General features: G+C 72.2%; 56 protein-coding genes (2 of these 56 only partly in view). 29 read left to right on the top strand and 27 right to left on the bottom strand.

All coding sequences use genetic code 11. The features are described 5' to 3' along the window. Together DEI84_RS04475 and glpK are read left to right on the top strand one after the other, a co-directional pair. On the top strand, positions 1-225 hold the final stretch of the coding sequence (locus DEI84_RS04475) for an MIP/aquaporin family protein (RefSeq protein ID WP_110824953.1). The gene continues 501 nt to the left of window position 1, outside the view; the window shows 225 of its 726 coding nt (coding positions 502-726); its start codon lies off the left edge, out of view; its stop codon occupies positions 223-225. A gap of 120 nt (positions 226-345) precedes the next feature. Next, positions 346-1,857 (top strand): glycerol kinase GlpK, encoded by a 1,512-nt coding sequence (glpK, locus tag DEI84_RS04470; protein WP_110889820.1) that lies wholly within the window; start codon positions 346-348, stop codon positions 1,855-1,857. Between the two features lie 131 nt (positions 1,858-1,988). On the opposite strand, the gene trpD is transcribed toward glpK, so the two are convergent. Continuing rightward, positions 1,989-3,047 (bottom strand): anthranilate phosphoribosyltransferase, encoded by a 1,059-nt coding sequence (trpD, locus tag DEI84_RS04465; RefSeq protein WP_110824951.1) that lies wholly within the window; start codon positions 3,045-3,047, stop codon positions 1,989-1,991. A 70-nt stretch (positions 3,048-3,117) separates the two neighbouring features. Here trpD and DEI84_RS04460 point away from each other — a divergent pair, with 70 nt between their 5' ends. The 5 genes from DEI84_RS04460 (at position 3,118) to DEI84_RS04440 (ending at position 8,548) form a co-directional block, all read left to right on the top strand. Next, positions 3,118-3,756, top strand: coding sequence for a heme-copper oxidase subunit III (locus tag DEI84_RS04460; protein ID WP_110889819.1), 639 nt, complete (start codon positions 3,118-3,120; stop codon positions 3,754-3,756). A 20-nt stretch (positions 3,757-3,776) separates the two neighbouring features. Further along, positions 3,777-4,592 carry a cytochrome c gene (locus DEI84_RS04455; protein ID WP_110824949.1) on the top strand — a complete coding sequence of 272 codons (816 nt, stop codon included), beginning with the start codon at positions 3,777-3,779 and terminating at the stop codon, positions 4,590-4,592. 33 nt (positions 4,593-4,625) lie between these two features. Further along, positions 4,626-5,693 carry a ubiquinol-cytochrome c reductase iron-sulfur subunit gene (locus DEI84_RS04450; protein WP_110824948.1) on the top strand — a complete coding sequence of 356 codons (1,068 nt, stop codon included), beginning with the start codon at positions 4,626-4,628 and terminating at the stop codon, positions 5,691-5,693. Next, complete coding sequence (locus DEI84_RS04445) at positions 5,690-7,381, top strand: cytochrome bc complex cytochrome b subunit (RefSeq protein WP_110889818.1); 1,692 nt, start codon at positions 5,690-5,692, stop codon at positions 7,379-7,381. The genes DEI84_RS04450 and DEI84_RS04445 overlap by 4 nt, the downstream gene beginning before the upstream one ends. A gap of 207 nt (positions 7,382-7,588) precedes the next feature. After that, on the top strand, positions 7,589-8,548 hold the full coding sequence (locus DEI84_RS04440) for a phosphodiesterase (RefSeq protein ID WP_110824946.1): 960 nt from the start codon (positions 7,589-7,591) through the stop codon (positions 8,546-8,548). A 154-nt stretch (positions 8,549-8,702) separates the two neighbouring features. On the opposite strand, the gene DEI84_RS04435 is transcribed toward DEI84_RS04440, so the two are convergent. The 3 genes from DEI84_RS04435 to DEI84_RS04425 form a co-directional block, all read right to left on the bottom strand. Then, positions 8,703-10,256, bottom strand: a complete 1,554-nt coding sequence (locus tag DEI84_RS04435; protein ID WP_110825203.1) for a stealth conserved region 3 domain-containing protein — start codon at positions 10,254-10,256, stop codon at positions 8,703-8,705. Positions 10,257-10,372: 116 nt separating this feature from the next. Beyond that, positions 10,373-10,846 (bottom strand): DUF6804 family protein, encoded by a 474-nt coding sequence (locus DEI84_RS04430; RefSeq protein WP_181420346.1) that lies wholly within the window; start codon positions 10,844-10,846, stop codon positions 10,373-10,375. 25 nt (positions 10,847-10,871) lie between these two features. Next, entirely contained in the window at positions 10,872-12,404 is a 1,533-nt protein-coding gene (locus DEI84_RS04425) for an SDR family oxidoreductase (protein WP_110824945.1), read from the bottom strand. Positions 12,405-12,446: 42 nt separating this feature from the next. Here DEI84_RS04425 and deoC point away from each other — a divergent pair, with 42 nt between their 5' ends. The 3 genes from deoC to DEI84_RS04410 all read left to right on the top strand — a co-directional run bounded on the left by deoC (position 12,447) and on the right by DEI84_RS04410 (position 14,882). Further along, positions 12,447-13,178 (top strand): deoxyribose-phosphate aldolase, encoded by a 732-nt coding sequence (gene deoC / locus DEI84_RS04420; protein WP_110889817.1) that lies wholly within the window; start codon positions 12,447-12,449, stop codon positions 13,176-13,178. Between the two features lie 146 nt (positions 13,179-13,324). After that, positions 13,325-14,272, top strand: a complete 948-nt coding sequence (locus tag DEI84_RS04415; RefSeq protein ID WP_110889816.1) for an ROK family protein — start codon at positions 13,325-13,327, stop codon at positions 14,270-14,272. A 55-nt stretch (positions 14,273-14,327) separates the two neighbouring features. Next, positions 14,328-14,882: a type IV toxin-antitoxin system AbiEi family antitoxin gene (locus DEI84_RS04410; RefSeq protein WP_181420345.1), complete on the top strand. Its 555-nt coding sequence runs from the start codon at positions 14,328-14,330 to the stop codon at positions 14,880-14,882. 33 nt (positions 14,883-14,915) lie between these two features. Here the strand turns inward: DEI84_RS04410 and DEI84_RS04405 are convergent, their stop codons facing one another. The 14 genes from DEI84_RS04405 to DEI84_RS04340 form a co-directional block, all read right to left on the bottom strand. Beyond that, the gene (locus tag DEI84_RS04405) at positions 14,916-17,270 is read right to left on the bottom strand and encodes a bifunctional (p)ppGpp synthetase/guanosine-3',5'-bis(diphosphate) 3'-pyrophosphohydrolase (RefSeq protein WP_258365889.1); all 2,355 of its coding nucleotides are present in this window, start codon (positions 17,268-17,270) and stop codon (positions 14,916-14,918) included. A 45-nt stretch (positions 17,271-17,315) separates the two neighbouring features. Next, the gene (locus tag DEI84_RS04400) at positions 17,316-17,672 is read right to left on the bottom strand and encodes a rhodanese-like domain-containing protein (protein WP_110889814.1); all 357 of its coding nucleotides are present in this window, start codon (positions 17,670-17,672) and stop codon (positions 17,316-17,318) included. Next, positions 17,672-18,670, bottom strand: a complete 999-nt coding sequence (secF, locus tag DEI84_RS04395; RefSeq protein WP_110889813.1) for a protein translocase subunit SecF — start codon at positions 18,668-18,670, stop codon at positions 17,672-17,674. Before secF ends, DEI84_RS04400 begins: the two co-directional genes overlap by 1 nt. Continuing rightward, a complete protein-coding gene (gene secD / locus DEI84_RS04390; protein ID WP_110889812.1) occupies positions 18,670-20,415 on the bottom strand; it encodes a protein translocase subunit SecD in 1,746 nt (581 codons plus the stop codon). The genes secF and secD overlap by 1 nt, the downstream gene beginning before the upstream one ends. Positions 20,416-20,508: 93 nt before the next feature. Beyond that, the gene (yajC, locus tag DEI84_RS04385) at positions 20,509-20,895 is read right to left on the bottom strand and encodes a preprotein translocase subunit YajC (RefSeq protein ID WP_110824939.1); all 387 of its coding nucleotides are present in this window, start codon (positions 20,893-20,895) and stop codon (positions 20,509-20,511) included. Between the two features lie 67 nt (positions 20,896-20,962). Continuing rightward, a complete protein-coding gene (ruvB, locus tag DEI84_RS04380; RefSeq protein ID WP_110824938.1) occupies positions 20,963-22,000 on the bottom strand; it encodes a Holliday junction branch migration DNA helicase RuvB in 1,038 nt (345 codons plus the stop codon). After that, a complete protein-coding gene (gene ruvA, locus DEI84_RS04375) occupies positions 21,997-22,617 on the bottom strand; it encodes a Holliday junction branch migration protein RuvA (protein WP_110889811.1) in 621 nt (206 codons plus the stop codon). The genes ruvB and ruvA overlap by 4 nt, the downstream gene beginning before the upstream one ends. Further along, positions 22,614-23,246 (bottom strand): crossover junction endodeoxyribonuclease RuvC, encoded by a 633-nt coding sequence (ruvC, locus tag DEI84_RS04370; RefSeq protein ID WP_110824936.1) that lies wholly within the window; start codon positions 23,244-23,246, stop codon positions 22,614-22,616. Before ruvC ends, ruvA begins: the two co-directional genes overlap by 4 nt. 4 nt (positions 23,247-23,250) lie before the next feature. Next, entirely contained in the window at positions 23,251-24,003 is a 753-nt protein-coding gene (locus DEI84_RS04365; protein ID WP_110889810.1) for a YebC/PmpR family DNA-binding transcriptional regulator, read from the bottom strand. Between the two features lie 98 nt (positions 24,004-24,101). Further along, complete coding sequence (gene pdxT / locus DEI84_RS04360; protein WP_110824934.1) at positions 24,102-24,701, bottom strand: pyridoxal 5'-phosphate synthase glutaminase subunit PdxT; 600 nt, start codon at positions 24,699-24,701, stop codon at positions 24,102-24,104. Further along, the gene (gene pdxS / locus DEI84_RS04355) at positions 24,691-25,608 is read right to left on the bottom strand and encodes a pyridoxal 5'-phosphate synthase lyase subunit PdxS (protein ID WP_110824933.1); all 918 of its coding nucleotides are present in this window, start codon (positions 25,606-25,608) and stop codon (positions 24,691-24,693) included. Before pdxS ends, pdxT begins: the two co-directional genes overlap by 11 nt. A gap of 12 nt (positions 25,609-25,620) precedes the next feature. Then, positions 25,621-26,199 (bottom strand): HIT domain-containing protein, encoded by a 579-nt coding sequence (locus DEI84_RS04350; RefSeq protein ID WP_110889809.1) that lies wholly within the window; start codon positions 26,197-26,199, stop codon positions 25,621-25,623. Further along, entirely contained in the window at positions 26,199-28,220 is a 2,022-nt protein-coding gene (gene thrS, locus DEI84_RS04345; protein ID WP_375537641.1) for a threonine--tRNA ligase, read from the bottom strand. The genes DEI84_RS04350 and thrS overlap by 1 nt, the downstream gene beginning before the upstream one ends. Before the next feature lie 61 nt (positions 28,221-28,281). Continuing rightward, positions 28,282-28,824 (bottom strand): adenine phosphoribosyltransferase, encoded by a 543-nt coding sequence (locus tag DEI84_RS04340; RefSeq protein ID WP_110889808.1) that lies wholly within the window; start codon positions 28,822-28,824, stop codon positions 28,282-28,284. Between the two features lie 165 nt (positions 28,825-28,989). Between DEI84_RS04340 and DEI84_RS04335 the strand changes: the two genes are divergently transcribed. Continuing rightward, a complete protein-coding gene (locus tag DEI84_RS04335) occupies positions 28,990-30,000 on the top strand; it encodes a glycoside hydrolase family 6 protein (RefSeq protein ID WP_110889807.1) in 1,011 nt (336 codons plus the stop codon). A gap of 134 nt (positions 30,001-30,134) precedes the next feature. On the opposite strand, the gene DEI84_RS04330 is transcribed toward DEI84_RS04335, so the two are convergent. The 3 genes from DEI84_RS04330 to ybaK all read right to left on the bottom strand — a co-directional run bounded on the left by DEI84_RS04330 (position 30,135) and on the right by ybaK (position 34,239). Then, complete coding sequence (locus tag DEI84_RS04330; RefSeq protein ID WP_110889806.1) at positions 30,135-30,368, bottom strand: hypothetical protein; 234 nt, start codon at positions 30,366-30,368, stop codon at positions 30,135-30,137. Positions 30,369-31,065: 697 nt separating this feature from the next. Then, complete coding sequence (locus tag DEI84_RS04320) at positions 31,066-33,657, bottom strand: ATP-dependent Clp protease ATP-binding subunit (RefSeq protein WP_110889804.1); 2,592 nt, start codon at positions 33,655-33,657, stop codon at positions 31,066-31,068. Between the two features lie 96 nt (positions 33,658-33,753). Next, the gene (gene ybaK / locus DEI84_RS04315; RefSeq protein ID WP_110889803.1) at positions 33,754-34,239 is read right to left on the bottom strand and encodes a Cys-tRNA(Pro) deacylase; all 486 of its coding nucleotides are present in this window, start codon (positions 34,237-34,239) and stop codon (positions 33,754-33,756) included. Between the two features lie 67 nt (positions 34,240-34,306). Between ybaK and DEI84_RS04310 the strand changes: the two genes are divergently transcribed. Beyond that, the gene (locus DEI84_RS04310) at positions 34,307-34,642 is read left to right on the top strand and encodes a DUF6412 domain-containing protein (RefSeq protein WP_110889802.1); all 336 of its coding nucleotides are present in this window, start codon (positions 34,307-34,309) and stop codon (positions 34,640-34,642) included. 56 nt (positions 34,643-34,698) lie between these two features. Further along, complete coding sequence (gene yidC, locus DEI84_RS04305) at positions 34,699-35,442, top strand: membrane protein insertase YidC (RefSeq protein WP_110889801.1); 744 nt, start codon at positions 34,699-34,701, stop codon at positions 35,440-35,442. Between the two features lie 30 nt (positions 35,443-35,472). Here yidC and DEI84_RS04300 read toward each other — a convergent pair whose 3' ends face one another. Next, the gene (locus DEI84_RS04300; RefSeq protein WP_110824926.1) at positions 35,473-35,733 is read right to left on the bottom strand and encodes a hypothetical protein; all 261 of its coding nucleotides are present in this window, start codon (positions 35,731-35,733) and stop codon (positions 35,473-35,475) included. An 87-nt stretch (positions 35,734-35,820) separates the two neighbouring features. Between DEI84_RS04300 and DEI84_RS04295 the strand changes: the two genes are divergently transcribed. Both DEI84_RS04295 and DEI84_RS04290 read left to right on the top strand, forming a co-directional pair. Further along, a complete protein-coding gene (locus DEI84_RS04295; protein WP_110889800.1) occupies positions 35,821-36,798 on the top strand; it encodes a hypothetical protein in 978 nt (325 codons plus the stop codon). 208 nt (positions 36,799-37,006) lie between these two features. Next, positions 37,007-38,398 carry an MFS transporter gene (locus DEI84_RS04290; RefSeq protein WP_110889799.1) on the top strand — a complete coding sequence of 464 codons (1,392 nt, stop codon included), beginning with the start codon at positions 37,007-37,009 and terminating at the stop codon, positions 38,396-38,398. 77 nt (positions 38,399-38,475) lie between these two features. Here DEI84_RS04290 and DEI84_RS04285 read toward each other — a convergent pair whose 3' ends face one another. Further along, positions 38,476-38,934 (bottom strand): NUDIX domain-containing protein, encoded by a 459-nt coding sequence (locus tag DEI84_RS04285; RefSeq protein ID WP_110889798.1) that lies wholly within the window; start codon positions 38,932-38,934, stop codon positions 38,476-38,478. 23 nt (positions 38,935-38,957) lie between these two features. On the opposite strand from DEI84_RS04285, the gene DEI84_RS04280 reads away from it, so the two are divergent. Then, the gene (locus tag DEI84_RS04280; RefSeq protein ID WP_110889797.1) at positions 38,958-39,779 is read left to right on the top strand and encodes an alpha/beta fold hydrolase; all 822 of its coding nucleotides are present in this window, start codon (positions 38,958-38,960) and stop codon (positions 39,777-39,779) included. Positions 39,780-39,839: 60 nt separating this feature from the next. Here the strand turns inward: DEI84_RS04280 and DEI84_RS04275 are convergent, their stop codons facing one another. From DEI84_RS04275 to DEI84_RS04265, 3 genes are all read right to left on the bottom strand, one after another. After that, positions 39,840-40,733 carry an SGNH/GDSL hydrolase family protein gene (locus DEI84_RS04275; RefSeq protein ID WP_220032868.1) on the bottom strand — a complete coding sequence of 298 codons (894 nt, stop codon included), beginning with the start codon at positions 40,731-40,733 and terminating at the stop codon, positions 39,840-39,842. A gap of 284 nt (positions 40,734-41,017) precedes the next feature. Then, positions 41,018-41,371 carry a PRC-barrel domain-containing protein gene (locus DEI84_RS04270; protein WP_110824920.1) on the bottom strand — a complete coding sequence of 118 codons (354 nt, stop codon included), beginning with the start codon at positions 41,369-41,371 and terminating at the stop codon, positions 41,018-41,020. A gap of 46 nt (positions 41,372-41,417) precedes the next feature. Then, the gene (locus tag DEI84_RS04265) at positions 41,418-42,401 is read right to left on the bottom strand and encodes a glycosyltransferase family 9 protein (protein ID WP_110889795.1); all 984 of its coding nucleotides are present in this window, start codon (positions 42,399-42,401) and stop codon (positions 41,418-41,420) included. Positions 42,402-42,520: 119 nt separating this feature from the next. On the opposite strand from DEI84_RS04265, the gene DEI84_RS04260 reads away from it, so the two are divergent. From DEI84_RS04260 to DEI84_RS04230, 7 genes are all read left to right on the top strand, one after another. Beyond that, positions 42,521-43,069, top strand: coding sequence for an HAD-IIIA family hydrolase (locus DEI84_RS04260; protein ID WP_110889794.1), 549 nt, complete (start codon positions 42,521-42,523; stop codon positions 43,067-43,069). 80 nt (positions 43,070-43,149) lie between these two features. Further along, on the top strand, positions 43,150-44,217 hold the full coding sequence (locus tag DEI84_RS04255; protein WP_181420353.1) for a glycosyltransferase family 9 protein: 1,068 nt from the start codon (positions 43,150-43,152) through the stop codon (positions 44,215-44,217). Between the two features lie 82 nt (positions 44,218-44,299). Next, positions 44,300-45,337 (top strand): glycosyltransferase, encoded by a 1,038-nt coding sequence (locus DEI84_RS04250; RefSeq protein ID WP_110824917.1) that lies wholly within the window; start codon positions 44,300-44,302, stop codon positions 45,335-45,337. Continuing rightward, a complete protein-coding gene (locus DEI84_RS04245; RefSeq protein WP_110824916.1) occupies positions 45,338-46,606 on the top strand; it encodes a glycosyltransferase in 1,269 nt (422 codons plus the stop codon). Continuing rightward, the gene (locus DEI84_RS04240; RefSeq protein WP_110824915.1) at positions 46,603-47,244 is read left to right on the top strand and encodes an SIS domain-containing protein; all 642 of its coding nucleotides are present in this window, start codon (positions 46,603-46,605) and stop codon (positions 47,242-47,244) included. Before DEI84_RS04245 ends, DEI84_RS04240 begins: the two co-directional genes overlap by 4 nt. Further along, entirely contained in the window at positions 47,241-48,632 is a 1,392-nt protein-coding gene (locus tag DEI84_RS04235; RefSeq protein ID WP_110889793.1) for a PfkB family carbohydrate kinase, read from the top strand. The genes DEI84_RS04240 and DEI84_RS04235 overlap by 4 nt, the downstream gene beginning before the upstream one ends. 50 nt (positions 48,633-48,682) lie before the next feature. Beyond that, entirely contained in the window at positions 48,683-49,387 is a 705-nt protein-coding gene (locus DEI84_RS04230) for an SDR family oxidoreductase (protein WP_110824913.1), read from the top strand. Between the two features lie 91 nt (positions 49,388-49,478). On the opposite strand, the gene DEI84_RS04225 is transcribed toward DEI84_RS04230, so the two are convergent. Then, the gene (locus DEI84_RS04225; protein ID WP_110889792.1) at positions 49,479-50,579 is read right to left on the bottom strand and encodes a glycosyltransferase family 9 protein; all 1,101 of its coding nucleotides are present in this window, start codon (positions 50,577-50,579) and stop codon (positions 49,479-49,481) included. 216 nt (positions 50,580-50,795) lie between these two features. Here DEI84_RS04225 and DEI84_RS04220 point away from each other — a divergent pair, with 216 nt between their 5' ends. The 6 genes from DEI84_RS04220 to DEI84_RS04195 all read left to right on the top strand — a co-directional run. Next, complete coding sequence (locus DEI84_RS04220; protein ID WP_110889879.1) at positions 50,796-52,304, top strand: aldehyde dehydrogenase; 1,509 nt, start codon at positions 50,796-50,798, stop codon at positions 52,302-52,304. Next, positions 52,301-53,893, top strand: coding sequence for a D-glycero-beta-D-manno-heptose 1-phosphate adenylyltransferase (gene rfaE2 / locus DEI84_RS04215; RefSeq protein ID WP_110889791.1), 1,593 nt, complete (start codon positions 52,301-52,303; stop codon positions 53,891-53,893). The genes DEI84_RS04220 and rfaE2 overlap by 4 nt, the downstream gene beginning before the upstream one ends. Before the next feature lie 53 nt (positions 53,894-53,946). Then, positions 53,947-54,807, top strand: a complete 861-nt coding sequence (locus DEI84_RS04210; protein WP_258365890.1) for a glycosyltransferase family 2 protein — start codon at positions 53,947-53,949, stop codon at positions 54,805-54,807. A gap of 116 nt (positions 54,808-54,923) precedes the next feature. Continuing rightward, positions 54,924-55,517: a molybdopterin-dependent oxidoreductase gene (locus DEI84_RS04205; protein WP_110889878.1), complete on the top strand. Its 594-nt coding sequence runs from the start codon at positions 54,924-54,926 to the stop codon at positions 55,515-55,517. Beyond that, on the top strand, positions 55,514-56,329 hold the full coding sequence (locus tag DEI84_RS04200) for a ferredoxin reductase (RefSeq protein ID WP_258365891.1): 816 nt from the start codon (positions 55,514-55,516) through the stop codon (positions 56,327-56,329). Before DEI84_RS04205 ends, DEI84_RS04200 begins: the two co-directional genes overlap by 4 nt. After that, a protein-coding gene (locus DEI84_RS04195; RefSeq protein ID WP_110824908.1) for a DUF6510 family protein crosses the window boundary here: on the top strand, positions 56,329-56,490 show its 5' portion. It continues 90 nt past the right edge of the window; 162 of the gene's 252 nt are visible here — the first part of the coding sequence; its start codon is at positions 56,329-56,331; its stop codon lies off the right edge, out of view. Before DEI84_RS04200 ends, DEI84_RS04195 begins: the two co-directional genes overlap by 1 nt.

Genomic DNA, 56,490 nt, shown 5'->3' with positions numbered 1-56,490 from the left:
GTCGCCTTCCTCGTCATCGCGATCGGTGTCTCGCTCGGTGGCCCGACCGGCTACGCGATCAACCCGGCCCGTGACCTCGGCCCGCGCATCGCGCACGCCATCCTGCCGATCAAGGGCAAGGGCACGAGCGACTGGTCCTACGCCTGGGTGCCGGTCGTCGGCCCGCTCGTCGGTGGCGCCCTCGCCGCCGTCGTCTCCGGCGCGCTCCTCCCGATGGTGTCCTAGCACCGCAGGGAACCCCCGCACCACCAGCGCGTCCGACGCGCTCCCCACCACCTGCACCACCCTCGCGGCCGGGTCGACCCGGCCCGGCCGCAGCACCGAACACCGTCGTAAGGAGCACCAATGGCCGACTACATCGTCGCCATCGACCAGGGAACCACCAGCACGCGAGCGATCGTCTTCGACCACTCCGGTTCGATCGTCTCCGTCGGGCAGAAGGAACACGAGCAGATCTTCCCGCGTGCGGGCTGGGTCGAGCACGACCCGGCCGAGATCTGGGACAACACCCGTGAGGTCATCGGTCAGGCCCTGTCGCGCGCCGACATCACCCGCCACGACGTCGCGGCGGTCGGCATCACGAACCAGCGCGAGACCGCGGTCGTCTGGGACAAGACCACCGGCAAGGCCGTCTACAACGCCATCGTCTGGCAGGACACCCGCACGCAGGCCATCGTCGACAAGCTCGCCGACGGCGACACCGACCGCTACAAGGCGATCGTCGGACTCCCGCTCGCGACCTACTTCTCGGGCACGAAGATCGCCTGGATCCTCGAGAACGTCGAGGGTGCACGCGAGAAGGCCGAGGCCGGCGACCTGCTCTTCGGCACGACCGACACCTGGGTCCTCTGGAACCTGACCGGTGGCACCGACGGCGGCGTCCACAAGACCGACGTCACGAACGCGTCCCGCACGCTGTTCATGGACCTCGAGACGCTGCAGTGGCGCGACGACATCCTCGGCGACTTCGGTGTGCCGAAGTCGATGCTGCCGGAGATCGTCAGCTCCTCCGAGGTGTACGGCCACGTCGAGTCCTCGAGCCTGCTCCGCGAGGTCCCGATCGCCGGCATCCTCGGCGACCAGCAGGCCGCCACCTTCGGGCAGGCCGCGTTCGACCAGGGCGAGTCGAAGAACACCTACGGCACCGGTAACTTCCTCATCTTCAACACCGGCACCGACATCGTCCGCTCCGAGAACGGGCTGCTCACCACCGTCGGCTACAAGCTCGGCGACCAGGAGACGCACTACGCCCTCGAGGGGTCGATCGCCGTCACGGGCTCGCTCATCCAGTGGCTCCGTGACAACCTGGGCATCATCGGCAGCGCGCCGGAGGTCGAGACGCTCGCCACGACCGTCGAGGACAACGGTGGCGTGTACTTCGTCCCGGCCTTCTCCGGGCTGTTCGCGCCGTACTGGCGCCCGGACGCCCGCGGCGCCCTCGTCGGCCTGACCCGCTTCGTCAACAAGGGCCACATCGCGCGTGCCGCCCTCGAGGCGACGGCGCTGCAGACCCGCGAGGTCCTCGACGCCGTCAACGCCGACTCGGGTGTCGAGCTCACCGAGCTCAAGGTCGACGGTGGCATGACCGCGAACGACGCCCTCATGCAGTTCCAGGCCGACATCCTGGACGTGCCGGTCGTCCGGCCCGTGGTCGCCGAGACGACGGCCCTCGGTGCCGCCTACGCCGCCGGTCTCGCGGTCGGGTTCTGGGCGAACCTCGACGAGCTCCGTGCCAACTGGCAGGAGGACAAGCGCTGGGAGCCGCAGCTCGACGCCGCCGAGCGCGAGCGCACCCTCCGCCTCTGGAAGAAGGCCGTCACGAAGACCTTCGACTGGGTCGACGAGGACGTCCGCTGACGCGGATCGCCTGACACGGACGGGAGGCCCGTACCGGTTCCACGGACCGGTGCGGGCCTCCCGTCGTCGCGTCCGTGCTGCGTCGGGACCAGGCGCGGGCGTCCGTCCGGGGTGACCCCGGGCGGTTCGGGTCAGACGGCGGCGGGCGCCACGCCCACCCACTCGTCCAGTTTGCGCGTCGCGGCGCCGGAGTCGATCGAGTCCGCTGCGACCACGAGCTGCTCGCGGAACCGCTGCAGGATCGGACGGTCGACCTCGTCCGGGTCCTGCGCCAGCCGGAAGGCGACGAGACCCGCCGCCGCGTTCAGCAAGACGATGTCCCGGACGGGCCCGGACTCCCCCGCGAACACCCGGCGGACGATGGCCGCGTTCTCCGCCGGCTCGCCGCCGAGCAGGTCCTCGGTGCGCGCACGGGCGATGCCGAGGTCGCGCGGGTCGAGGTCGTGTTCGGTGACGCGACCGCCGGAGACCTGCCAGATGTGGCTGTGCCCGGTCGTGGTGAGCTCGTCGAGCCCGTCGTCACCGCGGAACACGAGCGCCGTCGCCCCACGCGTCTGGAACACGCCCGTGATGATCGGCACGAGGTCGAGTTGTGCCACGCCCACCGCGTTCGCTTCGCAGCGCGCCGGGTTGACCAGGGGCCCGAGGAAGTTGAACACCGTCGGGACCCCGATCTCCCGCCGGACCGCGGCTGCGTTGGCGAATCCGGGGTGGAACGCGCTCGCGAAGGCGAAGGTCAGACCGACACGCTGGAAGGTCTCGGCGACACGCGCGGCGTCCATGGTCAGGTCGAGGCCCAGTGCGGCGAGCACGTCGCTCGAGCCGGACTTCGACGAGCTCGCGCGGTTCCCGTGCTTGACCACGGGGACGCCCGCGGCCGCGATGACGACGGCGGCCATGGTCGAGACGTTCACCGTGCCGACGACGTCGCCGCCGGTCCCGACGATGTCGAGGGCCATCGGGTCGACGTCGAGCGGGACCGCGGCGTCGAGGATCGCGTCGCGGAACCCGACGACCTCGTCGACCGTCTCGCCCTTCGCGCGGAGCGCCACGGCGAACGCGGCGATCTGGGCGTCGGTGGCCCGACCCTGGACGATCTGCTCCATGGCCCATGTGGACTGCCTGATCGAGAGGTCCTCGCGCGCCATGAGCGCGCTGATCACCGCAGGCCAGGAGAGAGCGTCAGACATGGCTCGATCGTACTGATTCTCGAAGACCCGCCAGTTGCCTGCGAAAACACTGTCGGTGGATTCCGCCATAATGGACGACGTGACAAGCACCCCTCTCTCCAGATCCGTCAGCGGTCCGGTCCTGAACAGGCCGAACCCCGTTGCCGTGGGGACGATCGTGTGGCTGGGCAGCGAGGTCATGTTCTTCGCCGGCCTGTTCGCGATCTACTTCACGCTGCGCAGCACCTCTCCCGAGCTCTGGGCGACCGAGACCGCCAAGCTCGAGGTGCCGTTCGCGTCGGTGAACACCATCATCCTGGTGCTGTCGAGCTTCGCCTGCCAGTTCGCCGTCTTCGCCGCCGAGCGGTTCCAGGTGCACCGCACCAGCTGGAACCCCAAGGACTGGGGCATGACGGAGTGGTTCTTCGTCACCTACTGCATGGGCGCGATCTTCGTCTGTGGGCAGATCTTCGAGTACGCCAACCTCTGGCACGAGGGCATGACGCTCTCCTCGAGCGCCTACGGCTCCGCGTTCTACATGACCACCGGCTTCCACGGCCTGCACGTGACCGGTGGCCTCATCGCCTTCCTCCTCACGCTCGGCCGTGGGTTCGCCGCGAAGAACTTCGGGCACAAGGAAGCCACCACCGCGATCGTCGTGTCCTACTACTGGCACTTCGTCGACGTCGTGTGGATCGGTCTCTTCGCCGTCATCTACCTCCTCAAGTGAGAATCAGGCAGCCCCACAGCATGTTCAACACAACGAAGCAGAACAAGAAGGGCCGTCGCTCCCCCCTGGCGACCGTGTCCCTCCTCGCCGTCGCGCTCATGACGACGGGCGGCGCGTACGCGCTCTTCAGCACCTCGGCCAACGCCGAGGACAGCACGTCGAGCACCGTCGCCGAGTCGAGCCAGTCCCAGGTGAACGAGGGCGAGAAGCTCTTCGCGTCGAACTGCGCCACCTGCCACGGGTTGTCGGCGCAGGGCACGAGCGAGGGCCCGTCCCTCATCGGTGTCGGCGCCGCGTCGGTGGACTTCCAGGTCGGTACGGGCCGCATGCCCCTCGCCGCGCAGGGCCCGCAGGGTGAAGAGAAGCCGGAGCAGTTCACCGACCAGCAGGTCGACGCGATGGCCGCCTACGTGGCCTCGCTCGGCCCCGGCCCGTCGGTTCCGGGCAAGGAGCTGACGAACGGCTCCGAGGGCGACGCCGCAGAAGGCGCGGAGCTGTTCCGCATCAACTGCGCCATGTGCCACAACGTCGCCGGCGCCGGTGGTGCCCTGACCGAGGGCAAGTACGCGCCGAACCTGCGCGACGTCTCGGGCAAGCACATCTACGAGGCCATGCTGACCGGCCCGCAGAACATGCCGGTCTTCAACGACCTGAACCTCACGCCGGACCAGAAGGCCGACATCATCACGTACCTCAAGTACGTGCAGGACAACCGGTCGCCCGGTGGCTTCGGCCTGGGTGACATCGGCCCGGTCGCCGAGGGTCTGTTCATCTGGATCTTCGGGCTCGGCGCGGTCGTCGCGATGACCGTCTGGCTGACCGCGAAGCAGAACTGATCGTCCGTGTCGCACGACACTGAAGGGAACACCATGGCAGAGCACGATGACGAGGCGCTGAACTCGTCCTCGGCTGTCGAGAAGCACGGCGCGACGCAGCCGGCCGGGACCGCTGTCCTGCCGGCGGAGCGGTTCGAGAACCCGGGTGAGCCGCCGCACCGCGCTCGGCGCACCGACGTCGACCCGAAGAAGCAGCGCCTGGCCGAGCGTCAGGTCGCCACGTTCTTCTACCTGTCGATCATCGGCAGCGTCCTGTCGATCGCGGCGTACATCGCCTTCCCGATCGACGCGGACGACTTCGGGTCCGTCCGCTCGGCGAACCTCTTCCTCGGGCTCTCGATCACGCTCGCGCTGCTCGCGCTGGGCATCGGCGCCGTGTACTGGTCGAAGACCCTGGTCTCCGACCGCGAGCTCACCGAGATGCGCCACACCACGCGCGGCTCGGACGAGACCCGTGCCAAGGCGGTCGAGGCCTTCCAGCTCGCCGACAAGGAATCCGGCTTCAGCCGTCGCAAGCTGATCCGCAACTCCCTCATCGGTGCCCTCGTCGCGTTCCCCCTCCCCGGCATCGTCCTGGTGCGCGACCTCGCGCCGAAGGAAGACCCGAACGAGCTGCTCCGTCACACCTTCTGGAAGTCGGGCCTGCGCCTGACCAAGGACCCGACGGGTCTGCCGATCAAGGCGTCCGACGTCACCATCGGATCGGTGTTCCACGTCATCCCCGAGGGCATGCTCGACTCCGAGCACATGCTCGAGGAGAAGGCGAAGGCCGCCGTCCTCCTGATGCGCCTGGACCCGAAGGACCTCAACCCCGGCAAGGGCCAGGAGAACTGGGGCTACGACGGCATCGTCGCGTACTCCAAGATCTGCACCCACGTCGGCTGCCCGGTCGCGCTCTACGAGCAGCAGACGCACCACCTGCTGTGCCCGTGCCACCAGTCCACCTTCGATGTCTCGAACAACTGCGAGGTCATCTTCGGACCGGCGGCCCGCCCCCTCCCCCAACTTCCGATCTCGGTCGATGACGACGGCTACCTGGTCGCACAGAGCGACTTCCACGAGCCGGTCGGCCCGTCCTTCTGGGAGCGTGCCCGCTCATGAGCAGCACAACGACAACCACCCCCAACACCGAGTCGTCGAACAAGCCGACTCCTGACCGTGGGTCGCGGCTGATCAACTACACCGCGAACTACATCGACGAGCGCACGAGCCTCTCCGGACTGGTGAAGGAGGTCGGGCGCAAGATCTTCCCCGACCACTGGAGCTTCATGCTCGGCGAGGTCGCGCTCTACAGCTTCGTCGTCGTCCTGCTCTCGGGGACCTTCCTGACGTTCTTCTACCAGGCGTCGATGACCGAGGTCGTCTACAACGGTCCGTACGTCCCGATGAAGGGCGTCGAGATGTCGGTTGCCCTGCAGTCGACGCTGGACATCTCGTTCCAGATCCGCGGCGGGCTGTTCGTCCGACAGATCCACCACTGGGCCGCACTGCTGTTCGTGGCCTCGGTCATGCTGCACATGGCGCGCGTCTTCTTCACCGGCGCGTTCCGCAAGCCGCGTGAGCTCAACTGGGTCTTCGGCTTCGTGCTCTGGATCCTCGCCATGGCCGAGGGCTTCACCGGCTACTCGCTCCCCGACGACCTGCTCTCCGGCAACGGTCTCCGCATCATCGTCGGCATGATCGAGGGCATCCCGGTGATCGGCGTCTGGATCGCCTACCTGTTGTTCGGTGGCGAGTTCCCGGGCACCGACATCGTCGGCCGCCTGTACACGCTCCACATCCTGCTGCTGCCGGCGATCCTGGTCGCGGTGCTCGGCGTGCACCTCGTGCTCGTCGTCGTCAACAAGCACACGCAGTACGCGGGTCCGGGCAAGACGAACGAGAACGTCGTCGGCGTTCCGATCCTCCCGGCGTTCGCCGCGAAGGGTGGCGGGTTCTTCTTCATCGTCGCCGGCATCCTCGCCGCCATCGCGTCGCTGTTCACGATCAACCCGATCTGGAACTACGGCCCGTACGACCCCTCCCCTGTGTCCGCCGGAACCCAGCCCGACTGGTACATCGGCTTCGCGGACGGCGCGCTCCGTCTGGTGCCGCCGCACTGGGAGGTCGTCTGGTTCGGGTACACGGTGTCGTTCAACATCCTCGTCCCGATCGCGGTCCTGGGTGGCCTGGTCGTCGCGATCTTCGTCTACCCGTTCATCGAGGCGTGGGTCACCGGCGACAAGCGCGAGCACCACATCGCCGACCGTCCGCGCAACGCCCCGACCCGCACTGCCCTCGGTGTCGCCGGCATCACGCTGTACGGTGCGCTGTTCACGGCGGCGTCCTCCGACCTCATCGCGACGCACTTCATGGTCTCGATCAACCACGTGATCCACGTGCTCCAGGCGGCGACGGTCCTCGGTCCGTTCGTGGCGTTCTGGATCACGAAGCGGGTGTGCCTCGCCCTGCAGAAGAAGGACCGCGAGATCGTCCTGCACGGGTACGAGTCGGGCCGCATCGTGCGCCTGCCGCACGGTGAGTTCATCGAGGTACACGAGCAGCTCGACGAGTACGAGCGGTGGCGCCTGCTGGAGTTCAACGACTACAAGCCGCTGATGATCCGTCCCGACGCTCGTGGTCGCATCAGCTCCATGCAGAAGGCCCGGGCGCGCGTGTCCCGCTTCTTCTTCGAGGACCGCATCGAGCCGGTGTCGAAGTCGGAGCTCGAGGCTGCGCACGCCGCGCACCACGGTCCTGACCTCGAAGGGACCCACCAGGCCCCGCAGGTCGGAGCCGGCACGAAGTAGGTGACATTCCTCGGCAAGAAACGCAACGCCCTCGTCCACTCCGTGGTCGGGGGCGTTGCGTTTCGCCTCAAGCGATCGCGTCATCCCGCGGACATCGGACACGCCGCCCCAGTTCACGGGGCGTTCACACCGCGGTGTTGGAATCGTCGAAGTCGGTGTGGCATCGTGTTGCACCACGCACTCGCTGCCAACGGAAGAAGAGACCCGATGGACGCCCGGACGGCCGAACACCCCAGGCCGAACCACTTCCTGCTCCACCTCAGCGACACCCACCTCCTCGCCGGCGACGGTCCCCTGTACGGGGCGGTCGACTCGGCGGAACGTCTCGGTCAGATCATCGCCGAGATCGAGGCGTCAGGTGCCCGACCCGAAGCGATCGTCGTCACCGGCGACGTCGCCGACAAGGGCGAACCCGGCGCGTACACCCGTGTCCGCGCGATCATCGAGCCCGCTGCAGAACGCATCGGTGCCCAGGTGATCTGGGCGATGGGCAACCACGACGAGCGCGGTGCGTTCCGCCAAGAGCTCTTCGGGCTCCAGCCGACCGACCGTCCCGTCGACTTCGTCTACGACGTCAACGGACTCCGCGTCATCACGCTCGACACGAGCGTGCCGGGCCACCACCACGGCGAGGTCTCCCCCGAGCAGCTGGACTGGCTGGCCGAGGTCCTGTCCGAGCCCGCGCCGCACGGCACGATCCTCGCGATGCACCACCCGCCCGTCCCGAGCGTGCAGGACCTGACCGTCCTCGTCGAGCTCCGCGACCAGGCGGCCCTCGCCGAGGTGGTCGAGGGGAGCGACGTCATCTCGATCATCGCCGGGCACCTGCACTACTCGACCAGCGCCGTGTTCGCCGGGATCCCCGTCTCGGTGGCCAGCGCCACGTGCTACACGCAGGACCTCAACGAGTTCCAGCGTGGTACCCGCGGGCGTGACGGCGCGCAGTCGTTCAACCTCATGCACGTGTACGGCAACCAGGTCGTCCACTCCGTGGTCCCCATCGGGACGTACGCCACGGTCGGTGAGCCGGTCTCCTCTGTCGAGACGGAAGCGCGTCTCGCCGCAGCCGGCGTCGTGATCCCCCCGGCGGTCGAACCGGCCCCTGTCACCGCGTCGATGCCGGTCTTCACCCTCGACACGATCCCGGTCTCGCCCATCCGGCGCTGACCCATGGAAGGACGGGAGGCGCGGTGCCGAGCGGCACCGGGCCTCCCGACCGCCGTTCGGCGGGGATCAAGCTCGGGGCGGCACGCCTCGGGCGTCATGCCTCGGGTCGTCATGCCTCGGGCCGTCACGCCTCGGGTCGTCATGCCTCGGGCCGTCACGCCTCGGGACGCTCCCAGGGTGCCGGGAACGGGAAGTAGCGCTCGAGGAAGTCGGTCACCCGGGTGGTGCGTTCCTCATCGCTGACCTCCGGGAAGCTGCCGTCGTTCAGGCAGAAGAAGTCGACGTTGCGCTTCTTGAGCAGTTCGTCCAGCGTCCGGAGCCCGGCCTGCATCGTCGTGTCGATGTAGCTGACGGAGGCGTTCTCCTGGATGATCGCGCGCCCGGTGAGGAGTGCGTAGTAGTGGTACAGCGAGTTCGTGACGGAGATGTTGTCCGCGGCACGGAACCGCGAGCCCGCGGTCGCGGCGAACTCGTCGGCGAACTCGTGCTCCATCTCGGTCATGATGCTCTTCCGCAGCGGGGTGGCCGCGTGCTCGAGGTGTCGCGTCGTCACGGCGCCGAAGCGCTGCTGCAGGAGCCGCCGGTTCACACGGGCCGAGTTCTCGAACCCGCTCCGCGCGGCGTTGTTCACGCCGAGGCCGATCCGGGTGTCGGCGAGGATGAACTTCGTGACCGAGCCCGGGCTGAAGAACACCGACGGGTCGATGAGCCGACCGAAGAACATGTCGTCGTTCGAGTAGATGAAGTGCTCGCTGAGCCCCGGGATGTGGTGCAGCTGCGACTCGACGGCCTGCGAGTTGTGCGTCGGCAGGACGGACGGGTCGGCGAAGAACTCCTCGCTGCGGACGATGCGGACCTTCGGGTGGTCGGCGAGCCACGAGGGCGCCGGTGAGTCCGTCGCGATGTAGATGGTGCGGATCCACGGCGCGAAGATGTGCACCGACCGGAGCGCGTACTTCAGCTCGTTGATCTGTCGGAACCGGGCCGGGGCGTCGTCGCCCTCTCCCAGCACGGCGTCCGCCTGTGCGGCCTGGCGGGCACGCTGGTACTCGATGGCGTTGCCGTCCACCCACGAGAAGACGATGTCGATCGGGAACCGGATGTCCGACACGTGGTCGTCGAACATGTGCTCGACCGTGCTCCAGGACCGGCCGTACCGGTCGATGTCGACGAGGACGAACTCCTCGATCGGCAGGCTGCGGCGCATCAGGGCGTTCTCGACCGGCGCGAGGACCTCGGTCTCGGTGACCCGCCAGAACTCGAGCTGCACGCTCGTCTCCGCGCCGTAGCGGAGCCGGCCCATGGGCTCGAGCCGGGGACGGAACACGCGGAGCACCGGTTCGTCCACAGACCCGAAGCCGTCGTCGAGGACGAGCACGGCGGGCTTGCCCGGCGGCTTGGCGTAGAAGGGCTCCCCCGCGCCGGCGGCCATGACGGCGCTCTCGGCGCGCTGGCGGTCCCGCTCGTCGACGGCGATCACCGGGCGCTGGTCGTTCCCGCGGATGAGCAGGTGGTCGACGTCGCCGGCCGTGAGTGCGTCGTCGAGGAACAGGAGGTCCTCGATCATCGACTGCTGCGGTGTCAGGTGCCCGTTGATGAGCGTCAGCCGCCCCTTGCGGAGCACGACGTCGGGTCGGTCGAGACCGCCGGAGGACGGTCGAGGGGTCAGCAGAGGACTCTCGGTCACCGGCTCGGTCTCGTCGCTCATCCACGCCTTCCAGGTCGCACTGCCGTGCTCCGTGCACGGCACCGCCGATCCTACCGTCCGCGCCGCCGGTCGGCCCGCGCGCGCCGGTCGCGCCGACGGAGGGGCGACCGGGAGGCTCACTCCGCCGGGCGCGGGACCTTCACGGCGATGCCGACGACGATGAAGAACGCAGCGGCCACGAGTTGGAGGCCCGCCCACAGCTCACCTGGCAGCGGCAGCGTGACGACGGGGTTCCAGCAGACCGCCACGGCGGCGGTGAGGACCGCCGCCCACCAGACGCGGCCGCGGACGGCGAAGACGAGCACGATGAGCGCGAGCACGGTGACGCCCCAGCGGGCGAACACGAACGCGGACGAGTCGATGAAGGCGACGCAGGCGAGCAGCACGACGGCGGCGAGCAACGAGGGCGCCAGAGCCGGCCGGGTGAACGCCGGCAGTCCGTCCTCCCCGCGCCCGGAGGCGGACGAGGCCCGAGCGTCGCGTGCACCGGCCGCCCGCGCCACGGGCTGGGGACGGGCCGACCCGTGCTGCTGCGACGACCCGTGCTGCTGCGACGAACCGATGGGTGGTCGTCCCCTGCGTGCCGTCATCGTCCTCGTACCGTGCCGTCGTCGGTCATGCCGTCTCCTCGTGCGCGGGCTGCGCGACGTCATCCTGGTACGTGGAGTTGCGCTGCGTCGAATCGGTGCGGTGCGCCTCCCGTTCGGCCCGGGCGGTGATCCGCTCGACCATGCCCGGGAAGATGACGCCGTGGAAGGGCAGGATCCCGTACCAGTACAGCCGTCCGGCCAGGCCCTGCGGGAAGTAGATCGCGCGCTGGTGGTAGTCGCTGCCGCCGTCGTCCGCGGGCGTGACGGTCATCTCGAGCCAGGCACGACCGGGCGACTTGAACTCGGCGCGGAGCCGGAGGTACCGGCCGCGGACGAGCCGTTCGACCCGCCACCAGTCGAGCGCGTCGCCCTGCTCCAGGCGTTTCGGGTCGCGGCGGCCGCGGTTCAGCCCGACGCCACCGGCGATCTTGTCGAGCCACCCACGGGCGACCCAGGCCAGGGGGAACGAGTACCAGCCGTTCTCGCCGCCGATCGACTCGACGACGCTCCACACGGCCTCGGGCGGTGCGGACGAGTGCCGCTTGCGGTCGTCGACGTAGACCGTGTGGCCGGCCCAGTCGGGGTCGCTCGGCAGCGGGTCGGCAGAGCCGCTGGACAGGGTCGCGTTGCGCCAGCTCGTCTCGACCTCGCCGGACCGCATCTTCGCGAGGGCGAGCCGGACCGCGCGCCGGTAGGACGTGAGGCCGCCCTCGGGCTGCGGGACGACGTCGTCGATGTCGTGCTCACGTTGCACGCACTCGAACTGCAGCGACTCGATGATCGGGGTCGCGAGCTTGCGCGGGATCGGCGTGACGACGTTGAACCAGTGCGCTGCCAGGCGGGGCGTCAGCACGGGCAGGACGGAGATCGGACGCTGCGGCAGCTTCGCCTCGACCGCGTACCCGTTGAGCATCTGGCCGTACCGGAGCACGTCCGGCCCGCCGATGTCGAAGGTGCGGTTGACGTCGGCGGGGATGGTCAGGGCCTCGACCAGGTAGTACAGGACGTCGCGGACGGCGATCGGCTGGATCCGGTTCCGGACCCACCGCGGCGCCGGCATCCACGGCAGGACGTCGGTGAGGTGCCGGATCATCTCGAACGAGGTGCTCCCGCTGCCGATGACGACGCCGGCCTGCAGCGCGACCGTCGGCACGCCGGAGCCGAGGAGGACGTCCCCGACCTCCTTCCGGCTGCGCAGGTGCTTGCTGAGCTCGCCGTCCGGGTGCAGGCCGCCCAGGTAGACGAACCGCTGCACCCCTGACTCGTGGGCCACGCGCGCCATCGTCCGGGCGGCGTCGCGCTCGGCCTGCTCGAAGTCGCCGTCGGCGCCCATCGCGTGCGCCAGGTAGTACACGGCCTCGATCCCGTCCACCGCCGACCGGACGGCGTCGGCGTCCTGCAGGTCCCCCTCGGACACCTCCACACGGTCGTTCCACGGGACGTCCTGCAGCTTCTGCGGGTTGCGGACGAGGACCCGGACGTCGTGTCCGGCGTCGAGGAGTCTGGGGACCAGTCGGCCACCGATGTACCCGGTGGCCCCGGTGACGAGGACGCGCATGGCCGGAACGGTACGCCGTGCGCCTGCCAGTAGGCTTGCCGGGTGGACAACGCATCGTTCCCCGTCACCGCCGAGGCCGTCCGTCGGCTCATCGACCACGCCATCCTCAAGCCGGAGCTGGACCGCGCAGCCGTCGACGCACAGCTCGACGAGGCCGCCACGTACCGCGTGTTCAGCGTGTGCGTCCGTCCGAGCGACGTCGGCCACGCGGTCGAGCGCCTCCAGGGCACCGGGGTCGGCGTCGGCACCGTGATCGGCTTCCCGCACGGCACCACGACGACCGCCACGAAGGTCGCCGAGTCGCTGCAGGCCCTGGCCGACGGCGCCTTCGAACTCGACATGGTCCAGGACATCGGCGCCGCGAAGTCCGGCGACTGGGAGCGGGTCGAGCGGGACGTCCGCGCCGTGGTCGAGGCAGCCGGCGACACGGTGGTGAAGGTCATCCTCGAGACGGCCTACCTCACCGAGGACGAGATCGTCGCCGCCAGCCGCGCTGCGGTCGCCGGCGGAGCGTCGTTCGTGAAGACCTCGACGGGCTTCGCCGGTGGCGGTGCCACGGCCGAGCACATCCGCCTCATGCGCGAGACCGTCGGCGCCGACACCGGCGTCAAGGCCTCGGGCGGCGTCCGCGGACTCGACACCCTGCTCGAGATGGTCCGCGCCGGCGCGGACCGGATCGGCACGAGCGCCTCGGCACGCATCCTCGACGAGGTCGCACACCGCGCCGCGACCGGCTCCTCCTCCGACCGCGGCGACGACACGTCGTCCTACTGACGGCCGTCGGCCCCCGTGGGGGCCGCGGCTCCGGGGCTCCGTCCCCTGACCTCCCATCCGATCCCCTCCCCGGGTCGGCTGCGCCGGACGCGACGTCAGCGTCGCGGACCGCTGCCGGGCCTCCCGACCGCCACACCGGAGTGCGCATGTCCAGCACCACGTCCTCGTCCCTCGCCCTCGCCGTCGACCTCGGCGGCACCAAGGTCGAAGCCGCGCTCGTCACCGACCAGGGCGTCGTCCTGCCGGGCACGCGACACCGCAGCCCGACCGGGCCCGGACGGACCTCGGACGAGCTGCAGGCCGCGGTCGACGAGGTCGTGGTCGCCGCGCTCGCGGCGCTCCCCACCGACGCGACCCTGGTCGGCGTCGGCATCGGGTCGGCCGGACCGGTCGACGAGGTGAACGGGCTCGTGTCACCGCTCAACATGCCGGTCTGGCGCGGGTACCCGCTCCGCGACCGCGTCGCGGTCCACGTGCCGGACGACGTGCCGGTGACCCTCCGCATGGACGGGCTGGCGATCACGCTCGCCGAGCACTGGGTCGGGGCGGCACAGGGCTCCGACCACGTGATGGGCATGATCGTGTCCACCGGCGTCGGCGGCGGCCTCATCCTGCACGGACGCACCGTCAGCGGCCCCACCGGCAACGCCGGGCACATCGGCCACGTCGAGTGCGGCGGCTACGACGACCCGTGCGCGTGCGGCGGCACCGGCTGCCTGGAGGCCGTGGCCAGCGGACCGAAGACCGTCGCGTGGGCGCGACGGCAGGGCTTCACCGGGACGACCGGCGAGGAGCTCTCCGCCGCCTACGCCGCCGGCGACGAGGTCGCGGTGGCCGCGGTGCAGCGGAGCGGACGAGCCCTCGGGCAGGCGATCGCCGCGGCGACGAGCCTGGTCGACCTCGAGGTCGTGGCCATCGGCGGCGGGTTCTCGCACGTCTCCCCCGACCTGTTCGAGTACGCACGACAGGCCGTCGCCGAGCGGGTCGAGTTCCCGTTCGTGACGAAGGTCCGGATCGTCCCCACCGGCCTGTCCCAGGACGGTCCCCTCATCGGAGCGGCCGCCCTCGTGCACCGCGCCGACGTCCTGCGCTGACCCTCCTTCTCCACACCGTCGGCCTCGGGGTGGTGTGTTCGGGCATCATCTCCGTGTGCCCTCCTCCCGCCTCGTCACCACCGACGACTGGCCGGCGGCCGAGGCACGTGCCGCGGTCCTCGCCGGCGAACTCGTCCCGGTGGGCGCGTGCTGGGCGTCCGTCGCCGAACCGCAGGACACGGCGCTCCGGGCGGCGTCCTACGCGTGGTCCGTCGCGGGTGCGCAGTTCGTGGCAGCGGGGCGGAGCGCGGCGTGGATCTGGGGCGCGTGTTCCCGTCCGCCGCTCCCCCACGACAGTTGTGTGCCGGCCGGTGAACGGTCCCGCCGCCGCGGGGCCTGGGCCGGTGTCCGTGAGATCGCACTCCGCCCGGAGGACGTCGTGCTGCGGGCGGGGGTGCGTGTCCTCAGCCCCGACGCGACGGCGCTCGACCTGCTGCGCGACCGACGCGGGTTCGAGGCGGCGGAGGCCGAGGCGCTGCGCGGTCTGGTGCTGACCGCACTGGTCGATCCGCCGCGCCTCACGGCACTGCTCACGGCGTCCGAGCGGCTGCCGATGGGTCGCCAGGCGCAACGCCGCTTCCGCGACGCCGGGATCAGCCTGCTGCGCTGACCCGGGCCCGGGGTTCCGCTGAGCCGACCCGGCTCAGCCCGCGCTGACGCGGTAGACGTCGTACACGGCGTCGATGCGGCGCACCGCGTTGAGCACGCGGTCCAGGTGCGTCGTGTCACCCATCTCGAAGACGAAGCGGGACAGGGCGAGCCGGTCGGACGACGTCGACACCGTGGCGGACAGGATGTTCACGTGGTGGTCCGTCAGCACGCGGGTCACGTCACTGAGCAGGCCGGAACGGTCGAGCGCCTCGATCTGGATCTGCACGAGGAACACCGACTTGGACGACGGGGCCCACTCGACCTCGATCATCCGGTCGGGCTCGTTCATGAGGGACTTCACGTTCGTGCACGACGCCTGGTGCACCGAGACGCCCTGACCGCGGGTGATGAACCCGACGATCTGGTCGCCCGGCACCGGCGTGCAGCACTTCGCGAGCTTCACGAGGATGTCCGGCGCCCCGCGGACGAGCACGCCGCTGTCGCTGTTCCGCAGCTGGCGGCTCGTCACGTGCCGCGGGAACGCGAGCTCCGGCTCGTCCGTCTCGGTCTCGTTCTGGATGCTGCCGAGCGCCTTCTCGATCACCGACTGGCTCGAGACGTGCCCCTCGCCGACGGCCGCGTACAGCGCCGAGACGTCGTCGTACCGCATCGCCGATGCCACCTCGGAGATGGTGTCCTGGCTCATGATGCGCTGGAGCGGCAGGTTCTGCTTGCGCATCGCCCGGGCGATGGCGTCACGGCCCTGTTCGACCGCCTCTTCCCGGCGCTCCTTGGTGAACCACTGCTTGATCTTGTTCCGGGCCCGGGGGCTCCGGACGAAGGTGAGCCAGTCCTGGCTGGGGCCGGAGTCCGGGTTCTTCGAGGTGAAGATCTCCACGACGTCCCCGCTGGACAGCTGGCTCTCGAGCGGGACGAGCCGGCCGTTGACCTTGGCACCCATCGTGCGGTGCCCGATCTCGGTGTGGACGGCGTAGGCGAAGTCGACCGGGGTCGCGCCGGCCGGCAGGCCGATCACCTTGCCCTGCGGTGTGAAGACGTAGGTCTCCTTGGCACCGATCTCGTAGCGCAGGGAGTCGAGGAACTCCGCCGGGTCGCTCGTCTCCGCCTGCCAGTCGGTGATGTGCGCGAGCCACGCCATGTCCTGGTCGGACTGTGACGTGCTCTCGGCATCACGACCGGTGACGCGCTGCTTGTACTTCCAGTGCGCGGCGACGCCGAACTCGGCACGCTGGTGCATCTCGTGCGTGCGGATCTGGATCTCGACCGCACGTCCCTGCGGCCCGAGCACCGTGGTGTGCAGCGACTGGTACAGGTTGAACTTCGGCGTCGCGATGTAGTCCTTGAAGCGGCCGGGCAGCGGCGTCCACCGCGCGTGCACGGCACCGAGCATGGCGTAGCAGTCGCGCACGGTCGGGACGAGCACGCGGATCCCGACCAGGTCGTAGATCTCGTCGAACTCGCGGCCGCGCACGATCATCTTCTGGTAGATCGAGTAGTACTGCTTCGGGCGGCCCATCACGTCGCCGCGGACCTTCGCGGCCTTGAGGTCCTTCTTCAGCGTCGCCGTGACGTTCTGCACGAACTGCTCGCGCTTCGGCTGTCGTTCCTTGACCAGGCTGTCGATCTCGACGTAGAGCTTCGGGTGCAGCACCGCGAACGACAGGTCCTCGAGCTCCAGCTTGATCATCTGGATGCCGAGGCGGTGCGCGAGCGGCGCGTAGATCTCGAGGGTCTCCTTGGCCTTCCGCGTGGCGGAGGCCGACTCCACGAAGCCCCAGGTGCGGGCGTTGTGCAGGCGGTCGGCGAGCTTGATGACGAGGACACGGATGTCCTTCGACATGGCGATGACCATCTTGCGGACGGTCTCTGCCTGCGCGCTGTCGCCGTACTTGACCTTGTCGAGCTTCGTGACGCCGTCGACGAGCATCGCGATCTCGTCACCGAAGTCCTCGCGCAGCTGGTCGAGCTGGTAGTCCGTGTCCTCGACGGTGTCGTGCAGGAGCGCGGCCGCGATCGTGATCGTGCCGATGCCCAGGTCGGCGAGGATCTGCGCGACCGCGACCGGGTGCGTGATGTAGGGCTCGCCGGACTTGCGCTTCTGGCCGTCGTGCGCGCGCTCCGCCACCGAGTACGCCCGCTCGATCAGCGTCGTGTCGGCCTTCGGGTGGTGCGACCGGACGGTGCGGATCAGGGTGTCGACGGCACCGGCCGGCTGTGCGCGGGAGAACAGCCGCGGCAGCAGCGACCGGAGTGACCCGATGTTGCCGGTCGTGTTCGACCCGAGCGGCGGGCTCGACGGGCGCGGAGCGGACCCTGGTCGCGACCCGTCGGACGGCCGGGAAGCAGCACCGGCATCCGGCTGCGAGGACTCACGCGTGTCGGTCATGCTGCGCCTCCCGGGACTCGATCCGACAACACTACGCGCGTCGGTTCAGTGCTCGTGACCACGTTCGCCGTCAGCGGCGGCCTGGCCGGGGCGCACGACCGGGGCTCCGGACTGCTCCCACGCCACCATCCCGCCGGCGAGGGAAACCGCCGGGACCCCGGCGCGCTCGAGCGCGGCGACGACCTGGGCCGAGCGGTACCCGCTGTGGCACACGACGACCGCGGGGTGCTCGTCGTCGGCGGGCACCTCGGCCCACCGCGCCTGCAGCTCCGACATCGGCAGCAGCGTCGCCTGCGGTGCGTGCACCTCGTCCCACTCGGACTGCTCGCGCACGTCGATCAGGGGCGCGCCGTCCTCGATCCGCTGGAGCGCGTCGGCCAGTTCGACCTCCTGCGCGCCCATCAGACGTCCGCCCCGGCCTGGACGGGACGCTGCTTCGCGGCCGCCTGCGCCTTCTTCGCGTCGCTCGCGAGGACCTTGGGCTCGTTCTCGCGGAGGTGCGCGTACATCGGCGCCGCCAGGAAGATCGTCGAGTAGGTGCCGACGATGATGCCGATGAAGAGCGCGAGGGAGATGTCCCGCAGGGTGCCGGCGCCGAGGACGTACGACCCGATGAAGAGGATCGCCGCGACCGGCAGCAGCGCCACGACCGAGGTGTTGATCGACCGGACGAGCGTCTGGTTGATCGCGAGGTTGACGGACTGCTTGAACGTCCGGTGCGACTCGATCGCGGTGTTCTCGCGGACCTTGTCGAAGACCACGACCGTGTCGTAGAGCGAGTAGCCGAGGATCGTCAGGAAGCCGATCACGGCCGCGGGAGTGACCTCGAGACCGACGATGCCGTACACGCCGGCCGTGATGAGCAGGTCGTGGACGAGCGCGGTCATCGCCGCGAGCGACATCTTCCAGGTGCGGAAGTACAGCGCCATGAACACGGCGGCCAGGGCGAGGAAGATCACGAGACCGCGGATGGCCTGCGCCAGGACGTCCGCGCCCCACGTCGCTCCGATGAAGGTCGCGGCGACCTGGGACTCCGGCACGTCGTACGCGGCCGCGAGGTCCGAGGCGATCTCGTCGGTCTGCGCGTTCGTGAGCTGGCCGGTCTGCACGCGGATGCCGTGGGTCCCGAGCTGCGAGACACGCGGTGCCTCGTCCGACACCACGCGCTCGACGGTCTCGGTGGCGATGCTCTGGTCGGTGGACTTGGCGTCCGAGACCGTGAACTCGGAGCCGCCGGTGAACTCGATGCCGAGCTGGTACCCGCCACGGAGCCACGGCACCGCGAGGGAGATCACGATGCAGGCGACCGCGATGAGGTACCACGTCTTCCGCCGTCCCACGAAGTCGTAGGACCGCTTGCCCGTGTAGAGGTCACTGCCGAACTGGCTGAAGCTCGCCATCAGCTGTCCTTCCCGTTGCCGGTGTCGTTGCCCGTGCTGCCGGATGCCTTGCGCTCGGCGATGGTCTGGCGGCGCGCGGCCTCGCGTGCGCTGCGCTGCCGCTTGCCGTCGACGATGGGTGCGCGGAACTGCGCGCGGCCGCGGTAGACCGCGCCCAGGGCGGCCGGGTCGAGACCGCTGAACGTGTGCCCCTCGCCGAAGAACCGGCTGCGGGCGATGAGCTGCATCATCGGGTGCGTGAACAGCGCCACGACGACGACGTCGATGAGGGTGGTCAGGAGGAGCGTGAACGCGAACCCCTTCACGTCGCTCACCGCCAGCACGTAGAGCGTCACGGCGGCGAGGAAGTTCACCGAGTCGGAGGCGAGGATCGTGCGGAGCGCACGCTTCCAACCGGACTCGACCGCGCTCTCGAGGGCGCGACCGTCGCGGAGTTCGTCACGGATGCGCTCGAAGTAGACGATGAACGAGTCCGCCGTGATGCCGATCGCGACGATCAGGCCGGCGACACCCGCGAGCGACAGCCGGTAGTCGACCCGCCAGGACATGATCGCGATGACCAGGTAGGTCAGGGCGGCGGCGACGCCGAGCGACAGGACCGTGACGAACGCCAGCGCCCGGTACTGGATGACCGAGTAGATGATGACCAGCACGAGGCCGATGAGACCGGCCACGAGACCGCCGACGAGCTGGGCGGTGCCGAGCGTGGCCGAGATGACCTCGTTCGACTGCACCTGGAAGTTGATCGGCAGTGCGCCGTACTTCAGCTGGTCGGCGAGGGTCTTCGACGAGTCCGCGGTGAAGGCGCCGGTGATCTGGGCCTTGCCGTTCGTGATCGCCGCGTTCGTCGACGGTGCCGTGATGACCGTGCCGTCCAGGACGATGGCGAACTGGTTCTGCGGCTGCGCGAGCGACACGAGGCGGTTCGTGACCGTCGCGAAGTCCTTCGTGCCGGCGCCGTTGAAGGTCAGGTTGACGGCCCACTCGCCCGTCGTCGTGCCCTGCGAGTTCGAGGCGAGGCCGGAGGTGGCGTTGCTGATGTCCGCGCCGGAGACCTCGACCGGGCCCAGGATGTACTTCGCGGTGCCGTCGGCGTCACACGTCACGAGCGGCTCGTCGTCCGGGGCGGCGGTCACGTCGTCCGGGGCGGAGCACTTGTAGTTCGTGTACAGGTCCTGCAGCTTGGGCGTCACCCAGGCCAGGTCACTGCCGTTGGTCGGCTCGGCGCTCGGAGTGGCCTGGAGCGATGCGGGCGGCGAGTACGGCGTCGGGGACGCGGACTGCGAGCCGTCGTCGCCGACGGCGCTGTCCGACGCGGCCTCGGTGTAGAGCACCGGACGGAAGGTCAGCTTCGCGGCGGCCTCGATGCGCTGGATGGTCTCCTGGTCGGGCTTGCCGGGGATCGAGACGACGATGTTGTTGGCGCCCTGGGTGTTGATCTCGGACTCCGAGACACCGGTGGCGTCGATGCGCTGGCGGATGATGTTCACCGCCTGCTGCAGCTGCTCCGAGGTGACGGCCGACCCCTCGGTGCTCTGTGCCGCGAGGGTGATCTGGGTCCCGCCCTGCAGGTCGAGCGCCAGCTCCGGGACCCAACTCGCTCCGTCGTACCACTTGTCGGAGGCGTCCTTCGACGTGCTCGCGAGGATCGACGCTGCGGTGTTCAGCCCCGCGAGGATCGCCAGGATGATCACCAACCAGGTGAGCGAGCGGAGCGCCTTCTTGACGGGTGTCGATCGTGCCACCGGTCGTCTCGTCTTTCTGTCGTGAGCCCCGCACGTCGGAACGCACGGGGCCCATGGTGTCGCACCGTCGGGCGGTCCCGACGGCGTCGTCGGTCAGTCTTCGGTCTTGCGCTTCGTGGTGTCGACGTCCTCGACCCGCTCGCCGTAGATCGGCTCGCCGTTCAGCTCGGTGACGTGGTCCGCCGCGGGCTCGGTCGTGGTGGTCGTCTCGACGGCCTCGGGAGTCTCCTCCGGCACGACGCGGGACAGGGTCTGGCGGTGCACCGTGACGACGGTGCCCGGTGCGATCTCGACGTCTGCGGTGACCTTCTCGTCGTCGACGGACACGAGCGTGCCGTAGAGGCCGAACGAGAGCATGACACGGGCACCGGGGACCATCTGGCTGGCGGTCTCCGACTGCTGCTTCTTGCGCTTGCGGCTGCTGTAGAACATGAAGGCCGCGAACGCCACGATGATGATGATGAGGAAGTACTGGTCCATGGGGACCCTCCGGTCGGTCGAGCGGTTTCGGGCGCGAGCAGTCTAGAGCACGCAGATGTCCGGTCCTTCACGCACCGTCGGCGTCGAACAACCCCGGCTGTGCTGCGGCCTGCCCGGGCGTGAGCCCGAAGTGCCGCCAGGCCTGCGGGGTCGCGATGCGGCCGCGCGGGGTCCGCGTGACGAGCCCGATGCGGACGAGGAACGGCTCGACGACCGACTCGATCGTCTCGGACTCCTCGCCGACGGACACCGCGAGCGTGTTGAGCCCGACCGGACCGCCGTCGAAGCGGGTGAGCATCGTCTCGAGCACGGCGCGGTCGAGCCGGTCCAGGCCGTACTCGTCGACGTCGTACAGGTCGAGTGCGCCCTGGACCGCGGCCATGCCGTCCCGGGTGCCGTGCACGAGCGCGAAGTCGCGGACCCGTCGCAGCAGGCGGTTCGCGATGCGCGGGGTCCCGCGGGAGCGCCCGGCGATCTCCCGCAGGGCGTACCGGTCGAAGTCGAGTTCGAGCAGGTGGGCGGCGCGGATGAGGACCTGCTCGAGCTCGTCACGCTCGTAGAACTCCAGGTGCGCGGTGAAGCCGAAGCGGTCGCGCAGGGGGTTCGGCAGGAGTCCGGCCCGGGTGGTCGCACCGACGAGGGTGAACGGGGCGAGGTCGAGCGGGATGCTCGTCGCACCGGCGCCCTTGCCGACCATGACGTCGATGCGGAAGTCCTCCATCGCGAGGTAGAGCATCTCCTCGGCCGATCGGGCCATCCGGTGGATCTCGTCGATGAACAGCACCTCGCCGGGCATGAGCGACGAGAGGACGGCGGCGAGGTCACCCGCGTGCTGGATCGCCGGGCCGCTCGACATCCGCAGGGGGCGGTTCGACTCGTGCGCCACGATCATCGCGAGCGTCGTCTTGCCGAGTCCGGGCGGTCCGGCCATCAGGATGTGGTCCGGCGTCCGGTCCTGCATGGCAGCGGCCTTGAGGAGCAGGTCCAACTGCCCGCGGACCTTCCGCTGCCCGACGAACTCGTCGAGGGACTTCGGGCGGAGCGCTCCCTCGAACGCGAGCTCCTCGGGCGACTGGGCGTCGGCCGCGGTGATGCCGCCGCTCATCGGCCGGCACCGGCCGGTCGGAGCGTGCCGAGCGCGGCGCGGAGGAGCGCCTGCGTCCCCATCTGGGCGACGCCGGGCTCGTTCGCGACGGCGTCGTCGACGGCCGATCGGGCGGCCTCCTCGCGCCAGCCGAGCCCGACCAGTGCGATGACGACGTCCTCGGAGGCGGGGTGCGCGGCGACCGCACCGGCGGCAGCCGAGGCGGTCGGCGCCTCGAACGCGGCGAGCTTGCCGGCGAGGGCGACGATGATGAGCTTGGCCGTCTTCGGACCGATCCCGGAGACCTTCCGGAACGCGCCGTCGTCGTCGTTCGCGACGGCGTTCGCCACCTGTGCCGCGGTCATCTGCCCGAGGACGCCGAGCGCGGACTTCGGCCCCACGCCGGACACGCTGCGCAGCAGGTCGAACACACGGAGCGCCTCGACCGAGTCGAAACCGAACAGCTCGAAGGCGTCGTCGCGGACGATGAGCGCCGTGCGGACGAACACCTCTGCGCCGTGACGCATGGTCAGGGCGTGCGCCGGCGTGACCGTCACCGCGTACCCGACTCCCCCGACCTCGACCACGGCGGTCGATCCGGCCACGTCGATGCAGGTGCCCCGGAGACTCGCGATCATGCCCCGAGCCTAGGGCGGACCGCGGACGTCCTCGGACCGCCGCTCCGCACGAGCGGGGACGCCGCGCTCCGCCCGGCTGCACCGGCCTGCGCGTCACGCCACGCGCGCTGCGCGGGCGTGAGCGTCTGCGTGCCGGTGCTGACGGCGTCCGGCGAGCCGAGCCTCCAGGCATGGCACACCGCGAGGGCGAGCGCGTCCGCGGCGTCCGCCGGTCTCGGTGCCTCGGCCAGGCCGAGGACCCGCGCGACCATCGCCTGCACCTGCCGCTTGTCCGCGTTGCCGTACCCGGTGATGGCGGCCTTCACCTCGGACGGGGTGTGCAGCCCGACCGGCAGCCCGCGCGCCGCTGCGGCGTGCAGGGCGAGCCCGGACGCCTGCGCGGTCCCCATCACGGTGCGCACGTTCGCCTGGGCGAAGACGCGTTCCACGGCGACGGCGTCCGGACGGTGCGTGTCGATCTGCTCCGCGATGCCCTCCGCGATCGCGAGCAACCGCAGTTCCAGGGCCATGTCCGCCGGGGTGCGGACGACCGTCACGTGCACGAGGCGGGCGCGCCGGTCCGGCGTGACCTCGACCACGCCGACACCGCACCGGGTGAGCCCGGGGTCCACCCCGAGCACGCGGAGCACGGTCTTATTCCTCGTCCTCGTCGAGCTCGGCCTGCACGTCGAAGTTCGCGTACACGTTCTGCACGTCGTCCGAGTCCTCGAGCGCGTCGATGAGCTTGAACACCTTGCGGGCGGTGTCGGCGTCGACCTCGACCTTGAGGTTCGGCACGAACTCGGCGTCGGCGGAGTCGTAGTCGATCCCCGCGTCCTGCAGGGCCGTGCGTGCCTGGACGAGGTCGGACGCCTCGGTGATGACCTCGAAGCCGCCGCCCTGGTCGATGACGTCCTCGACACCCGCGTCGAGCACGGCCGTCATGACGTCGTCCTCGGAGAGCCCGTCGGTCTTCGTGACCGAGATGACACCCTTGCGGTTGAAGTTGTAGGCGACGCTGCCCGGGTCGGCCATGGTGCCGCCGTTGCGCGACATCGCGGTCCGGACCTCGGCCGCAGCGCGGTTCTTGTTGTCGGTGAGGCACTCGATGAGCAGCGCAACGCCGTTCGGGCCGTAGCCCTCGTACATGATCGTCGTGTACTCGATCGACTCACCGGTCAGGCCGGCACCGCGCTTGACGGCACGGTCGATGTTGTCGTTCGGCACCGAGGTCTTCTTGGCCTTCTGGACCGCGTCGACCAGCGTCGGGTTGCCCGACATGTCGGCGCCGCCCATCTTCGCGGCGACCTCGATGTTCTTGATGAGCTTGGCGAACGACTTCGCACGGCGCTGGTCGATGACCGCCTTCTTGTGCTTGGTCGTTGCCCACTTGGAATGCCCGGACACGGTTCTCCTTGCGTCTAGCCGAAAATCCGGTCCAGTCTACCGACCCGGGAGGCTCGGCCGCCCTCCGCCTCGCTGGCGCGGCCGACCGGCGGCCCGGCTCAGGCGGAACGGACCAGGTCGAGGAAGCGCCGGTGGAAGCGGTCCTCCCCCGCGACCTCCGGGTGGAAGGCGCTCGCCAGCACGTTGCCCTGCTGCACCGCGACGACCTGCCCGTCGGTCAGCGCCCCGAGCACGCGCACGTCGATGCCGTGCTCCTCGACCACGGGCGCCCGGATGAACACCGCGTGCACGGGGTCCGCGCCGAGTTCCGGCATCGGGATGTCCGTCTCGAACGAGTCGTTCTGGTTGCCGAAGGCGTTGCGTCGGACCGTCGTGTCGAGGATCCCGAGCGTGTGCTGCCCGGCGATGCCGTCGGTGATCCGCGCGCTCAGCATGATCATGCCCGCGCAGGTGCCGTAGGCCGGTAGGCCACCGCGGATGGCATCGGCGAGCGGTTCCGCAAGGCCGAACGTCCGAGACAGCTTGTCCATCACGCTCGACTCACCGCCGGGGATGACGACGCCGTCGAGCGCCGCCAACTCCTCCGGACGGCGGAGCGGCACGACGTCGGCGCCGAGCTCCGTGAGGGACGAGATGTGCTCGCGGAAGTCCCCCTGCAGGGCGAGGACGCCGATCCGGGGCGCGGCGTTACCAGCCACGCTCGGCGAGGCGGTGCGGCGCGGGGACGTCGGCCACGTTGATGCCGACCATCGCCTCGCCCAGCCCACGCGAGACCTCGGCGATGACCTTCGGGTCGTCGTGGAAGGTCACGGCCTTGACGATCGCCGCGGCGCGCTTGGCCGGGTCACCGGACTTGAAGATGCCGGAGCCGACGAACACGCCGTCCGCGCCGAGCTGCATCATCATCGCGGCGTCGGCGGGGGTGGCGACACCACCGGCGGTGAAGAGCACCACCGGGAGTGAGCCGGTCTGCGCGACCTCCTTCACGACGTCGTACGGGGCCTGCAGCTCCTTGGCGGCGACGTAGAGCTCGTCCTCCTTGAGGTTCCGCAGCGCCGCGATCTCCTTCGAGATGGTGCGGATGTGGCGCGTGGCCTCGGACACGTCGCCGGTGCCGGCCTCGCCCTTGGAGCGGATCATGGCCGCGCCCTCGGTGATGCGGCGGAGGGCCTCGCCGAGGTTCGTCGCACCGCAGACGAAGGGCGTCGTGAAGCCCCACTTGTCGATGTGGTTGACGTAGTCGGCGGGCGAGAGCACCTCGGACTCGTCGATGTAGTCGACGCCGAGCTCCTGGAGCACCTGGGCCTCGACGAAGTGGCCGATGCGGGCCTTCGCCATGACCGGGATCGACACCGCGGCGATGATCTCCTCGATCATCGACGGGTCGGACATGCGGGCGACACCACCCTGCGCACGGATGTCGGCCGGGACGCGCTCGAGGGCCATGACGGCGGTGGCGCCGGCTTCCTCGGCGATGCGGGCCTGGTCGGCGTCGATCACGTCCATGATGACGCCGCCCTTGAGCATCTCCGCGAGGCCACGCTTGACGCGTGAGGACCCGGTGGTCGAAGTGGCGGTGACGGTGCTGGGGGTGCTGTCGCTCATGATCCCCCCAGTCTAGTGCTCCGGCCACCCCTCGGCGACGAGTCGACGGGTCTCGCCGAGCATCTGCGAGAGCGACTTCGTCCGGGCGATGATCGGGAAGAAGTTGGCGTCCGACTGCCACCGCGGCACGATGTGCTGGTGCAGGTGTGCGGCAACACCGGCGCCGGCAACCTCGCCCTGGTTCATCCCGATGTTGAACCCGTCGCAGTGGGCGACCCGGCGGAGGACCCGCATCGCGGTCTGGGTCAGCTCGCCGATCTCCTGCAGTTCCTCCGGCGACGCCTCGTCGTAGAGCGGGACGTGTCGGTACGGGCAGACGAGCAGGTGGCCGTTGTTGTACGGGTACAGGTTGAGCAACACGTACGCGTGCTCGCCCCGCGCGACGATCAGGGCTTCACGATCGGACTTCCGCGGTGCCTCGCAGAACGGGCAGTCGTCACGGTGCCCGCGACCCTCGCCCGCCCGGCCGGCGTCGATGTACGCCGTCCGGTGCGGGTTCCACAGGCGCTGGAAGGCGTCCGGGACCGCCGCCTGGGTGGCGGCGTCCCGGATCACCAGCGGGTCGCCCTCGTCGTCGAGCGGGCCGGACATCAGACCTGCACGCGGTCGCGGATGGCCGTCGTGATGCGCTCAACGGCCTCGTCCACGGGCACGCCGTTGTCCTGGCGGCCGTCCCGGAACCGGAAGCTGACGGCCCCGGCGTCGCGGTCGTCGCCGCCCGCGATGAGCTGGAACGGCACCTTCGCCTTGGTGTGCGTGCGGATCTTCTTCTGCATGCGGTCGTCCGAGTGGTCGACCTCGGCGCGCACGCCCTTCGCACGGAGCTTCGCGACCACCTCGTCGAGGTAGTCGCCGTACTCCTCGGCGACGGGGATCGCGACGACCTGCACCGGGGACAGCCAGACCGGGAACGCCCCCGCGTAGTGCTCGGTCAGGACGCCGAAGAACCGCTCGATCGACCCGAACAGGGCACGGTGGATCATCACCGGGCGCTGGCGGGTGCCGTCGGCAGCCGTGTACTCGATGCCGAACCGCTCGGGGAGGTTGAAGTCGAGCTGCACGGTGGACATCTGCCAGGTGCGGCCGATGGCGTCGCGCGCCTGCACGGAGATCTTCGGGCCGTAGAAGGCCGCACCGGCGGGGTCGGCGACGAGTTCGAGCCCGGACTCCTCGGCGACCTCGCGCAGGGTGTTCGTCGCGACCTCCCAGACCTCGTCGTCGCCGACGTACTTCTCGGGGTCCTTGGTGGAGAGCTCGAGGTAGAAGTCGTCGAGACCGTAGTCGCGGAGCAGGGACAGCACGAACTGGAGGGTCGTGGTGAGCTCCTCCTTCATCTTCTCCTGCGTGGTGAAGATGTGCGCGTCGTCCTGGGTCAGGCCACGGACCCGGGTGAGGCCGTGGATGACGCCGGACTTCTCGTTGCGGTAGACCGTGCCGAACTCGAACATCCGCAGCGGCAGGTCGCGGTAGGAGCGGGCCTGCGACCGGTACGCCAGGATGTGCATCGGGCAGTTCATGGGCTTGAGGTAGTAGTCCGCGCCCTGTCGGGTGACGTTGCCGTCCTCGTCCCGCGCCTCGTCCATGTGCATGGGCGGGAACATGCCGTCCTTGTACCACCCGAGGTGACCGGACTGCTCGAACAGGTCGCCCTTGGTGATGTGCGGCGTGTAGACGAACGAGTAGCCGTTCTCCTCGTGCCGACGACGCGAGTAGTCCTCCATCTCACGGCGGATGATGCCGCCCTTGGGGTGGAAGATCGCGAGGCCCGAGCCGATCTCGTCGGGGAACGAGAACAGGTCGAGTTCGGCGCCGAGCTTGCGGTGGTCGCGCTTCGCCGCCTCCTCGAGGCGCACGAGGTACGCCTTGAGCTGGTCCTTGTCGGGCCAGGCGGTGCCGTACACGCGCTGCAGCTGCGGGTTCTTCTCCGACCCGCGCCAGTAGGCGGCGGCGACGCGCATGAGCTTCACCGCGTTGCCGATCCACCGGGTGTGCGGGACGTGCGGGCCGCGGCAGAGGTCCTGCCAGACGACCTCGCCGGACTTCGGGTCGACGTTCTCGTACACGGTGAGCTCGCCCGCGCCGACCTCGACGCTCTCGCCCGAGTCGCCATCGGCAGCGGCGCCCTTCAGGCCGATGAGCTCCTGCTTGTAGGGCTCCCCCGCCACGAGCTCGCGAGCCTCGTCGTCCGTCACGACCCGGCGGCGGAAGCGCTGGGCCTGCTTGACGATGCGGTCCATGCCCTTCTCGATCGCCTTGAGGTCCTCGGGCGTGAAGGGCTCGGTCACGTCGAAGTCGTAGTAGAAGCCGTCGGTGACCGGCGGCCCGATGCCGAGCTTCGCGTCCGGGTTGATCTGCTGCACCGCCTGCGCGAGCACGTGCGCGGCGGAGTGCCGGAGGATGTCGAGGCCGTCCTGCTCGTCGAGGGTCACCGGCTCGACGACGTCGCCGGCCGCCACCTCGGCCGCCAGGTCCTTGAGCACACCGGCCACCCGGACGGCGACGACACCGCGGACGCCGTCGAACAGCTCGGTGCCCGTCGTGGTCGTCGTCGCGGTGCGGGGCTCGGGCGCCTGGGGCACGTCGGCGGGCTCGGGTGCGACTGCGTCGGTCACGATGGTGGTGCTCCTCGGTCGGTTCAGGGGTGGCTCAAGACTAGTGCGCGGCCGTGGCGGTTCAGGCGGGGACGCGGCCGAGCGTCGTGACGGGCAGGCGCGGCTCGAGGCGCTCCCGGCCCGAGAGCCCGTCGAGCTCGAGCAGCGAGGCGAAGCCGATCGCCTCGTACCCCGCGCGTTCGAGCAGCGTGACCGTCGCCGCAGCGGTGCCCCCGGTCGCGAGGACGTCGTCGACGACGAGCACGCGCGTGCCCTGCGGGAGCTGGCCCGGCCGGAGCTCGAGCTCTGCCTCGCCGTACTCGAGCGCGTACTGCTCGCTGAGCACCTCGCCGGGCAGCTTGCCGGCCTTGCGCACGGTCAGGACGCCGACCTGGTGCTGCGCCGCGATGCCGCCGGCGAGGGCGAACCCGCGCGCCTCGATGCCGGCGACCGCCTGGAAGCCCGCACCGATCGCGAACGGCGCCGCGAGGGCCTCGCAGACGCGGCCGAACGCCACCGGGTCGGAGAACACCGGCGTCACGTCGCGGAACAGGATGCCGGGCTTCGGGAAGTCCGGGACGATGGCGGTCAGGCGCTCGACGAGTGCAGCTGCGGTTTCGGTCACCGCACAACGGTACGCGACCGCAGGCGCCGCACGTACCCGGCTGTCCGGCGTCTGTCCCTCGTTCTGGAGATCGCCCTCTCGCCGCTCCACGGGTTCTGATGGTCTGCGGCAGGTGGAGCGGGACGGCGGGGGCGTCCCGGCAGCGGACGGACACAGGACGGGATCATGCACTCGAGGATCAGGACACTGGTCGCGCTCGCGATCGCAGCGACGGCGGTGGCTGCGGGCAGCGTCACGTCCCCGGCCCCTGCGACAGCGGCCGTCGTCGCACCGCTGCCGCGCGCTGCCCTCCACTCCGCGACACCCGGGCAGGTCTTCGCCGGTGGGTTGTTCCGGCAGTCGGACAGCCAGCCCGCGCAGGCCGCGGCGGCACTCAGCGCTGCGGGCCGGACGAGGGAGGCCGCTGCGGCCCGGACCATCGCGCAGCAGCCGATCGCGATCTGGCTCGGCGAGTGGTACACGGGCGACGCGCTGGACCGCGTGATCGCACGGAACCTCGCCGCCGCCGAGCGCGCCGGCACGACACCGGTGTTCGTCACCTACGCCGTGCCGAACCGCGACTGCGGCGGGTACTCGGCGGGCGGCCTCACCCCGTCCCGGTACGCCGAGTGGAACCGCCGCATCGCGGCCGACCTCAAGGGGCACCGGGCCGTCGTGATCGTCGAGCCGGACTCCCTGGCGCACCTGAGCACGTGCACCGCAGAACGCGCGAGACGGCCGGGGATCATCGCTGCCGCCGTGCGCGACTACGCCGCCGCGGGCGTCCCCACCTACCTGGACGGTGGCAACGAGAACTGGAACAGCGCTGAGCTGCAGGCGTCGTACCTGCGGGAGGCCGGCGTCGCCCAGGCCCGGGGTTTCTTCACGAACGTCGCGAACTTCTACGGCGTCGACGGTGAGCGGGTCTACGCCGAGCGACTCAGCACGATGACGGGCGGTGCCCGGTACGTCATCGACGTGTCGAGGAACGGTCGTGGGTGGCTCGGCACCTGGTGCAACCCCACCGGGGCCGGCCTCGGCGGGCGACCGCAGGTCGCGGCGGGCAGGACCCGGCTCGACGCCCTGCTCTGGGTGAAGACGCCGGGCGCGAGCGACGGGACCTGCAACGGAGGCCCCGCTGCCGGCACGTGGTTCCCGTCGTACGCGGTCGCACTGGTGGCCAACCGGAAGCGCTAGGCGCCGGCACGCCGTCGGGGGGGCGAACCAGGAATCCGACATCGAACCAGGCGACGAGCCTGGTTCGATGTCGTCTTCGTGGTCCGATCGTGGTGCAGCTTCGTCCGTGCGGAGGCGGCCGCGACGCGGCGCGCTCAGCGCCACATGCGCATCGCGGCGCTCCGCACGAGCAGGTCGAGCTCGCGCTCGCGCCGCTCGCGGTCGAGCCGCTGCCGGGTCGCGAAGTCGACCGAGGGGCGCACGTGGTGCGTCCGACGGCTCCAGATGATCAGCGACATGCCGATCCGGAGGGCGATGCGGTCGGCGAGCGTGACCCGGCGGCGCACCGCGCGGGTATCGGGGGGACGGACGTCGATGTCGTTCGACACGGTGGTGCCTTTCGTGGGTGCCCGAGGGCATGACGGAGAACCCGACCACCGAGCGCGGAAATGCGTCGGGAACGGGTCCGGAAGACCGCCCGGTGAATGCGGGCGAGAATGGTCGCCGGGCGCGCAGGAATGCGCACGGCTGCATTGTCGGTGACCGAACGGGGTCACCGCGTGGAGTCGTCGCGGGAGACGTCCGCCGCTCGCGGCCCGACCTCGGTCCACCCCGCCGCCACGCCCGGCTGCCGTCAGCAGGACGGGCTGCCGTCAGCAGGACGGGCGGCCGTCAGCAGGACGGGCAGTCGTGGCGTGCACGGCGCGTGCGGCGCGGCACGACAGGATTGTGCGACGACGACCGGAGCGGCACCACCACGCAGTCAGCGCAGCGCGGGATGGAGCTTCGATCGATCGAGGGAGGACGGCTGGAGCGGGACGTCCCGCGTCAGTGCGAACGGAGCGGGGTGCCGCCGATCCCACGGATTCCACGGAACGGGTTCGTCGTGGAGATCATCATTGTCGGCCCCCTCTCGGTCTCGTACAGCCGGTGATGCTCGTGAACACTATCGGCGTCAGGAATGCGAGCGCAACCCCTTTCTCGAACATTCCTGGAATTGCATCGCCGAACACGATCGGTGCCGCCGGACGCAGCACGGCCCCGGTACCGCTGGGGTACCGGGGCCGTGCTCGGGTGTGGGTCGGACTAGACCGCGGCGGGGGCGGACGCGCGGGCGACGAGCCGGCCGTCCTCGACGTCGATCCGGACGGTGCCACCGTCGTGCGCCTGCTCGTCGACCACCAGGGTCGCGATGCGGTCGTCGACCTCACGCTGGATCAGTCGGCGGAGCGGACGGGCGCCGTACTCCGGCTCGTAGCCGTGCTCGGCGAGCCAGTCGGTCGCCGACTCGGACACCGAGAGCACCATGCCCTGTGCCGCCAGCCGGGACGCCGTGTCCTGCAGGAGCAGCGACACGATCGAGCGCAGCTGCCCGCGCTCGAGCTTGCGGAACAGCACGATCTCGTCGATCCGGTTGATGAACTCCGGCCGCATCGACTCGCGCAGCCTGCCCATCACGCGGTTGCGGAGGTCCTCCTCCGCGTAGCCGCCGTCGGCCGCCACCGAGAAGCCGAGCGCACCCGAGCGGGACGCGAGGAACTCCGACCCGATGTTCGAGGTCATGATGACCACCGTGTTCCGGAAGTCGACCGTCCGGCCCTGTCCGTCGGTGAGCCGTCCGTCGTCGAGCACCTGCAGGAGCAGGTTGAACACGTCCGGGTGCGCCTTCTCGACCTCGTCGAGCAGGATCACCGAGTACGGGTTCCGACGGACGCGCTCGGTCAGCTGTCCGGCCTCGTCGTAGCCGACGTACCCCGGAGGGGCACCGACGAGTCGCGAGACCGTGTGGCGTTCGCCGAACTCGCTCATGTCGAAGCGGAGCATCGCCGACTCGTCCCCGAACAGCGACGAGGCCAGCGCCTTGGCGAGCTCGGTCTTGCCGACACCGGTCGGTCCGAGGAACAGGAAGCTGCCGACCGGGCGACGCGGGTCGCCCATCCCGGTGCGACTGCGTCGGACCGCCTTCGCGATCGCCCGCACGGCGTCGTCCTGGCCGACGACGCGGTCGTGCAGCTCGGACTCCAGGCTCGCGAGGCGGGTCTTGTCGGCCGACCCGAGTCGGGTCACCGGGATCCCGGTGGCGCGCGACACGACGGCTGCGATGTCCGCCTCGGTGATGACGTCGTCCACGGGGTGCGCGACGGAGGACGCGGCCACGTCACCCGTGTCGGCGGCGGTGATCCGGGCCTCCAGTCCGGCGATCTCGTCGCGGAGGTCGGACGCCTCCTCGTACTGCTCCTCGGCGACGGCGCGGTCCTTACGGGCCGTGAGGTCGGCGACCTCGGCGCGGAGCGCCTCGACGTCGACGTCGCCCGACCGGGCGAGGCGACGGCGGGCACCGGCCTGGTCGATGAGGTCGATGGCCTTGTCCGGCAGGTGCCGGTCGGTCACGTAGCGGTGCGAGAGCTCGACGGCCGCTCGGAGCGCGGCGTCGGAGTACGTCACGCCGTGGTGCTCGGCGTAGCGGGGGCTGAGACCGGTGAGGATCGCGACCGCGTCCTCCACGCTCGGCTCCCCCACCGTCACGGGCTGGAAGCGACGCTCGAGTGCGGCGTCCTTCTCGATGCGGCGGTACTCCTTCAGCGTCGTCGCGCCGACGAGGTGCAGGTCACCGCGGGCGAGGCGGGGCTTGAGGATGTTGCCGGCGTCCATCGAACCGCCCTCGCCGCCACCACCGGCGCCGACGACGGTGTGCAGCTCGTCGACGAAGACGATGAGCTCGTCCGCGTGCGCGGCGATCTCGTCCATCGCCTTGGTCAGGCGCTCCTCGAAGTCACCGCGGTACCGGGTGCCGGCGAGCATACCGGGCAGGTCGAGCGCGACGACGCGCTTGCCCTGCAGCAGGGCCGGGACGTCTCCGTCGACGATGCGCTGGGCGAGTCCCTCGACGATGGCGGTCTTGCCGACGCCGGGCTCGCCGATGAGGACGGGGTTGTTCTTGGTGCGGCGGAGCAGGATCTCGACGGCCTGCTCGATCTCGTCGGCGCGGCCGATCACCGGGTCGATGCGGCCGTCACGAGCGCGTGCCGTCAGGTCGGTTCCGTACTGGTCGAGCGTCGGGGTCTCCGACTGCTGGTCCTGGTCGGCGGTGGTGGTGCCGGGCATGGGTCGCCCCTCTCGTGCGGCCTCGGCCGCGTCGTGCGCGTAGGACTGCATCACCTGTGGGGTGACGCCGGCGCTCGCGAGGAGTTGCCCCGCGACGGTGTCCTGGTCGGTGACGAGCGCGAAGAAGACGTGCTCGGGGTCGGTGTACGTGCTGCCGAACCCGCGCGCGGCCTGGGTGGCCTCGAGCAGGATCCGTTGCGCGGACGGGGTCAGGGCCGGGCGACCCTCGACACGGTCACCCGACGGCATCGGGAGGCGCTGTTCGACCTCGGCGGCGAACCGCTCGGGGTCGGCACCCGCGGACCGGAGGACGGCCGCGAAGGGCTCGGTGCCGACGAGCACGTGCAGCACGTGCAGCGCGTCGATCTCGTGCTGACCCTGCTCGACGGCGTACGCGGCCGTCTGCTGGAGCAGCTCGTGGGTGCGCCGGCTGAGGAGCCGGGTGATGTCGACCGGCCGTCCGAACGGCACGGACCGCTGGGACTGACCGGGGTTCTGTGAAGCCGCGAGCAGTCGTGCGAGGAACTCGTCGAACGAGTCGTTGCCGCCGGTCGGGCCGAACGTCTGTGGCAAAGGGACCTCCTGAGGAACTTGAGTGCCTTCGGCTCAATGCAACGCAGGAGGGCCGCGGTCATTCCCGTGTCCGGGAAGAAGTTGCGGCGAGTCGACTCAGGTCCGGGTGATGGCCGCCGTGCTCGCGTCGGTGACGCGCACCAGGTCGGCCGGGACCACCTCGATGTCGAACCCGCGGCGCCCGCCGGACACGAAGATCGTCGCGTGGTCGGCGGCCGACGCGTCCAGCACGGTGCGCAGTCGTGTCCGCTGTCCCACCGGACTGATCCCGCCGACGACGTACCCGGTGCGGCGTTCCGCGAGCGCGGGGTCCGCGAGCGACGCCTTCTTCCCGCCGACGGCCGCCGCGACGGCCTTGAGGTCGAGCCGGTCCGCCACGGGGACGATCGCCACCGCGAGTTCACCGTCGACCGACACCACGAGGGTCTTGAAGACCTGCTCCTCGCGGAGCCCGAGTGCCGCCGCTGCTTCCTCGCCGAAGTTCGTCGCGCTCTCGTGGTGCTCGTAGACGTGCGGCCTGTAGGGGACGCCGGCCCGCTCCAGCGCGACCGTCGCCGGGGTGCTCGGGGAAGCTGCGCTCATGCACCGATCCTGCCCCGCGTCCCCGGCACGTCTCCGGAGGCTCGCGGACGGTACGCTGAGCCGCACCATGACGGTCATCGAGGTGCTGCTCCGCGTGGTCTCCGCGCTGCACGCGCCGGGCCCCGCCGCGCTCGGTCACGCATGGGTCCCTGGTGCACCACCGGCCCTCGCGGTCGCCGTGCTCGGCGTCACCGTCGTGGGCGTCACCGTCGCCGGGATCGCCGCGCTCGCCGCAGCCGCGCTCGTGCTGCGGCTCGTCGCCCTGCTCATCGCCGCGGTCGGAGCGGACCGTCTCCCGGTGCCCTCCACGGCACCGGACCTCGTCACCCGGATCGCCTGGAGCGACCCGGATGCGGACGGGCACATGCGGTCACGGGCTCCGGGGGGCGTCCCGGCGGTCTGACACCGGTCGGTGTCGGGCCGCGCTCGCGCCCGACCCCTCCGATCGAAGGACCATCCATGGACATCACCACCCTGCCCGGCCTCAGCGCCGTGCTGCACGCCGGCGCGGACCTCGTCGCCGTCCTCACCGACGCCCTCACCCCGGTCGCGGGACCGGCAGCAGCGGCGCTCGCCGTCGTCGTGCTGACCCTCGCGGTCCGCGTCCTGCTCGTCCCGCTGTCCGTGCTGCAGGTCCGGGCGGAGCGGGACCGTCGCCGCCTCGCACCGCGGATCGCGGAACTCCGCCGACGTGCCGGTCGCGACACCGCACGGTTCCAGCGGTCGCTCCAGGAGCTGTACACGGCCGAACGGGTGGCACCGCTGGCCGGGTGCCTGCCCGTCCTCGCACAGGCACCCGTGGTCTCGCTGCTGTACACGGTCTTCACGCACGCGAGCATCGACGGGACGGTCAACACCCTGCTCCGCGCGTCCCTCGCCGGCATCCCGCTCGCGCAGTCGGCCGTCGCGGTGCTGACGTCCCCGCTGTGGGTGCACGGCTGGCTCGTGCTCGTGCTGCTCGCGGTGCTCGTCGTCGCGGTCGAGCACACGCGTCGGGCACAGCAGCACTGGAACCCGGCGCCTGTCCCCGCCCCGGACGTCACCGTGCCGGGAGCGGCCGTCACGGCGGGGATCGCGCGGTGGGTCCCGTTCGTCTCGGTCGTCTTCGCCGCGGTCGCGCCGCTCGCCGCCGCCCTGTACCTGGTCACGAGCGCCGTGTGGACGCTCGCGGAGCGCGCGGTCCTGCGCCGGCTCGTGCGGTGACGGCGGGCGCGGGGCCGCACGAGCCGCGGCTCAGCCGCCCTGGCCCTCCTGCTGCGGTCCCTGGTCGACCGGGTCGTACTCGGTGTCGCGGCCCTGTTCCTCCTCGGGGAGCGGGACGTGGCGTTCGGTGCCGCTGCCGCCCGGGCTCGTCGCGACGTAGTCGGCCGCGCCGGACTGGGTGTCGTGGCTGAGCGGTTCGAGGGTCTCCTCGTCGACGTCCGCCGGTGTGGAACCGGTGGCGTCGGCGGGCACCGCCGGGTCGGTCGACTGGTCGTTCTGCGCGTCGGTCATCCCTCGGGCGTACTCCCCCCGGTCTGGGTGGGCGCCGACACCGCTGCGGTGGCAGTCTTGCCCCAGGCGTGACGACGAGGAGCGCGCATGAGCCGGACCGACGACGACGCGGCAGCACGTGCCCGTCTCGAACGCATCGCCTGGGGCGCCGCGTCGACACCCACCGAGGCTGCCCGCGCCCGCATCGCGCTGGCGGACCTCGACCGGGAGGCCCGGAGGCGCCCCCGCTCCGACGTCGCGCCCGCCACGTCCTCCGGCGCCGACGGTCGACGGGCGGCGGCCCGCCCCGCGTCGCGACGTGGCCGGTCGGCCGGTCCGGAGGGCGACCCGACCGACGACGGCGCGGTCATCCCGGGCGTCGCCGGGGACGCCGACGTCCGCGACCCCGGCGAGCACCGGGCCGACGACCACCGGGCCGACGACCAGCGGGTCGGCGGGGACGGGGTCGGAGAGGGCGGCGTCGTCGTCGGTGGCGCGGACAACGGCGCGGATCGCGACGCGCCCGACCGGGGCGGATCGGGCCTCCTCGCCGGTGCCCGACGGCTGGCTGACCGGGCGCGCCGGACCGACCGGACCGTGCTCTGGGCGTCCGGTGCCGGCGCCGTCGTGGTCGGACTGGTGCTCGGCACCGGGGTCGGACTCTCGGTCGGCGCGAGGTCCGCGGCACCCGGTCGCGCCACCGTGACCCCGGCGGCCGGCACGGTCACCGTCGAACAGATGCTCGACCTGCCGCAGACCTTCGCCGACCAACTCCCCGGCTCCATCGAGGCCCCGGTCGCGCTGCGCTCGACGCGGCTCGTCTTCACGAACCGCTCGCTGTCGGGCGACGCGGCGGGCACACCGTGGAACGTGTGGGCGGCGGTCGGACGGGACCCGTCGACCATCTGCCTCGTCGCCACGGCGGACCGGATCGAGGGGACGAGCGCCTGCTACCCCCGCGAGGACGCCCTCCACGGCACGGTCTCGCTCTCCGCGACGTCGGCCAGCGGGACGCTGTGGGTGCGCCTGGTCGGCGGTGCGGTACGCGGCACGGTCACGAGCACCGCCACGAGTCGGATGTACTGACGGCTCCTGCCCGCGCGGCGTTGGAGCGCTCCTGAGAGCCACCCGGGTGCCCTCGCGCGAACCGGATCGAGCGTGCAACACTGGACGGGCGCACTCGCCGTGGAGTGGCAAGAAATCCGTCTCCACATCCCGTCCACCCGAGCGCGCTCTCCCCGGCCGACCCGTCGTCCGCGCGCGCTCCTCCACGTCCTCGAGGAGGTCAGCCGCCGTGTCCACCACCAGCAACCAGACCGTCCACCCGTACACGACGCCGATCACCGTCACGACGTCGTCGGTGGTCGGGATCGCCGTGCTCGGGCTCGCCACGTTCTTCGCCATCACGACCGAACTCATGCCGGTCGGCCTGCTCGGGACCATGAGCCGCGACCTCGGCGTGACCGAGTCGACCATGGGCGTCGTCATCACGGTGTACGCGGCCGCCGTCGCGCTGCTCGCGCTGCCGTTGACGTCCCTCACGGCGAAGCTGCCGCGCAAGACCGTGCTCGTCGCCACCCTCGTCGGGTACACCGTGTCGAACGCGCTCGTCGCCCTCGCGCCCTCGTTCGCCGTCGTCTGCGCCGGCCGGGTCGTGGGTGGCGTCGCGCACGCCCTGTTCTTCTCCGTCGCGTCCGCGTACGCCACCCGGATCGTGCCGCCGCGGCTGGCCGGCCGGGCCATCGCGTTCGTCTACTCCGGGAGCTCGCTCGGCTTCGTGATCGGCGTGCCGCTCGCCACCGGCGTCGGCGAGACGGTCGGCTGGCGACCGGCCGTCGGCGGGGTCGCCGCGTGCGCCGCCGTCCTCGCCGTGGTCGCGGCGGCCTTCCTCCCCTCCGTCCGCGGGGCCGCGTCCCCGCACGTCGGGTCCCCCAGGGCGTGGGCCCGGACCGGACTGCTCTCCGTCGTCGTCGCGGACCTGCTGCTGTTCGCCGGGCACTACGTCGTGTACACGTACGTCGGCCCCTACGTCGTCGACGCCGGGCTCGACGCCGGCATGGTGTCCGGCGCGCTGCTCGTGCTCGGCGGCACCGGCGTGGTCGGACTCTGGCTCGCCGGGCTGTTCGTCGACCGCGCACCCCGGCAGACGCTGGTCGTGTCGATCGCCGCGATGGCCGCCGCCTTCGTCGTGATGCCGTTCACGCACGGGTCCCTGGCCGGCACGATGCTCGTCGCCGGGGTCTGGATGGCGGCGAACGGCACGACCGGGACGCTCTTCATGGCCGCCGCGATCCGCACCGGCGGGGTCAGCCCGGAGATCGCAGGCGCCCTGGTGAACGGCGCGTCGAACATCGGCATCGCGGGTGGTGCCGCGCTCGGGGGGCAGGTGCTCGGGCTCTCCGGGCTGCAGACGCTGCCGTTCGCCGGGGCGGTCGTGCTCCTCGGCGGGCTCTCCGTCGTCGTGCTCGCGCGCCGCGGGTTCCCGGTGCACGCGACCGCGCAGCCGCACCTCAGCACGTCGTCGATCGAGGTGCTGACCTCGTCGCTGGCCGTCGTCACGAGTTCGATCCCGACCGTGAGCCGGGCGATCAAGACGATCACGGGCTCCGTCGCCACGGTCCACCGAGCGGCGACGGGCTCGATCCGCACCGCGACCGGCTCCGTCCGGACCGTCGGCGAGCGGTAGCGGCGCGCGCACGCCGCGGTCCGGCGACGGTCCCTCCGGAACCGGAGCCGGGTGCAGCCGGCGCGTGCCGGGAGGCGTCAGGTGCGCGCTGCGAGGGCGTCGAGCGCGGCGACCTGCCCCGCCACGACGAGCCCGCGCGCGGAGTCGACCGGCGTCCAGCGCGCGTCGTCGACCTCGGGCACCTCGACGAACCGACCGGAGCCGCGCGGCAGCTCGAGCGCGACGGTGTTGCTGCGCACCACGTCGACGGAGAAGTCCGGTGCGTGCAGCGTGTGGACCGTGACGACCTTGCCCGAGGCCTGCCGGAAGTCGCCGAGCAGGTGCGGGACACCGTCCGGCGGTGCTGTGCCGATCTCCTCGGTGAACTCCCGCAGCGCGGTGGCCAGGGTGTCCTCGCCCGCGACCGGTTCGCCCTTCGGGATCGTCCACGCCCGCGGCCGCCGACGCCAGAACGGGCCACCCATGTGCGCGATGAACACCTCGAGGGCGGGACCGCTCCCCCGGTGCAGCAGGAGACCGGCGGAACGGAGGGGCACGGTCGGAGACTACCCTCGCGCGCATGCGCAGCATCGGACTCCGCGACGGCCGCTCGGTCCTCGTCGACGACACCGCACCGGACGCCGTCCGGCCCACCGTGGTGTGGCACCACGAGTCCCCGCACACGGGCGCCCTCTTCGAGCCGCTCACCAGCGCGGCGGCGGCCCGCGGGCTCCGTCTCGTCGCGGTGACCCGACCGGGCTACGGCGGAGCCGACCCCCTGCCCGGACGACGCGTCGCGGACGGCGCTCGCGACCTCGAGCAGGTCCTCGACGCGCTGGGACTCCCCCGCGTCGCGGTCCTCGGCGGGTCCGGTGGTGGCCCGCACGCGCTCGCCGCCGCGGCACTGCTGCCCGGCCGGGTCGCCGCCGCGGCCGTCGTCGCCTCGCCCGCGCCGTTCGACGACACGACCGGGTGGTGGGACGGCATGGCGGCCGACGGTGGCCTCCGGTCGGCCGCCGCCGGACGGGAGGCCCGTCTCGCCTGGGCGTCGACCGCCACGTTCGACCCGTCCCAGTTCGTCGACCGCGACTGGGCCGCCCTGGACGGGGACTGGGCCGCGCTCGGGCAGGACGCGACGGCGGCGGATGGGTCGGGCCTGCAGGGCGCGACCGACGACGACGTGGCGTTCGTCACCGACTGGGGGTTCCCGCTGTCCGCCGTGACCGTCCCGACGACCGTCGTGCACGGAGCCCGCGACCGGGTCGTGCCGGTCGCACACGGGCGGCGCCTCGCCGCGGCACTCCCCGCCGTGGCGTACGAGGAGCGGCCCGCGGACGGACACATCTCGGCGCTGACGGCGGTCCCGGTGCTCCTGGACCGGCTCGCCGCGGTGCTGCGCTGACCCGCTCCGCGGTCGCGGGGCACCCGGACCGGGTCGCGGGTCCGAGACGGACGTGTCGGCTCAGCCGAACCTGCTCCGGAGCACGTCCGCGGTCCGGTCGGTCAGGAAGCGCACACCGGCGCGGTTCGGGTGGAGCGCGCCGGGACGGAGGTCGATCCGGCTCAGGCCGCCGAGCGACTCGAGCGAGATCCCCTCGACGTAGGCGCCCTTCCGCGCGCACGCCGAGTGCGCCTGCGTCTCGGCGAACACCTCGATGAAGGTCGCCCCCGCGGCCTGCGCCGCGTTCCGGGTCACGTCGTCCAGCTGCTCCTGCACGCCGTGCAGCCAGCGGACGTCGGCGTCGGTGAACGGGTAGGTGTCCCGGGGGAACCGCCCGGCCAGGGTCCCCAGGTCGACGGCCGGGCGGAAGCAGCCCGACGACGGGGTGTGTGCCGCGTCGGGGAAGATCGCCGGGTACCCGAGCACGATCACCGTGGCGTTCGGCGCCGCGGCCCGGACGTCGGCGAGCGTCTCGGCGACGCCGAGGGCGACGCGGCCCTGGATCTTGGCGCCGAGGGTGTCCACCCCGTCGGACGCGAGTGTCGACCGGCAGGACGGGGCGTTCTGGCCGGAGAACACCGGGCCGGTGGCGGACAGTGCCAGGCACGAGCCCGCGGTGCCGAACAGGTCGGCGTCGTTGCCGCCGATCGTCAGTGTCACGAGCCGCGTGTCGGCGGACAGCGCCTCGAGTTGCGGCCGGGCGCCGCGGAACTGCACGCGGTCCCGGACGTCCTCGCTCGTCGCGCCCGCGCAGGTGACGTCGGTGAGGTCGAGTCCGAAGCGGGCGGCGATGCGGTGCGGGTAGTCCTCGCCGGACTGCGCGCACGCCCGGACCGGGAGCCCGGTGGGGTGCCCGAGCCCGTACCCGGCGGAGTACGAGTCACCGAGCGCGACGTACGCACTGCCCGGCGGCAGCCCGGCGAGCGTCTCGGGCGGGTCGTCGGTGGCCGGGAAGGGCTGTGGGACGGGCCAGAGCGGAGCGGCGACGGCGGCACCGGGAGCGGTCGGTGTGCCCGGTACCCCGCCGACCGACGCCGTCCCCGCCAGCAGGACGGTCGCGACGAGCGCGGTGAGGACGCGGGGGACGGTCGAGCGGCGCAGGGTGGGCTCCGGAACGGGTTCGGGCGGGTGGGCGGCCCGACGGGCGGGGTCGAGCGGGCACGGTCGGTCCGTCCGGCTCGACTCCCGCCGCCGGGATGTCAGCGACGACCGAGGCGACGCTCGCCGCCCGCGCCGGGCTGGTACGGCAGACCGTAGTGGGCGAAGAGCTCGGGCTCGAGCGCGGCGTCGAGTTCGCCGTCCGTCGCGATCGACGGAGCGTCCTTGACGGCCTTCTTGTCGAAGGTCACGACGAGGTGCTTCGGGGTCACGGTCGCGCCGACGAGGGGGACGAAGACGAGCTTCTTCCCGACGACGCCGGTCGTGATCGACCCGAACGCCGGCTCCGACGTCGCGGTGTCGTAGTAGATGCTCTCGAGGGTGCCGATCTTGTCGTCCTGGTCGTCGACGACCGGCAGACCGATCCAGTCCCGGATGTTGGCTGCTTCGAACACGGCGACTCCCTCCGACGGCCGGACCTTCCGTGCCGTCGGATCGACGCTACCGATCGGCGCTGGGTGCGCGGACGGCGGGCACGACCCCGAGCCCGTCGACGGCCGCGAGCACGTCCTCGGCGGTGACCGCGAGGATCGCCGGGTCCGGGTCCTCCGCGAAGACGTCACCGCGCCGGACCGAGGCGTCGGTGAGGACCACGTGCGGGCCGGACGCGGGCGGGCCCCAGGCCTCGGGCGGAGCCGGACCGAACAGCACGACGGACGGGATGCCGTAGGCCGACGCCAGGTGCGCCGCTCCCGTGTCCACCGTGACGAGGAGGCTCGCTGCCGCCACGACCGCGGCGAACGGCTGCAGGTCGAGACGGCCCGCGAGCACCGCCGCGTCGTCCAGACCTGCCGATTCCGCGACGGCCAGTGCGCGCTCGACGTCGTCCGCGCCTCCCGTCAGCACGACCTGGTGGCCGCGCTCGACGAGCCCCCGCACCACGGCGGCGAAGCGGTCGACCGGCCAGTGCCGGGCGCCGTGGAAGGCGCCGACGTGCACGACCGCCGCGCCCTGGACGACGGCGGGGACGGCCGGGACCGCGATCGAGACGTCGTCGGGGTCGGCGGGCATGCCGTGCGCGGTCATGAGACCCGCCCACCGCTCGCGCTCGTGCACGTCGTGCTGCCACTCGGGCCCGTCGGGTGCGCCGTGTCCGATGACGCGGCGGGCCTGCAGCGCGTCGATGAGCTGCCCGGACTCCGGGCCGGCACCGTGCAGGTTCACCGCGACGTCCACGACACCCGCCGGGACCGCGATCGGGTGGTCGAGGCCGTGCTGGGCGAGGTGCACGTCCACGTCGGGGACGAGCTCGACGACCGGCGCGAGCCAGGCCGTCGTCGCGAGCGTGATCCGGTGCCCGGGGAACGCCCGCCGGAGGGCGTGCAGCGCGGGGACGGCGACGAGCAGGTCGCCGAGCTTGATCGCACGGAGCACCACGAGCTCCGGGCGGCCGTCGGACGGGGGCAGGGTGGGAACGGCGGTCACGTGGCCCGACGCTACCGGGCGCCGACCGCCCCGTCCGCCACGCCCGGGGAGTTGTCCGCGGCGCGCCACCGGACAGCGCCCGGTTGGGCGAGCCCGGCGTCCGCCCGGTAGAGAGGGGTGTGGCCCTCTCCGACCGACCGCTGCGCGGCGTGCTCTTCGACCGAGACGACACCCTGGTGGTCGACGTCCCCTACAACGCGGACCCGGCCCTCGTCGTCCCGGTCCCCGGTGCCGCGCGCGCCGTCGCCGCGGCCCGGGCAGCGGGACTCGCGGTGGGCGTCGTCACGAACCAGTCGGTCATCGCGAAGGGCATGGCGACCCGCGAACAGGTCGACGCGACGAACGCCCGGGTGGACGAGCTGGTCGGGCCGTTCGACGTGTGGGAGGTCTGCCCGCACGACCGCGCCGACGACTGTGCCTGCCGCAAGCCCCGCCCCGGCATGGTGCTCGCGGCGGCCGCACGGCTCGGCCTCGACCCGGCCGACCTCGTCGTCATCGGGGACATCGGCGCGGACGTCGGTGCCGCGGCCGCAGCGGGCGGGCAAGGCGTCCTCGTGCCCACTGCACGCACCCTGCCGGCCGAGGTCGACGGCGCGACCACCGTCGCCCGGACGATCGAGGAGGCGGTCACACTCGTCGTCGCCCAGGCGGCACCGGTGACGCCGTGAACGCCGCGGACACCGTGCGTGCCGCGGACACAGCGAGTGCCGAGGACACCGAGAGCGACCGGGACACCGGCGGTCGGCGGGTGCTCGTCGCCAGACTCGACTCCTTCGGCGACGTCCTGGTCGCCGGGCCGGCGGTCCGTGCCGTCGCGGCCGGCGCCGACCACGTGACGCTGCTGTGCGGCCCGCAGGGTGCCCCGGCCGGCGCGCTGCTGCCCGGGGTGGACACGCTCCGGGTGTGGGCGGCGCCGTGGGTCACGGAGACCGCCCGACCGCTCGACGACGGCGTCCTGGCCGAGTTCCGCGCCCTCGTCGACGCGGAACGCCCGGACGAGGCCGTGGTGCTGACGTCCTTCCACCAGTCCCCGCTGCCGCTCGCGATGCTGCTCCGGCTCGCCGGGGTGCCGAGGGTCTCCGGTGCGTCCGTCGACCACCCGGGCTCGCTGCTCGACGTCCGGCTCCGACCCGGGGAGGACCTGCCCGAGGACGTCCCCGAACCCGAACGAGCGCTCCGCATCGCCGCGGCCGCGGGCTTCACCCTGCCCGAGGGCGACGACGGACTGCTCCGGGTCCGCGTCGGCGAGGACGTCGCGGTGCCCCCGGTGGTGGCCGCGCTGGAGCGGTACGTCGTCGTCCACCCCGGCGCCAGTGTGGAGGCGCGGTCCTGGCCGCCGTCCTCCCACCGGGCGCTCGTGGCGGAGTACGCCCGGCTCGGCGTCCCGGTGGTCGTCACCGGCTCGCCGAGCGAGCGGGAGCTGACCGCCGCGGTCGCCGGCAGCACCGGCATCGACCTCGGCGGTCGGACCAGCCCGGCCGAGCTGGCCGCCGTCCTCGCCGGCGCCGAGGTCGTCGTCGTCGGGAACACCGGGCCGGCCCACCTCGCCGCAGCGGTCGGGGCCCGGATCGTGAGTCTGTTCTCCCCCGTGGTCCCCGCCGTGAAGTGGGCGCCGTACGCGGCGCACGTGGAACTGCTCGGCGACCAGGGCGCGCCGTGCCGTCTCAGCCGGGCACGCGACTGCCCCGTGCCCGGCCACCCGTGTCTGGCCGGTGTCGGCGTCGACGACGTCCTCGCGGCCCACGAACGGCTCGTCGGGTGCGCTCTCCGGACGAACCAGGGGTCCCTGCGAACGCCGCCAGACGCCGATCGGTAGCGTGCGGCACTGCTGCTCCTCCTCCTCCTCCTCCTCCTCCTCCTCCTCCTCCTCCTGATCGACAGCGACCGAAAGGCAGTGCATGCGGATCCTCGTGTGGCACGTGCACGGCGGCTGGATGGACGCCTTCGTCCGCGGCCCGCACGAGTACCTCATCCCGACCACCCCGGAGCGTGACGGTTGGGGCCTCGGCCGTGGTGGCCGGGACTGGGGGACGAACGCCGTCGAGATCGCACCCGAGGACGTCGCCGACGCCGGCGTGGACCTGGTGGTCCTGCAGCGACCGGAGGAACTCGCGGTCGCGCAGCGGCTCCTCGGGCGGACGGACTTCCCGACCGTCTTCGTCGAGCACAACGCTCCACGCGTCGACGTACCCGACAGCCTGCACCCGTTCCGGGACCGGGACGACGTGACGATCGCGCACGTGACGCACTGGAACGCCCTGATGTGGGACTGCGGCTCGACCCGGACCACCGTCGTCGAACACGGCGTCGTCGACCCCGGTGCTCTGTACACCGGCGAGCTCGAGCGCTTCGGCGCCGTCATCAACGAGCCGGTCCGCCGCAACCGGGTCGTCGGCACCGACCTGCTCCCCCGCTTCGGTGCGGTCGCCCCGGTCGACGTCTTCGGCATGGGCACCGAGAAGCTCGCCGGACTCGGCCACGGCGACCTGCTCGTCGGGCTCGGGGACGTGAAGCCCGACCCGATGCACGCGGCCCTCGCGCAGCGCCGCGCGTACGTCCACGCGAACCGCTGGACCTCGCTCGGGCTGTCGCTCATCGAGTCGATGCACATGGCGATGCCGGTGCTCGTCCTCGCCACCACGGACGCGTCCCGCACGGTGCCCGCCGAGGCCGGTGCGATCGCGACGGACGTCGACGAGCTCGTCCGGGCCTCCCGGACGCTCCTCGAGGACCCCGACGAGGCGCGCCGACGCGGTCTCGTCGCCCGGGAGGCCGTGCTCGCGCGACACGCGCTGTCCCGCTTCACCGCGGACTGGGACGCCCTGCTCGACGACGTGCACACTGAGCACCACGCCCGGATGCGCACGCCGCGTCCGGAGCGGGAGACGGAGACCGCCGGAGCCGCAGCGCTGCCGGCCGGTGGGAGGAGCAGCTAGATGCAGATCGCCATGGTCTCCGAGCACGCGAGCCCGCTCGCGACGCTCGGCGGCGTCGACGCCGGCGGCCAGAACGTCCACGTCGCCGCCCTCTCCGCGGCCCTGGCCGACCGCGGCCACACGGTCACGGTCTACACACGCCGCGACGACGCGGCCCTGCCCGTCCGTGTCACCCTCCGCCCCGGCGTGGACGTCGTGCACGTCGACGCCGGTCCGGCCGAGCACGTGCCGAAGGACGACCTGCTGCCCTACATGGGCACGTTCGCCCAGGTCCTGGCGTCCGAGTGGCTGTCCGAGCGCCCCGACGTGGTGCACGGGCACTTCTGGATGTCCGGGCACGCGGCCCTCGAGGCCGTCACCCAGGTGCAGCTGCGCACCGGTGAGCCGCGCATCCCCGTCGTCCAGACCTTCCACGCCCTCGGTGTCGTCAAGCGTCGGCACCAGGGTTCGGCGGACACCAGCCCGCCCGAGCGTGAGTGGCTCGAACCGGCCGTCGGCCGCGGTGCCGACCAGGTCGTCGCGACGTGCTCGGACGAGGCGTTCGAGCTGAAGACACTCGGCGTCCCCCTCCGCTCCATCTCCGTCGTGCCCTGCGGCGTCGACGTCGAGCTGTTCCGCCCGGACGGCCCCGTGGAGGAGCGCGGCCGGACCCACCGCGTCCTGACCGCCTCCCGGCTCGTGCAGCGCAAGGGCGTCGGCACGACCATCGCCGCCGTCGCCCGCCTGGTCGCCGAGGGTCGCGACGTCGAGCTCGTCGTCGTCGGCGGTGCCGGTGTCGCCGGGGCCGACCTGCCCGACGACCCCGAGTACCAGCGACTCGACTCCCTGGCCCGCGACCTCGGGATCCGCGACCACGTGTCCTTCCGCGGGCAGCTCGCGCAGGAGGAGATGGGGGCCGTGTACCGCAGCGCCGACGTCGTCGTCTGCGCGCCCTGGTACGAGCCGTTCGGCATCGTCCCGCTCGAGGCCATGGCGTGCGGCGTACCCGTCGTCGCCTCCCGCGTCGGCGGCCTCATCGACACCGTCGTCGAGGACGCCACCGGCCTGCACGTCGAGCCGCGCGACGAGGACGGCCTCGCGGTCGCGCTCGGCGGGCTGCTGGACGACCCGGAGCGCCGGACCGCCTACGGGCACGCCGGTCGCCGCCGCGCCGAGGCCAAGTACACCTGGCAGAAGGTCGCCGCCGACACCCAGCGCGTGTACGAGCGCCTGGTCGCCGGCGGCCGCGTCGGAGCCACCGCACCCATCACCGAGAGGAACGCCCGATGACCATCGAGCAGACCGGGATCGGCACGACCGAGTCCGGCACAGCCGGCCCCGCCGAGGGCACGAGCACGCGCGTCGTGCTCGACCACATCGCCGCGTCGGTGCCCGTCATCGCCTCGCTCGTCGACCACGGCGACCACATCGCGGCGTGGGCGGACGACATCGCCGCCCGCCTGGTCGCCGGACGTCGGCTCCTCGCGGCGGGCAACGGCGGGTCCGCGGCCGAGGCGCAGCACCTGACCTCGGAGCTCACCGGCCGGTTCGACGGCGACCGCCCGGCGTACTCCGCGATCGCGCTGCACGCCGAGACCTCCGCCGTGACCGCCATCGGGAACGACTACGGCTTCGAGCAGGTGTTCGCCCGGCAGGTGCGCGCGCACGCCCGGGCCGGCGACGTCGTCGTCCTCCTCAGCACGAGCGGCAAGAGCCCGAACCTGCTCGCCGCCGCAGCCGCCGCTCGCGACGTCGGCGCCCGGTCCGTCGCCATGACCGGTCCCGTCCCGAACCCGCTCGCGAGCGCGGTCGACGACGTCATCGCCATCGACGGCCCGTCCGCCAACGTGCAGGAGGCGCAGCTCGTCCTCGTCCACGCCCTCTGCCGCGCCATGGAGCCCGCGCTCCGCCGAGGAGGCACCCGATGACCGACCGTCAGCTCCGCATCGTCGTCGTCGGCGACACCCTGCTCGACGTGGACGTCAGCGGCACGAGCGAACGGCTCAGCCCGGACGCCCCGGTGCCCGTGCTCGACGTCCGCTCGGAACAGCGCCGGGCCGGTGGTGCCGGACTCGTCGCCACCATGCTCGCGAAGGACGGCCACGACGTCCGTCTCGTGACCGTGCTGGGCGACGACGCCCCCGCGGAGCGGCTGCGGTCGCTCCTGCCGGGCGTCACGATCGTCGAGGGCCCCTCCGGCGCACCGACCCCGGTGAAGACCCGGGTCCGCGTCGGGGACCACGCCCTCGTCCGCATCGACGAGGGGTGCGACACCCCGCCCGTCCCCGCGGTCACCGCTGAGATGCGTGCCGCGCTCGAGGACGCCGACGCCGTCGTCGTCGCCGACTACGGTCGCGGGCTGACCGCAGCCGAGGACATGCGGTCGGCACTCACCGCCGTCGCCGAGCGCACCGCGGTGGTCTGGGACCCGCACCCCAAGGGCGAGGCGCCCGTGGTCGGCGTCACCGTGGTCACCCCGAACGCGAGCGAGGCGCAGCGCTTCACCGGGCTCGGCGGCACCGGGGTCGCGTTCGCCACCGACGCCGCCGCCGACCTCGTCACGCGGTGGGCGGCGCACGCCGTCGCCGTGACCATGGGCGAACGCGGCGCACTCGTCGGCCGCCGCACCGAGCGCGGCCTCGACTCCCGGTTCGTCCCGGCACCCTCCGTCACCGCGGGCGACCCCTGCGGTGCCGGTGACCGCCTGGCCGCCGGCGTCGCCGTCGCGCTCGCCTCGGGCGCGGAGATCGCCGACGCGGTCACCGCCGGGGTCGCCGACGCCTCCGCGTACCTCGCGGCCGGCGGCGTCGCCTCGCTCGTCGCGGGCGCACCACCCGCACCGATCGCGGTGCCGGGCGCCGACCGGGACGCCCTCCGGGTCGTGCACGACGTCCGGGCCGCCGGCGGTGTCGTCGTCGCGACCGGCGGCTGCTTCGACCTGCTGCACGCCGGGCACGCCCGCACCCTGTCCGCTGCCCGCGCCCTCGGTGACTGCCTGGTCGTCTGCCTGAACTCCGACGAGTCCGTCCGCGGACTGAAGGGTCCGGACCGCCCGATCATGGGGCAGGACGACCGCGTGGAGCTCCTCCTCGCGCTGGACTGCGTCGACGCCGTCGTCGTGTTCGACGAGTCGACCCCCGACGAGGCGCTCCGTCGCTTCAAGCCGGACGTCTGGGCGAAGGGCGGCGACTACACGGCCGACGAACTCCCCGAGTCGGTCACCCTCGCCGAGTGGGGCGGCCGGGTCGTCACCGTCCCGTTCCACCCGGGCCGCTCCACCACCCGCCTGGCCGCCGCGATCGAACGCGTCGGCTGAGCCCCCCGCTCTCCACCTCACGACCACAGCACCAGAACCGAAGGACATCCATGCCCGTCCCCACCACACCCATCGGCCGCGTCCTCGTCACCGGCGGCGCCTCCGGGCTCGGCGCGGCCGTCGTCGCCGCCGTCACCGAGGCCGGCGGTACCCCGATCGTCCTCGACCTCCGGATCGACGCGGTCCCCGAGGGCGTCGACGCCGTCGCCGTGGACGTCTCGGACACCGACGCCGTCGAACGCGCCGTCACGGAAGCGGTCGAGCGCCACGGAGGCCTCGACGCCGTCGTGACCGCCGCGGGCATCGACACCCCGGCCCCGATCGACGCGATCTCCTCCGGCAACTGGGAGAAGATCGTCGGCGTCAACCTCATCGGCACCGCGTCGACCGTCCGTGCCGCCCTGCCCGCGCTCGAGGCCTCGCACGGCCGCGTCGTGACGATCTCGTCGTCGCTCGCCCTGCGCGGCGTCGGCCACGGCACCGCCTACTCCGCGTCGAAGTTCGGCGTCCGCGGATTCTCGCAGGCCCTCGCCGCCGAGACCGCGGGCCGCATCGGTGTCACGAACGTGATCCCGGCGGGCATGCGCACGAACTTCTTCGCCGACCGCACCGAGCAGTACAAGCCGGGCCCGGACGCGCAGCTCATCGAACCGGAGTACGTCGCGAACTCGATCATCTTCGCGCTGTCGCAGCCAGCCGGCTGCGAGATCCGCGAGCTGTCGATCATGCCGGCGACCGAGCCCAGCTGGCCCTGACCGTCGCACGCGCCTGACGGACGGGAGGCCCGGTACCAGCTGGTACCGGGCCTCCCGTCCGTCTGCGGTGGCGCCGCGCGGGCGCGACCGCTCAGGTGGTGGCCAGCAGGTCCTCGACGTCGGCCAGCACTCGGTCCGGCGTGACCTCGTCGACGAAGGACGGGTCGTGCTCGCAGCGCTCGGCGCTCCACCCCACCTGGGTGACGTCGACGTCGCACACCGGGCAACGGGTGACGAAGCTCATGAGCACGCGGTGCCGGCCGCGGTCGAGCGGACCGGCGTTGATGACGTTGCCGAACCAGAAGACGCCCACGGTCGGCGTGCCGACGGCGACCGCGAGGTGCCGGGGACCGGAGTCGTCACCGACCATGACGTCGGCCGCGGCGAGCACTGCGGGGAGCTCCCGCAGGGGCAGCGCGGCGGTCAGGTCGTGCAGCCGTGCGGCGACCTCCGGCCCGACCGCCTCGGACACGGACGCCCGGATGCTCGTCGCGGCCGGTCGGTCGGAGTCGTCGCCCACGAGCACGACGTCGTCGCCTGCCTCGAGCCGGGCGATCGCCACCGCGGCGAAGCGCTCGGGGCTCCACCGGCGGCGCGGGTCGGTCGCGCCCGGGTGCATCGCGACCAGGCGGCCCCGTACCCCGAGTCGGTCCCGGACCGCGGCGCGCTCGTCGGCACCGACGACGATCCTCGGGTCCAGGGTGACGGGTTCGGCACCGGCCAGCCCGACGACCTCGAGCGCGCGCAGCACCTCGTGCTGGTAGTAGACGTAGCGCACCCAGCGCTCGGTCGGGGTGGCGTCCTCGGTGGCGGTGCCGACCGAGTGCGCGGCGCCGAGGCGGAGCAGGAACGGGTTCGAGTTGCGCCCGCCGCCGTGCAGTTGGACGGCGAGGTCGAACCGGCCGCTGAGCCGGGCGAAGAAGTCCTCGAGGTCCGGTGCCCCGTCACCGCCGTCACGCACACCGGGCGAGACGGGCAGTTCCTCGACGGCGTGCACGGCGTCCGTGCGCCCCGGCAGGAGCGCCGCCGCCATCGGGGTCCCGAGCAGCGTCAGGCGGGCCTCCGGGTACGCGGCCGCGAGGGCCTCGATCGCGGGCATCGCGAACATCAGGTCGCCGAGTCCCCCACCGCGGAGCACCGCGATCTCGCGGACCCCCTCGAACCGTTCGCCGCCACGTCCGATCTGCACCACGCCCGTCGTCCTCCTCGTGTCCGACGCGGCGGGTCGTCCGACCGCATCCCTTCGTTCCTACCCGGCCGCGGTCGGGCCGGTGTGCAGCAGCCCCGCGGCGGCGGTCGGCGCTGCGTCCCGTGGACACACCCGCGCATCCCCCGGGCGTGTCCAGTGGAGAAGGAGCAGCGTGGAGGGGTCGGTGCCACGACGCCGGACCACCACGAGAGGACGCACATGACGCTCGATGCCCCCACCACCACCGCCCCGTCGACGGACGACCCGTCCGCGGACACGATCACGGTGCTCGACCCCGTGACCGGCGAGGTGGCCTCGGAGACCCGCCGGAGCACGGCGGACGAGGTGCGCGACGCGGTCGCGCGTGCGCGGGCGGCGGCGACGGGATGGGCCCGGACCGCTCCCGGTGAGCGCGGCGCGGTCCTCCGCGCTGCGGCCGAGCGGCTCCGCGAGCACGCCGACGACCTCGCCGCGATGAACACCCGCGAAACCGGGAAGGTCCCGGGCGACGCCCTCGGCGGCGTCGAGGCCGGCATCAACACGCTCATCCAGTACGCCGAGCTCGGCCCGCTGCACCGGGGCGAGGCGCTCCGCGGGAACCACGGCGCCGCCGACTTCGCCGTCCCGCACCCGCGCGGCGTCGTGCTCGCGCTGACGCCGTGGAACGACCCCGTCGCCGTCGCGTGCGGGATCCTCGGTGCGGCGATCGTCGCCGGCAACACGGTCGTGCACAAGGGCAGCGAGCGGAGCCCGGGCACGATCGCGCTCCTGAACCGCCTGCTCGCCGCCGAGCTCCCCGAGGGCGTGCTCGTGGGCGTCGACGGCGACGCGACGACCGGTGAGCAGCTCCTCGCCGAGGACGGCATCGCGGTGTACGCGCACGTCGGCTCGACGGCGACGGGCGACCGTCTGGCCAAGGCCGCGCTCCGCACCCGCGCGCACGTGATCCGCGAGAACGGCGGCAACGACGCCGCGGTCGTGGACGCCGACGTCGACCCGGTGTGGGCGGCGGAACAGGTCGCCCTCGGTGCCTTCGCGAACACCGGACAGATCTGCACGAGCGTGGAGCGCGTCTACGTGCACCGCGACATCGCCGATGACTTCACCGCCGCCCTGGTGCGCGCTGCGGAGCGGAAGACCGCCTCGGCCGCCGCCGACTTCGGCCCCCTCGTCGACGAGCGCCTGCGCACGACCGTCCAGGAGCACGTCGACCAGGCCGTCGATGCCGGCGCCCGGGTGCTGACGGGCGGCTCGGTGCCGGAGGGCGCTGGCACGTTCTACCCCGCGACCGTCCTCACCGACTGCACCGACGACATGCTCGTGCTCACCGAGGAGACCTTCGGCCCGATCGCCCCGCTCCGCGTCGTGGACGACATGGCCGAGGGGCTCCGCCTGGCCGCGGAGGACCGGTACGGCCTGGCCGCGACCGTCCTGACCGGCGACACCGCGACCGCGCTCCGTGCCGCCGCGGAGCTGCCCGTCGGCACCGTGAAGATCAACGCCGTGTTCGGCGGCGCACCGGGCGGCAGCGCCGAGCCCCGCGGCGCCTCCGGCTCCGGCTTCGGCTACGGCCCGCACCTGCTCGACGAGATGACGACCACCACGGTCGTGCACCTCGAGGCCGCCCCGCGTCGGACGAGCGGCACCGCCGGCACCGCCGACGCCGTCGACCCGGCGACCGCGGGCAGCCACGACACCGACACCGCCACCGCCGAGGACGTCCGATGAGCGCCGATGTCCGTTCGGTCCGTCGCGTCGTCGACGCGGTCGCGGCGCAGGAGCCCGTCGTCGTGGTGGTCGGGGACGTCATCCTCGACCGCTGGACGGTCGGTGCCGCCGAACGGGTCTCGCGCGAGGCCCCCGCGCCCGTCGTCCGGGTCACCGAGACCATCGCCGTCCCGGGAGGCGCGGCGAACACCGCGGTCAACGCCCGCGCCCTGGGTGCGCGCGTCCGCATGGTCGCCCTGATCGGCGACGACGAGACCGGGCGGGTCCTGCGCGACCGGCTCGAGGCCGCCGGGGTGGACACGCGCTGGCTCGTCGCGGTCCCGGGTGCGACGACCACCTGCAAGGACCGCATCGTCGGGGGTGACCGTGTCGTCGTCCGTGTCGACGACCTGGCCGGACCGCCGAGTGCGGCGGACACGGCCCTCCTCGCCGAGGCGACGGCGGCAGCCGTGCGCGGCACCGCGTCCGGGGACGCCCCCGGGACGGCGACCGACGCCCGTGCGGACACGGTCGTCGTCTGCGACTACGACCTCGGCGTCGACGCCACCGCGATCGTGCCGGTCCTCGGACAGGACCGCCCCACGACCGTCGTCGTGGACGCCCACGACCTCAGCCGCTGGCGGACCCTCCGTCCGGACCTCGTCACGCCGAACGCCGGCGAGGCCGCCGCGCTGCTCGGCCGCGACCTCGGGCAGGGCGCCGATCGGGCCACGACCGTGGTCGCCGCACGCGACGAGGTCCTCGCCGTCACCGGCGCGCGCAACGCGGTCGTCACGCTCGACCGCAACGGGACGGTGCTGCTCGAGGCCGCGAGCGCGGACAGCACGCCGTCCGACGTGCACCGCACGCGTGCCACGCCGGCGTCCGAGCAGCAGGCGTCCGGCGCCGGCGACACGTTCTGCGCCGCGGCCTCGGTCGCCCTCGCCGTCGGGACCCCGGTCCGCGAGGCCGTCTCCTTCGCCCAGGCGGCCGCCGACGTCGTGGTGCGCGAGGCCGGGACCTCGGTCTGCACGGCCGATGCGCTCGTTGCCTCGGTGTCCGCACCGGCCGAGACCGTCGTCGACCACGACGAGCTCGCCGCCGCCGTCGAGGAGGCCCGTCGCGCCGGGCGCCGCATCGTGTTCACGAACGGCTGCTTCGACGTCGTCCACCGCGGGCACACCACGTACCTCCGCCAGGCGAGCGAGCTCGGCGACCTGCTCGTCGTCGCACTGAACGACGACGACTCGGTCCGTCGGCTGAAGGGTCCGGAGCGGCCGATCAACACCGCCGAGGACCGCGCCGGCGTCCTCGCCGCGCTGGCCTGCGTCGACCTGGTGACGGTGTTCGCGACCGACACCCCGATCCCGCTCATCGAGCGCATCCGGCCGGACGTCTACGTCAAGGGCGGCGACTACTCCCCCGAGATGCTCAGCGAGACCGAGGTCGTGCGGGCCCACGGCGGCGAGGTCGTCATGGTCGACTACGTCGCCGAGCACTCGACGAGCGCCGTCGTCCGTCGCATCCGTGAGACCGCCGCCGGAACCGGCACCGCCGCTGGCACCGGCGCGCCGACGGGAGACCCGACCGCCGTGTCCGGGGACGCATGACGCGCGGGGCACGGTGGTCCGGCGAGTGGGGTCGCCCGACCGCGGACCCGGCGGTGGAGAGCACCCCGGTCGACGTCGACGTCCTCGTCCCGACCGTCGGGCGCACGGCGGAGCTCGCCGCGACCCTCGCCGGCCTGGCGGCCCAGACCGACGTCGCCTTCCGTCTCGTGCTCAGCGACCAGTCCGCGACGGGTGACGCCGCCGCGCAGCCGGCGATCGCCGCCATGGTCCGCGTCCTGGAGGCCCAGGGCCGGCCCGTCACGCTGCTCACCCACCCGGAGCGGCGCGGACTCGCCGAGCACCGGCACTTCCTGCTCGCGCACGCCACCGCGGACGCCGTCCTGTTCCTCGACGACGACGTCTGGCTGGAACCCGGGTCCGTGCACCGGATGCTCGACGCCCTGCGCTCGCTCGGCACCGGCTTCGTCGGGAGCGCGGTCCAAGGGCTGTCGTACCTCGAGGACCGCCGTCCGCACGAGACGGCACCGTTCGCGCTGTGGGACGGCCCGGTCGTCCCCGAGGTGGTGCGCCGCGGCACGCCCGGGTTCGACCGCTGGTCCCTGCACAACGCCGCGAACCTGGTCCACGTCGCGGCCGAGCTCGACGTCGAGCCGGGCGGCTGGTTGCCGTACCGCGTCGCGTGGGTCGGCGCCTGTGCGATGTACGACCGGGCCGCGCTCGAGGCGGTCGGCGGCTTCGGGTTCTGGGAGACCCTGCCGATCGGACACGCGGGCGAGGACGTGGTCGTCCAGTGGCGGGTGATGGAGCGCTTCGGCGGCGCCGGCATCGTGCCGTCCGGGGCCGTGCACCTCGAGGCCCCGACCACGGTGACGGACCGCTCCGTCGACGCGCCGGACGTGGTCTTCGCGCACGAAGCGCACCAGCAGCACGCGGATCAGCACCCGGGCACCTGACCGATCGGGCACGCCACGCCCAGCGCCGCGCGGCTGCTGACAAGCGGTCGGCCGTGCGGCAGGATCGACGCAGCGGCACGGACGAGGCCGGCGACGACCATGGGAACGAGGACGCGATGGCCACCTTCACACGCGGGTTCGGCGGACGCCGCCGGGACGCCGACGACAGCCGCATCCCGCCCGGGCAGACGCTGGTGCAGGACTGGCCGGTGCTCTCGGCGGGTGCCACACCCGAGATCGAGCCCTCCGAGTGGAGCTTCTCGATCCGCACCGAGTCCGGCCTGCACACCTGGACGTGGGACGAGGTCCGGGCGCTCGGGCTCGAGGACGTCACGGTCGACATCCACTGCGTCACGCACTGGACGAAGCTCGGCATGGCCTGGCGCGGGGTCCCCCTCGACAAGCTCTTCGCGGACATCGAGACCTCGCTCGACTTCTGCATGGTGCACAGCTTCGGCGGCTACACGACGAACGTCACCCTCGACGAACTCCTCGAGGGTCAGGCGTGGATCGCGTTCGAGGCCGACGGCGAGCCCCTCAGCCCGGAGCACGGCGGTCCTGCCCGGCTGCTCGTGCCGCACCTGTACTTCTGGAAGAGCGCGAAGTGGGTGCGGGGCATCACGATGCACGCCGAGGACGAGCCCGGCTTCTGGGAGAACGCCGGCTACAACATGCACGGCGACCCGTGGAAGGAAGAGCGGTACTGGTGACCCTGTCCAGCACCGACGGCGCCCCCGGCCTGGAGGCACGCACCGGTCCCGTCACGCCGGGCCGTCCGCTCCGCCGCCCGGCGTGGCACCCGGCGACCGTCGCCGCGGTCTCCCCCGAGACCCCGAACGCCCGACGGCTGGTGCTCGACGTGCCGTCATGGCCCGGCAACGACCCCGGGCAGCACCTCGACCTGCGGCTGACGGCCGAGGACGGCTACCAGGCCACGCGGTCCTACTCCATCGCGTCCTCCGGGGACGGCACGCGCGTGACGCTCGCCGTGGACCGGGTCGAGGACGGCGAGGTGTCCCCGTTCCTCGTCGACGCCGTCGAGGTCGGTGACGCGCTCGAGGTGCACGGTCCCCTCGGCGGCTGGTTCGTCTGGCGTCCGGGCGCCGACCCGGCGTCCCGCCCGGTGCAGCTCATCGCCGGCGGGTCCGGCGTCGTGCCGCTCCTGCCGATGGTCGCCGCGCACGCCGACGCCGAGGACCCGACGCCCTTCCGGCTGCTCTACGCCGTCCGCACCCCGGAGGACGTCTTCTTCCGCGCGGAGCTCGACGCAGCCCTGCGCACCGCAGACCGCGCGCCCTTCGACCTCGACGTCGTGTACAGCCGACGCGCTCCCGAGGGGTCGACGGCCCCGGTCGGACGACTCACGCGCGACCGGCTCGCGGCCGCCGTCCTGCCGCCGGACGCCGACGCACAGGTCTACGTCTGCGGATCGACGCCGTTCGTCGAACAGGTCCTGCGCTGGCTCGGGGAACTCGGACACGACACCACCGGGGTGCGTGCGGAACGGTTCGGAGGCTCCTGATGACGATCGTCGACGGCAACGCCCTGGCCGGGGACCTCGGCGAGGTGCTCGGGGTCGATGCCACCTCGGCCCGGCTCCGCTGCTCGGGCTGCGACACGACCGGCCGTCTGGCGGTGACCCGGGTGTACCGGACCGCGATGGGCAGCGTCGCCCGCTGCCGC

Source organism: Curtobacterium sp. MCBD17_023 (assembly GCF_003224415.1).
Taxonomy (GTDB): Bacteria; Actinomycetota; Actinomycetes; order Actinomycetales; family Microbacteriaceae; genus Curtobacterium.
The sequence above is the reverse complement of the archived record's forward strand: the minus strand, read 5'-3'. Positions and strand labels throughout refer to the sequence as shown.

Bases quoted from the DNA above. Each gene is read 5' to 3' on its own strand.
- DEI84_RS04430 (WP_181420346.1), bottom strand. From the start codon at position 10,846: ATGACGGCACGCAGGGGACGACCACCCATCGGTTCGTCGCAGCAGCAC.
- secF (WP_110889813.1), bottom strand. From the start codon at position 18,670: ATGGCGAGCTTCAGCCAGTTCGGCAGTGACCTCTACACGGGCAAGCGG.
- DEI84_RS04425 (WP_110824945.1), bottom strand. From the start codon at position 12,404: ATGCGCGTCCTCGTCACCGGGGCCACCGGGTACATCGGTGGCCGACTG.
- DEI84_RS04450 (WP_110824948.1), top strand. From the start codon at position 4,626: ATGGCAGAGCACGATGACGAGGCGCTGAACTCGTCCTCGGCTGTCGAG.
- DEI84_RS04240 (WP_110824915.1), top strand. From the start codon at position 46,603: ATGACCATCGAGCAGACCGGGATCGGCACGACCGAGTCCGGCACAGCC.
- pdxS (WP_110824933.1), bottom strand. From the start codon at position 25,608: ATGAGCGACAGCACCCCCAGCACCGTCACCGCCACTTCGACCACCGGG.
- DEI84_RS04280 (WP_110889797.1), top strand. From the start codon at position 38,958: ATGCGCAGCATCGGACTCCGCGACGGCCGCTCGGTCCTCGTCGACGAC.
- ruvA (WP_110889811.1), bottom strand. From the start codon at position 22,617: ATGATCGCGAGTCTCCGGGGCACCTGCATCGACGTGGCCGGATCGACC.
- DEI84_RS04235 (WP_110889793.1), top strand. From the start codon at position 47,241: ATGACCGACCGTCAGCTCCGCATCGTCGTCGTCGGCGACACCCTGCTC.
- ybaK (WP_110889803.1), bottom strand. From the start codon at position 34,239: ATGAGCGCAGCTTCCCCGAGCACCCCGGCGACGGTCGCGCTGGAGCGG.
- trpD (WP_110824951.1), bottom strand. From the start codon at position 3,047: ATGTCTGACGCTCTCTCCTGGCCTGCGGTGATCAGCGCGCTCATGGCG.
- rfaE2 (WP_110889791.1), top strand. From the start codon at position 52,301: ATGAGCGCCGATGTCCGTTCGGTCCGTCGCGTCGTCGACGCGGTCGCG.
- DEI84_RS04295 (WP_110889800.1), top strand. From the start codon at position 35,821: ATGAGCCGGACCGACGACGACGCGGCAGCACGTGCCCGTCTCGAACGC.
- DEI84_RS04440 (WP_110824946.1), top strand. From the start codon at position 7,589: ATGGACGCCCGGACGGCCGAACACCCCAGGCCGAACCACTTCCTGCTC.
- DEI84_RS04250 (WP_110824917.1), top strand. From the start codon at position 44,300: ATGCGGATCCTCGTGTGGCACGTGCACGGCGGCTGGATGGACGCCTTC.
- yajC (WP_110824939.1), bottom strand. From the start codon at position 20,895: ATGGACCAGTACTTCCTCATCATCATCATCGTGGCGTTCGCGGCCTTC.
- DEI84_RS04445 (WP_110889818.1), top strand. From the start codon at position 5,690: ATGAGCAGCACAACGACAACCACCCCCAACACCGAGTCGTCGAACAAG.
- DEI84_RS04455 (WP_110824949.1), top strand. From the start codon at position 3,777: ATGTTCAACACAACGAAGCAGAACAAGAAGGGCCGTCGCTCCCCCCTG.
- ruvB (WP_110824938.1), bottom strand. From the start codon at position 22,000: ATGAGCGGCGGCATCACCGCGGCCGACGCCCAGTCGCCCGAGGAGCTC.
- DEI84_RS04435 (WP_110825203.1), bottom strand. From the start codon at position 10,256: ATGAGCGACGAGACCGAGCCGGTGACCGAGAGTCCTCTGCTGACCCCT.
- glpK (WP_110889820.1), top strand. From the start codon at position 346: ATGGCCGACTACATCGTCGCCATCGACCAGGGAACCACCAGCACGCGA.
- DEI84_RS04300 (WP_110824926.1), bottom strand. From the start codon at position 35,733: ATGACCGACGCGCAGAACGACCAGTCGACCGACCCGGCGGTGCCCGCC.
- DEI84_RS04230 (WP_110824913.1), top strand. From the start codon at position 48,683: ATGCCCGTCCCCACCACACCCATCGGCCGCGTCCTCGTCACCGGCGGC.
- DEI84_RS04400 (WP_110889814.1), bottom strand. From the start codon at position 17,672: ATGGGCGCGCAGGAGGTCGAACTGGCCGACGCGCTCCAGCGGATCGAG.
- DEI84_RS04205 (WP_110889878.1), top strand. From the start codon at position 54,924: ATGGCCACCTTCACACGCGGGTTCGGCGGACGCCGCCGGGACGCCGAC.
- DEI84_RS04405 (WP_258365889.1), bottom strand. From the start codon at position 17,270: ATGACCGACACGCGTGAGTCCTCGCAGCCGGATGCCGGTGCTGCTTCC.
- yidC (WP_110889801.1), top strand. From the start codon at position 34,699: ATGGACATCACCACCCTGCCCGGCCTCAGCGCCGTGCTGCACGCCGGC.
- DEI84_RS04350 (WP_110889809.1), bottom strand. From the start codon at position 26,199: ATGTCCGGCCCGCTCGACGACGAGGGCGACCCGCTGGTGATCCGGGAC.
- DEI84_RS04460 (WP_110889819.1), top strand. From the start codon at position 3,118: ATGGACGACGTGACAAGCACCCCTCTCTCCAGATCCGTCAGCGGTCCG.
- DEI84_RS04310 (WP_110889802.1), top strand. From the start codon at position 34,307: ATGACGGTCATCGAGGTGCTGCTCCGCGTGGTCTCCGCGCTGCACGCG.
- DEI84_RS04415 (WP_110889816.1), top strand. From the start codon at position 13,325: ATGTCCAGCACCACGTCCTCGTCCCTCGCCCTCGCCGTCGACCTCGGC.
- DEI84_RS04335 (WP_110889807.1), top strand. From the start codon at position 28,990: ATGCACTCGAGGATCAGGACACTGGTCGCGCTCGCGATCGCAGCGACG.
- DEI84_RS04245 (WP_110824916.1), top strand. From the start codon at position 45,338: ATGCAGATCGCCATGGTCTCCGAGCACGCGAGCCCGCTCGCGACGCTC.
- DEI84_RS04220 (WP_110889879.1), top strand. From the start codon at position 50,796: ATGACGCTCGATGCCCCCACCACCACCGCCCCGTCGACGGACGACCCG.